This window comes from Roseateles sp. P5_E1 (genome assembly GCF_054049335.1).
Map to the genome: position 1 here is coordinate 1 of NZ_JBFUMN010000019.1, position 57671 is coordinate 57671.

The window sequence follows — 57671 nt, forward strand, 5'->3', positions numbered from 1 at the left end:
GCCAGCGGCGAGCCGCCTTCCGCAGTCATGTACTGGACCCAGTCGGCCATCTCCTGCACGCTGCCGGTACCGACGTTGCCGTTGACGTAGGCGTCGGCGCCCATCATCTCGATCAGGTCGAAGAACTCGTGCGTACCGACGGCGTTGATCTCTTCGACGTGGGTCCCCCAGACGTTGCTCGGGCGCTTGTCCTGCGGGCCAATGCCGTCGCGCCAGTGGTAGGTGTCGGCGAAGCAGCCGCCAGGCCAGCGCACCAGCGGCACATGCAGCTCCTTGAGCGCGCCGACGACGTCATTGCGCCAACCCCGGGTGTTGGGGATGTTCGACTTGGTGCCGACCCACATGCCTTCGTAGACGCCGGTGCCGAGGTGTTCGGCGAACTGGCCGTAGACGTACTTGCTTATGACCGGGCCGGGCTTGCCGGCGTCGATGTTGATGCTGACCGGGTTGGCGGCAAAAGCCGGTGCCGCGATCAGGCCGAGAACGGCGAGGCTGTGTTTGATGGAGTTCACAGGGGTTGTCTATTCAAGTGGGGCGCAAGTGGAGGAAGGCGGAAAGTGATCGCGCCTTGTCAGCGACGGTCTTCCGTCCCTTGCCCGACGCGGTAGTAGTCAAAGTCGACACGGCCGCCGGCCGTCTTGGTCGAGTAATAGAAGAGGCCGAAGCGATAGCCCATGAAGTGCGGGAAGGTGTACTTCAGGCGAGAGGGACGACCGATGGGGGTCCAGGATTTACCGTCGAGGCTGTAGGAGAAGCGGGCGAGTTCAGGTGCAGGCTCAAATTCGCAGTCGACCCTGAGATGAACGGTCTTGCCAGTCAGGGGAATGGAGGCGATCTCTTCAGGCTTGTCGGTTTCGGCGCTCACCATGACGAGAGATCGGGCGCCGTCACTCATCTTCACGCCGACAAAACCATACTGCCGCTGAAAAGCCGCCAGGCCGGCCCAGTCGCCGTCTTTCATGCCGCTCACGTCGATGCTGGTGGTGGCCGAACTGCTCGGGCCGAAGGTGCGCTGAGTGAGCGTGTTCGGGGCTTCGAGCAGCGTGGAAACGACCCGGCTGGTGGTGAGGCTCAGGTAACCCGGGCGCTTGGTGAGCGACCAGTCATGGGGCTTCGGGTTGTGATTCCATTGCCAGGCCAGGGGCAGGGCGGGGTCGCCGGGCCGGCGGTCGAATTCGTCGGAGGCGACGATGCCGGAGGCGCCCGAGACGCCCTGTGCGCCGGCGGGGATATCGAGCGTCATGGGTGCCTTGCCGTTTTCGCCGAGCACGGGCCAGCCGTCTTTCCAGGTCACCGGCACGAAGTAGGGGATGCGACCGACGGCGGCGTTGTCCTTGAAGAGATAGGCGTACCACTTGCCTTCCGGGGTGTCGATGAGGCCGCCCTGGGCGATACCGCGATCGTCGAGCGCGATGCGACCTTCGTAGGGGCCGTCGATGGCGTCGGCGCGGTGGATGGTGACGGTGCGTGCCCAACGGCTGCCGGGTGAGGCAATGTTGAACAGGTAGTAGCGGCCGTTGGCCTTGAAAAGCTGCGAGCCTTCGCCCTTGAGCCCGCCCTGGTCGGCGCCGAAGAGGGCGTTGACGTTTTCGACGATGACCTTGTTCACGCCGCCGGGCTTGATGCCGGAGAGATCCGGTTTCATCTCGGTGAGCATGATGCGACCGCCCCCGTAGACCATGTAGACGCGACCGTCATCGTCGAAGAACAGGCTGTGGTCACCCAGCAAGGGCTCGAAGCTCGTCTCCTTCCACGGGCCGCGTTCTGGATCGCGCGTGGTGTAGATGTGAGTGCGACCCGTGTTGGCGGCGAACGTCGAGGCATGGAACACGCCGTCGTGGTAACGCAGGCTGCTGGCCCAGGAGCCTTCACCGTAGGCGTTCTTGCCGTTTTCGAGGCGCAAGGCTTCGTTGTCGGCAAGGGTTTGATAGGCGTACGAGGCCATGGTCCAGTTGACCAGGTCCGTCGACTTCATGATCGGCAGGCCCGGGCTCATGTGCATCGTCGTGCTGCTCATGTAGTAGGTCTTGCCTACGCGAATGATGGCGATGTCCGGGACGTCGGCCCAGATAAGAGGGTTATGAGCAGGATCGACCTGCATCTCCTTAGGGGCCGGTGCCGCTGAAAGGGGCTGAGACGTGATGCAGGCAAGGACGAGGGCCAGCAGGAGGGAAGAAATCGGTCGGCTCATGGGGTGGGGTCAGGTTGTCAGGGTTGGTCCAAGGTCTTGTCTGTGGAGGTCATCACTGCGAGTCAGGGCTTCGGTCGCCGGCCAGTTGCCGTGCATGTCCTCGTGCCGCCCAACTTCTCGCTCGCCAGTCAAGGGCACATCAGCTGACCTGCCAGTACAAGTTGTAGTAGCCGTGCGCGATTCTGTGGAACGGCAGCAGTTCGTACCCCTCCCCCAGGCCCGGCCCGCTCAGATGGAACATCAGCGGGCCAGTACCGCGCCGGACCGCCCCATCAAGGCCGGCGCCAGGCAGGGGTAGCGGGAGGATCTCCAGCGGCTCCTTGAACGTCTTGCCATAAGACACGTTCCACGCAACCAGATCGGCACCGGGCGCCATGGCGGGGCCGGCGACGCGCGCGGCCAGCACCAGGGGGCCGTACATGAGCGCCGCAATCTGGGGCGCGTTCGGCAACGGTGCCAGATGCACATGCATCGGCAGGTCGACGTCCAGTACGTCGCCGTCGCGCCAGGTGCGCGCGAGCTCCACGTAGCGCCCGGCTTTGTCGCTGGCCATGAGTTTGCGGCCGTTCAAGCGCACGCTCATCTGCCGGCACCAGCCCGGGTGGCGCAGCTTGAGGACAAGCTTTGTGGGCCGCTCCAGCCGCAGCGTCAGGCGGCTGGCGCCGCGCTCGGGAAACGTGGTCGTCTGGCGCAGATGCACACCCTGGTCGGCCCAATGCAGATCCGACGCAATGTATTGATTCACATACAGCACTTCCCGACGGTGGAAATAGATGGAATCGCCGTGCTTGGCGTGACTTTCCATCCCCGTGCCGGTGCAGCAGAAGAACGAATGCTCATGCGTGCAATAGAGCTTCGGATAGGTGCGCCGGGTGGCCTGGAAGTAGGTGAACATGCCACTGTCCGGGTCCTGGGAGGCGAGGATGCCGTTGAACAGGGCACGTTCGTGATAGTCGGCGTAGGCGGCCGATGGTTGCGCGGCGAACAATGCCTGCGTCAGACGCAGCATGTTGTAGGTGCAACAGGTTTCCATGGTCGAAGCCGAGGCCAGATGCTTCTCGAATTCGGCGGGCGGAAAGAAATGCTCGTTGTCGCCATGCCCCCCCGTCGCAAACGAGCGCTGCTCGACTACCGTGCGCCAGAAGTAGCGCGCGGCCTGCCGGTAATGCGCCTGTCCCGTGAGTCCGTGCAGCCGGGCGAAGCCGATCACCTTGGGAATCTGCGTGTTGGCGTGCAAGCCGTCGAGGGTGTCGCGCCCTTCGGCAAGCGGCGTGAGCAGGGCCCGGTGGCTGAAGCGCTCAGCCAGGCGCAGGTAGCGCGCCTCCCCGGTCAGCGCGTGCAGGTCCGCCAGCACTTCGGCCATGCCACCGTGCTCGAGATCGAGCATTTTTTGAAAGCGCGGCTCGTCGACCGGCCGCGCGGCCTCGTCGACCCAGTCGCCGATACGCACCAGGACCGCGAGCGCCTGGGCATTCCGCCCGTGCAGATGCGCGTCGCGCAGGCCGGCCATCAACTTGTGCAGGGTGTACCAGGGCACCCCAACGACAGGGCGGCCTGCCAGGCAATTGCGCAGTTGCGTATCGCCATCGGGGAAGCCGCACACCAGGCCGCCGGGCGCCGCTTCCTGGCAGGCCTGTAGCTCACTGACGACGTAGTCGATCCTGGCGCGCAGCGCCTCCCGTCCGGTGGACGCCCACAACATCGAGCAGGCGCTTAAGAAATGGCCCAGGGTGTGCCCTGGGCAAAGCCCTTCCGCCTCCCATCCGCCGTACACCGGCGCCTTCGGAGCGAGTCCCGCATTTTTCCGGAAGTTGTGCAGCAAGCGGTCGCAGTTGAGCGACTCGAGGTAGAGCGCGTTGAGGCTCTGGGACTTGCGAAAAGGACCGTCGAGCAGCCGCACATCCGACAAGGGGAAAGGCTGCGCGGTTTCGCTCTCACTGTCTCTCTCTTCGGCCTCGGCTGGCATGCCAAGCAGCAGCGGCGCAACGGCGATGGCTTGCAGCAGGTGCCGTCGCAGTTGATCCGCCGGGACCCCGTCGCCCCGGGCAACACCGGCGGTCGATACCTTGCAGGTGATCTTCTGAGTTTTCATATTGATACGGTTGCCATGTCCGACCCGCCGATGGCGAACCCAGCGGCCTGGGGCCAGCTCCGCATGGCTAGCGCGCGTAGAGCGCGAACGCGAAGTCCGCAGGGCGGCCCTCACGGTCCTTCAACGGCCGGTCGTCGAGGCTGGCCTCGCCGCCGGCATAGACGTCGCTGCGGCTGGCGCGCAGATTGATCGTCAGCGCATCCTTCTGGCCCTGCAGCGCCAGCGCATAGCGGCGGCCGGACTTCAGCACGACCAGCGGATGGGCGCTGAAGTCAAAGCTCAGCAGCCCTGCTCCTTGCGGCCGGTAGGCGATGGCCAGGCCCTCGCCGGCGCCGAGCAGTTCGGTGCCGGCCTCCACGTCACGCAGCGACAGGCGCAAGCTGCGCGTGGCATCCGTGCCGTGGCCGTCGCCCGCGTACAGGCTGAGGCGGCCCAGTGCGATGTCGGCGCGCGGCACGAAGGTCTGCACCAGGCGGCTGGCGCCGCCGCCGTCGCGATGGAAGCCCACGGGTTCAGGGGCCTGCTCGAAAGGCCGGGTGACCGAGGCCAGCGCCGGGCTGCCCGGCCAGGTTTCGGGATAGCCCTGGGCGAACTGCTGGACGGCCACGCGGGGGTCGGAGCGGCCCGGGTCCGCCAGCGCGGGCACCTTGCCGGTGGGCGGCTTGGGCGGCGTGCTGACGCCGGCCTCGGTCTGCGTCACGGGCCACATGCGGCCGTCGGCGTCGTAGTAGAGGTATTCCATCGTGACGGAGCGGCGGGCGCCGGCGCCGGTCTCCCCATCCGGCAGGGTCAGCGCGCCGTTGTGATAGACCAGGTAGGACTGTCCCTTGAAGTCGTCGATGACGCCGGCGTGGATGGTGTAGCTGTTTTTGGCAGTGCCGGTCAGCGTGCCCTGGTAGGTCCAGGGCCCGCGCGGGCTGAGCGCGGTGGCATAGGACAGATGCTCGGCGAGCCCCTGGTGCGCCATGGACGCATAGGTCATGTAGTACATCCCCTTGCGCTTGGACAGCCACGGCCCCTCGGTGTAGTTGGGCAACGCGATCTTCTCGATGGGCCCGTCCAGCTCGGTCATGTTCGACTTGAGCTTGGCCAGGTAGAGCACCGGGTTGCCCCAGGCCAGCCAGGCGGTGCCGTCGTCGTCGATGAAGACGGTGGGGTCGATGTCGTTCCAGCCGTAGGGGGCCGGCGTCGTGGCATCGGTGATCAGCGCCGAGCCGCGCGCATCCTTGAACGGGCCCAGCGGGTTGTCGGCCACCGCCACGCCGATGGCCTTGCCCGGCTGCGTGTCGTTGTGCTGCACGGTGGCGTAAAAGTAGAAGCGGCCATTGCGCTGCACCACCTGCGCGGCCCACGCGTCGCCCACCGCCCATTTGAAGTCGGTGGGCTTCATGAAGGCGCCGTGGGCGGTCCAGTGGCGCAGGTCCTTGGAGGAATAGGCCAGCCACTCGTTCATGCGGAAGAACTCGTCGCCCTTGGCCTCGTCACGGCCGACGTAGAGATAGACCGTGTCGCCCACGACCAGCGGTGCAGGGTCGGCGGTGAAGCGGTCACGCAGCACCGGATTGGCGCCGGGCGCCGGTTCGGCAGCCGGCGCGGCCCCGCAGGCGAGGGCGGCGCAGCAAAGGGCGATGCGGTGCAGGAGGCTGGGGAGGCGCATGGCTGGGCGTGAACCTTCAAGAGGTTGTTGCGGGCGTTACCCGGAGTGGTTTTGAGAGACCTGGAATCGCCCAACCCGGTCTAAGCACAGCCGAAGGCTTGGATGACGACGTGGGAGGCCAAACCCGAAAAGGGTCTGACCAGTTTATGCGTAAACTTCAATTTGGTCATACCAAAGTCTGTCGACAATCGCCCGCTGCATGCCCGCCAGCGGCAGTTCGAACTGGGCAATCTGAAAGGTGAAGCGTCATGTGGCATGGGTCGAGATCGCCCGTAGTTTTCATATCCGGGCTGCTGTCATGCATCGCCTTGACGCTGTTGCCCTGCGCGGCGCCGGCATCTGCGTTGAAGGGCGGGGGGCCAGCGGCGAGCGCGTCCAAGGGCTTGTCGACCGCCACTTGGACGCCGGACAACGGCGACGGCACCTTCACCAATCCCTTGTTCTATGACGAGTTTTCGGATCCGGACCTGATCCGCGTCGGTGACTGGTTCTACCTGACCGGCACCACCATGCACACCATGCCGGGCGTGCCGATCCTGCGCTCGAAAGACCTGGTCAACTGGGAGTTCGTTGCCTACGCGATGGACAAGCTCGACCTCGGCCCGGCCTTCCGGCTGGAGGGGGGCAACCACATCTATGGCCTTGGTATCTGGGCGCCGTCCTTCCGCTATCACGAAGGCAAGTTCTACATCTTTGCCAACGTCAACGGCCAGGTGACCCAGATGTTCACGGCCACCGATCCGAAGGGGCCGTGGACACGCACGCCGATGAAGCGCAGCTTCCACGACCTGTCCGTGCTGTTCGACGACGGCAAGGCCTATGTCGTCTGGGATCACCAGACGATGCGACTGGCCCAGCTGACGGACGACCTGACCGACATCGTGCCGGGCACCGAGCGCGTCTTGTTCACCAAGGACGCCGGCATGGGCGAGGGCGCGCACTTCTACAAGATCGACGGCAAGTACTACATCATCAGCGCCAACTACGCGGGCGGTTTTCGCATGCCGGCGGCGCGAGCGGATCATGTGCTGGGGCCCTACGAGGTCCATCAAGCGATCAGCTTGCATGAGGACTTCGGCATGGCCTCAAGCTTGCGCCTGGGCACGCGCCAGCCGCCGTTCGAGACCTGGGGGCCCGACCCCGCCGCCAACCACAGCCTGGCGTTGCACCAGGGTGGCATCATCCAGACGCCTGCGGGCGAGTGGTGGGGCTTTTCGATGATGGACTTCAACTCCGTCGGTCGCCTGCTCAGCCTGTCTCCGATCACCTGGAAGGACGGCTGGCCCTACTTTGGCCTGCCGGGCAACCTGACGCGCACGCCGCGGACGTGGGTGAAGCCCAAGACTGCCACGCCGCAGCCGGTGCGTGTGCCCTTTCAGCGCAGCGATGATTTTTCGGCGCCGCAGCTCCAACCCCTGTGGCAGTGGAACCACGTCCCGGTCGACGACAAGTGGTCGTTGTCAGAGCGGCCGGGTTTCCTGCGGCTGCATGCCCTGCCGGCGACCTCGTTCTACGACGCGCGCAACACGCTGACGCAGCGAGCGATCGGGCCAATGTCCACGCCAACCGTCCTGCTCGATGTGTCGAACCTCAAGACGGGCGACACCGCAGGCCTTGGGCTGCTCAATCTGCCCTATGCGACTTTGGGCGTCGAGAAACTTGCCGACGAACTCAATGTCGTCTTTTACGACCAGCGCCTGGATCAGCGGGTGCGGGTGAAGATGACCGGAACGCGCATCTGGTTGCGGGCCGACTGCGACTTCCTCACCGAACGGGCGCGCTTCAGCTATTCGGTCGACGGCAACACCTTCACGCCCATCGGCAACGAGGTCGTGCTGCTCTATCAGACCTTCACCTTCCAAGGTGTTCGCTATAGCTTGTTCAACTACAACACGACCGGCGCCGAGGGCGGTTTTGCCGATTTCGACAGCATCGACGTCCATCAGCCGCATACCCGCGGCCTGATGCGGCCCATTCCCTATGGCCGATCAGTCCGGCTGACGTCGTTTCACGCGAGCACCGGCCTGGCGGCCAGCGGTGGGCGCCTGGTTTCGGATGCGCCGACGCGGTTCGAGATCGTCGACCGCAAGCTGGGCCGTGTCGCCCTGCGATCGGGCCGACGCCATGTCACGGTCGGCGAGGACGGTGGGGTGACGCTGGTGGCCGGCCAGCCGGGCACGGCGCAAAGCTTCCAATGGATTGAAACCCCGACGGGCGAACTGGTGCTGATGTCATTGGCCACCAACCGCTTCCTGCGCATCGATCCGAAGACCGGGGATATCCGCGCCGACAGTCCTGGCCCCATGCCGGACAACAGCGACGGCGCGCGCTTCACCTGGTCGCAGTAAATAGGGTCGTGCCGGCGAATCCGGGAAGTCAACGGTGCCGGCCGGCACTCAGCCTGGCCCATCGTGACTGGCCGAATCAGCAGTTCCCAGGCCGGGGGCCGCTCACTGCGGGCCCCGCAGCCGCAGAGAATTGAAAACCACGCTGACCGACGACAGGCTCATCGCGAGCGCCGCAATCATGGGCGACAGAAGCCACCCGGTGAACGGATAGAGTGCGCCGGCCGCCAGCGGCACGCCGAGTGCGTTGTAGACGAAGGCGAACACGAGGTTCTGTCGCATGTTGGCGATGGTGGCCTGGGAGATGCCTCGCGCCCGGGCAATGCCGCGCAGGTCGCCCTTGACGAGCGTCACCTGGGCGCTGTTCATCGCCACATCGGTACCGGTCCCCATGGCCACGCCGACATCGGCTTTGGCAAGGGCCGGCGCGTCATTGATGCCGTCGCCCGCCATGCCCACGACGCGGCCCTCGCGCTGCAGCCGTTCAACAAGCGCGAGTTTGTCGGCCGGCTTGACCTCGCCATGGACCTCGTCAATGCCCAACTGCTTTGCGACGGACTGCGCGGTGGTCAGGCCATCGCCGGTGGCCATCACCACGCGCATCCCCGCGTCATGCAGGCTCTGGACCGCCTCGGGCGTGCTCGCCTTGATGGGGTCTGACACGGCCAGGATGCCCATCAGGCGCCCCTGTTGAGCCAGGAACATCACGCTGCTGCCTTGCAGGCGAAGGTCCTCGCCGGCCGCACGCAACAGCGACACGTCCACGCCGTCCTGCGCCATCAGCGCCGCGTTGCCGAATGCAAGTTTCTGGCCCTCGACGACACCTCTGACACCAATGCCCGTGGAGGACTCGAAGTCCACCGCAGGCGACAGCGCGAGCTTGCGGGCGCGCGCCGCATCCACGATGGCCTGCGCGAGCGGATGCTCACTGCCCTGGTCCAGGCTGGCCGCCAGTCGCAGCACCTCGTCTTCGGTCACACCCTGCGCCGCCACGGCGCGGTCGAAGGCCGGCCGGCCYWSRGTCAGCGTGCCCGTCTTGTCGACGATCATCGTGTCGAGCCGGCGGAAGTTCTCGATGGCCGAGGCATCGCGGAACAGGATGCCCTGGGTCGCAGCCTTGCCGGTGGCGACCATGATCGACATCGGTGTCGCCAGGCCCAGTGCACAGGGACAGGCGATGATGAGGACCGACACCGCGTTGATGAGCCCAAACTGCCAGCCCTGCTCACCGCCGAGCAGGCCCCAGGCGAGGAAGGCCGCTACCGCGATGCCGATCACGACCAGCACGAACCAGCCGGCCACCTGATCGGCCATTCGTTGCATGGGCGCCTTGGAGCGTTGAGCCTGGGCGACCATCTGCACGATCTGAGACAGCATGGTCTGCGATCCCACGCGCTCCGACTGCATCACCAGTGAACCTGAGGTATTGATGGTGGCGCCGATCACCTTGTCGCCGGGGCGTTTGGTCACGGGGACCGGCTCGCCGGTCAGCATGGCCTCGTCGATGGCGCTCGTCCCCTCGATGACGACGCCGTCCACGGGGACCTTCTCGCCGGGGCGGATGCGCAGGCGGTCGCCGACGTGCACATGCGTGAGCGGGACATCTGATTCGCTGCCGTCCGGTTCGATCCGCCTTGCCGTCTTGGGCGCCAACCCGAGCAGTGACTTGATGGCCGCGGAGGTCTGCGACCGCGCCTTGAGTTCCAGCATCTGCCCCAACAGGGTCAGCGAGATGATGACGGCCGCCGCCTCGAAGTAGACGCCAATCCGGCCATGAGCCGCAAAGCTTTGCGGAAACAGTTCAGGCGCGACCGTCGCGACCACGCTGTAGACGAACGCCGCGCCGGTGCCTATACCGATCAACGTCCACATGTTCGGACTGCGATGAACCAGGGATTGCCAGCACCGCTCAAAAAAGGGCCCGCCGGCCCACAACACGACCGGCAAAGCCAGGACCAGCTCAAGCCAGCTCTGCTGAGCAGGATTCATGAGGCCGAACCGATGCCCGGCCATCGCCAGAGTCATGACCACCACGCTCAATGGCAGGGTCCCCCAGAAGCGGCGGGAGAAGTCCCGCAGCTCCGGGTTGTCGTCTTCCGCTGTCGCCTCCGGGATCAGCGGCTCCAGGGTCATGCCGCACTTGGGGCAATTGCCCGGGTGGTCCTGCCGGATATCAGGATGCATCGGGCAGGTGTAGATCGTGGCGCCACCGGGTTGCGAAGGGCTTGCGGAATGCGTGTCGTGATCATGGTGACGATGGTCCATCGTGTTCTCCAATTCATCCTGCAGAGATGCGCCAGCCGAGGAAGGCGGCCAAGCCGGCCATTGCCAGCCAGCACACCCACACCAGGGCGCTGTGCCACCGTGGTTGAGGGTCTCCACGTTGCAACCTCTGCTTGAGGCCCATGCCGGTCGCGTGAACCAGCAAGCCGATGACGAGCAGCGGCACCGCAAAGTCGGCCAGCCTCGGCCACAACAGGGCAAGACCGCCGCCCAACGCAGTGGCGCCCGCCGTCGAGAGCAGCTCCGCCGCCTTCAACGCACTGCGGTCAACGGGGGCGGCCATCCGCCCCGCCACGAGCGCATAGCCGGTGCGGTCTGGCCAAATGTCGCATCAACATGACGTTAGCACCCTAAGCTGCCAGAAGACAGAATTGCGCCACCACCGGTGGATCCGTCTAGCGCAGGGAGGTTGGGGCAGCAAAGCAGCCGCTACTCTTCGCGAACGTCGTTGCCGTGCCGGTGATGCCCAAACAGGTGCATCAGCGGGCAGGCCAACAGAAAGAGGAAGGGAATCGCCTGCGTCACGCGCGTCAGATGCTCGGTCAACAGGTAATACAAGCCGACGAGGCCGGCGACGAGCATGAAGACACCCGCCGGTGTTCGCCATGCCGGCTTGCGGGCTGGCTGCATGTTGTCCACGGCGCGTTCCTTTCGTTGGTTGCAACGAGAGCTTTGATCGGGACCGATCCCAGGTGCTTGATCCGCGTCAACTCCGGCTGCTGATGCCGCGGAAGCCCCTTGATTCAGCGACTGCCGCAGCCGCAGCAACTGCTTGCCGTCTTTTCGGTCGTGACGTTGATCGGCGCGACGGGTGTCGGGCTGTATCCCGCGTCCTTGATGGCCTCGGCCAGCTCATCGGCATCGGCGGAGTTGGGCTCGACCAGCACGCGATGTGTTGCCAAGTCGATCTGCACCTTGGCGGCGTGGTCCACGGCCTTCAGTGCCTTGGTGATGGTGCTGACGCAGTGACCGCAGGTCATGTCGTTGACTTCGAAGGCGATCATGGTGTCCTCTTGGGACTGGGTTGATGACAGCTGGACTTTCGAGCCTCCCACAGTGGGAAGGTCAAGCCCAGCAAGCGAAGAATCTCTTCAGAAAGTGACGGATTGCCACGACCTCGGAGGCGATATGACGCTTTCCTTTGCGCTGGCGCAAGGTCATGCCCTCGCACCGCTTCACGGCGCCGCTAGACTCGCGACATGAAAGTGAGGAAGGCCTACCTGCGTTGCATCGCGAGCTTGCTCGCAACGGTCATGGTGTGTCTTCAACTTGCCACCGCGGCCTATGCTTGCCCGGCGCCCGCACCCGCGGGCTCATCGATCGCCGGCATGGCCGGCATGACCGATTGCGAGCAGATGTCCGCGATGGACACCGAACAGCCGCAGCTGTGCAAGGCGCACTGCGACCGCGACAAGCAGACGGTCAGCAACGTGCCTGCACCGGATCTGGCGCCCACGGTCATCCTCGACCCGCTGCTGACCCGCCTGGCCCTCTGGCTGCCGCCCGAAGCGGCCGAGGCACTTCCGGCGGTGATCACCGCCCATACCGGCCCGCCTGACGGCACGCTGCCGGTCTATCTCGCCCTCCAAGTCTTCCGCAATTGAGCCCTGACGCTCGCGCGGCCGCGTTCGCGGCGGTGCGACCACGTCTCGCGATCGTGCTCGATCGCTTCCAGGGTCTTTGTGGAGAGCCTTCATGGCCATCTTTTTACGGGCGGGATTGCAGTCCCGTCCTCTCGTCTCGGCCGCCTTCGTGGTTGCCGTCTTCCTGGCCGCCCCAGCGGTCCATGCCGCACCACTGAGCTTCGAGCAGGCGCAGCTGCTGGCCGAGCAACGCTCGGCGGCGCTGACGGCGCGACAGGCCACCGCCGACGGCGCGCAACAGGCACGCGTCGCTGCAGGGCAACTGCCCGATCCGAAGCTGGCGGTTGGCGTCGAGAACTTTCCGATCTCGGGGCCGGAGCGGTTCAGCTGGAACCGGGAATCGATGACGATGCGCCGGGTCGGCGTCATGCAGGACGTGCCCAACGCTGCCAAGCGGGCAGCACGGCGCGACGCTGCCGGCGCCAGGGCGGAACGCGAGCGAGCGATGCTGGAGGCCGAACGTCTGGCCGTGAGGCGCGAGGCCGCGCTGGCCTGGCTCAATCTGCACTTCGCCGAGCGCAAGCTCGCCGCCTTTGCCACCCTTGAGCAGCAGAACCGACTCCTGCAGGACACCCTGGCCGCGCGCGTGGCTTCTGGCGCCACAACACCTGCCGACGCGCTGATGGCACGCCAGGAGTTGCTGGACCTGGCCGACCGCAAGGACGAGCTTCAGGCCGGTGTCGAGCAGGCACGCGCCCAGTTGCGTCGGTGGACGGGGGAGCAGTCGGACATGGCAACAGCCTCCGAGGCGCCGGTGCTGCGGCTCGATCTCGCCCGATTGCTCGGTGGGCTTGATCGGCACGCCGAGCTTCTCGCCTTCAACCCGATGCTGGCCATGGCCCGTGCTGATCTCGATGAGGCCGTGGCCATGCGCCTAGGGGATTGGGGCTGGGAGGTGGCCTACGGCAACCGTGCCCGGTCCTTCGGGGACTTGGTGTCCTTCCAGTTGACATTCGAGCTGCCGGTCTCCAAGTCCACCCGTCAGGAACCTGTGATCGCCTCGCGCCAGAAGGAGGTAGAACGGCTGCAGGCCGAACGCGAGGACGCATTGCGCCGAATCCGTGCCGACGTCGACGGCCAGGTGGCCGAGCTGCAGCGCCTGGAGCGCGTGCAGCAGCGCCAGCGCAGCGTCGCCTTGCCCCTCGCGCAGGAGCGCGCCCAAGTGACGCTGGCCAGCTACCAGTCGGGTCGTGCCGACCTCGGTGCCGTGCTCGCCGCGCGCAAGAACGCCATCGAGGCGCAGTTGCGCGATCTCGCTCTCCAAGCCCAGGTGCTCGCGCAGCAGGCCCGCCTGGCCTATCTCATTGCGGAGTGACCCCATGACCTCCAACAGCAAGTTGTCTGCCGCGGCCATGGTCCTGGTCGCCCTCGGCGCCGGGCTTGGCTATGGCGTCGCACAGTGGCGCGCCGGGGTATCGCCTGTCGGGCATTTCGCAACCTCGCCAGCCGCCGCCAGCGGCGCGGTGACCGGTGACCGCAAGGTGCTCTATTGGTACGACCCCATGTCGCCGCAGCAGAAATTCGACAAGCCCGGCAAGTCGCCCTTCATGGACATGCAGCTGGTCCCGAAATATGCAGACGAGGCGCCGACCGGCGGCGTGGCCGTCGATCCCCGTGTGGCCCAGATGCTCGGTGTGCGCACCGCAACTGCAGAAAAGCAGCGCATCGGCACCGCACTGCAAGTCCCGGCCACCGTCCAGCTCAACGAACGCGATATCTCGATCCTGCAGGCCCGCACGGCAGGCTTCGTCCAGCGAGTCGCCCGCCTGGCACCCGGTGATGTCGTGGCCGCCGGCGCCTTCATTGCCGAACTGCTCGTGCCGGAATGGGCCGGCGCCCAGCAGGAGTTCCTGGCGGTGCGCGGTACCGGCGACGAAGCCCTGGCTAGCGCGGCGCGCCAGCGCCTCGTGCTCATGGGCATGCCAGCTTCCCTCATCCAGCAGGTCGAGCGAACGGGTCAAGTCCAGGCGCTGACGACGGTGCATGCGCCCACCGGAGGCCTGGTGCAGGAGTTCATGGTCCGTCCGGGCATGACGGTGTCCCAAGGTATGAGCCTGGCCCGCATCACCGGGCTGTCCACGGTCTGGATCGAGGCTGCGTTGCCCGAAGCTCAGGCCGGCATGGCGCGGGTGGGCGAACCGGTCGATGTGGTGCTGACGGCTTTCCCGGGCGAGACGCTGCGCGGCAAGATCAGCGCGGTGCTGCCGGAGGCCAGCAGCGAGACGCGCACGCTGCGCGTCAGGGTCGAGTTGCGCAACCCCCAGGGGCGCCTGCGGGCCGGCATGTTTGCAACGATGCGGCTGGGCGGGTCCAGCGAGGAAGCACTGGTCGTCCCCGCCGAGGCGGTCATCCGCACCGGTCAGCGCGTGGTGGTCTACGTCGTCGAGCAGCCCGGGCGCTTCACGCCGGTCCAGGTTCGCCTGGGCCGCGAGCTGGGCGACAAGCTGGAGGTCCTGCAGGGCTTGCAGCCGGGCCAGCAGGTTGTCGCTTCGGGCCAGTTCCTCATCGATTCCGAGGCCAGCATGCAGGGGGTGATGCAGCGGCAGGCGAGCCCCGGTGCGCCTGCCGCCAGCGCCGCGCTGCGCCTTGAACCCAAGGGAGGCGCCCAATGATCGCCGCACTGATCCGCTGGTCGGTCGGCAACCGCTTCCTGGTGCTGCTGGCCACGCTCTTTCTCGCTGTCGCCGGCGTGCTGTCGTTGCGCTCCACGCCCATCGACGCGCTGCCGGACCTGTCGGACGTGCAGGTCATCATCCGCACCAGCTACCCCGGCCAGGCGCCGCAGATCGTCGAGAACCAGGTCACCTACCCGCTGGCGACGACCATGCTGTCGGTGCCGGGCGCCAAGACCGTGCGTGCGTTCTCGTTCTTCGGGGACTCCTTCGTCTACGTGATCTTCGAGGACGGCACGGACCTGTACTGGGCACGCTCCCGCGTGCTGGAGTACCTGAACCAGGTCCAGGGCAGGTTGCCGGCAACGGCCAAGCCTTCGCTTGGGCCCGACGCGACCGGCGTGGGCTGGGTGTTCCAGTACGCGCTGGTGGACCGCAGCGGGCAGCACGATCTGTCGCAGCTGCGCGCGCTGCAGGACTGGTTCCTCAAGTTCGAGCTGAAGGCCGTCGCCAATGTCGCCGAGGTCGCCACCGTCGGCGGCATGGTCAAGCAGTATCAGGTGGTCATGGATCCGGCCAAGCTGGTCGCCTACGGCATCACGCACAACCAGGTGCGCGAGGCGCTGATGAACGGCAACCAGGAGGCCGGTGGCGCGGTGCTGGAACTGGCCGAGGCCGAGTACATGGTGCGCGCCAGCGGCTTCCTCAAGTCACTGGACGATTTCCGCAGCATCGTGCTGGCCAACCGCAATGGCGTGCCGGTGCTGCTGGGCCAGGTCGCCACCGTCCAGATCGGCCCGGAGATGCGCCGCGGCATCACTGAGCTGGATGGCGAAGGCGAGGCGGTGGGCGGCGTGGTGATCCTGCGCACCGGCAAGAACGCCCAGGCCACCATTGCCGCGGTCAAAGACAAGCTCAAGCAGCTACAGGCCAGCCTGCCCAAAGGCGTCGAGATCGTCACGACCTATGACCGCAGCTCGCTGATCCAGCGCGCCATCGACAACCTGTCGATGAAGCTGGTCGAGGAATTCATCGTGGTCGCGATCGTCTGTGCGGTGTTCCTGTGGCACTTGCGCTCCGCGCTGGTAGCCATCATCTCGCTGCCGCTGGGCGTCATGGCGGCCTTCCTGGTCATGCAATACCAGGGGCTGAACGCCAACATCATGTCGCTGGGCGGCATCGCCATTGCCGTCGGCGCCATGGTGGATGCGGCCGTCGTCATGATCGAGAACGCGCACAAGAAGCTGGAGGCTTGGCAGCACGCGCACCCGGATGAAGAGTTGAAGGGTGAGGCCCGCTGGGCCGTCATCACCGACGCCGCCGTCGAGGTGGGGCCAGCGCTGTTCTTCTCGCTGCTGATCATCACGCTGTCCTTTGTGCCGGTCTTCACGTTGCAGGCGCAGGAGGGTCGGCTGTTCGGGCCTCTGGCCTACACGAAGACCTATGCGATGGCAGCTGCCGCAGGCCTGTCGGTGACGCTGATCCCGGTGCTGATGGGCTACTGGATCCGCGGACGCATCCCGGACGAGCGGCGCAATCCCATCACGCGGGGGCTGATCGCGATGTATCGGCCGGCGCTGGAAGTCGTGCTGCGCTGGCCCAAAGCCACGATCGTGGTGGGCGTGGCGGCGTTCGCGACAACCTTATGGCCTCTGATGCGCCTGGGGGGTGAGTTCCTGCCGCCCCTGGACGAGGGCGACCTGTTGTACATGCCATCGGCGCTCCCTGGCCTGTCGGCCCAAAAGGCCGCCGAGCTGCTGCAGATCACCGATCGCATGATCAAGACGGTGCCCGAGGTGCAACGGGTGTTCGGCAAGGCCGGGCGGGCCGAGACCGCCACCGACCCGGCGCCATTGGAGATGTTCGAGACCACCGTCCAGCTCAAGCCGCGCGACCAGTGGCGCCCGGGCATGACGCCGGAGAAGCTGGTGGAGGAACTGGACCGCACGGTGAAGGTGCCTGGCCTGAGCAACATTTGGATCCCACCGATCCGCAACCGCATCGACATGTTGGCCACTGGCATCAAGAGCCCCATCGGCGTGAAGGTCTCCGCCACGGATCTGACCGCCATTGATCGGGTCGCTGCCCAGATCGAGGCGGTGGCGAAGAATGTGCCCGGTGTCAGCTCGGCGTTGGCCGAGCGACTGACTGGCGGCCGCTACGTCGACGTGCAGATCGACCGGGCGGCAGCGGCGCGGTTTGGCATGAACGTGAGCGACGTGCAGGCGGTGGTGTCAGGCGCCATCGGAGGCGAGAACGTCGGCGAGACCGTCGAAGGACTGGCCCGTTTCCCGATCAACCTGCGCTATCCGCGCGAACTGCGCGACACGCCGCAGAAGCTGCGCAACCTGACGGTGCTCACACCCGGCGGCCAGCAGGTGACGCTGGGCAGCTTGGCCACCGTCGCGCTTGTCGACGGCCCGCCCATGCTCAAGAGCGAGAACGCCCGGCCATCCGGCTGGGTCTACGTCGACGTGCGCGGCCGTGACCTGGCGTCGGTCGCTGGTGACTTGCGGCGCGCGGTGGCCCAGCAGGTGCGCCTGGAGCCGGGCATGAGCCTGGCGTACTCCGGGCAGTTCGAGTACATGGAGCGCGCCAACGAGCGGCTGAAGCTCGTCGTGCCGGCGACGCTGCTCATCATCTTCGTGCTGCTGTACCTGACGTTCCGGCGCGCCGAGGAGGCGGCGTTGATCATGGCCACGCTGCCGCTCGCGTTGACCGGCGGGGTCTGGTTCCTCTACCTGCTGGACTACAACCTGTCCGTGGCCACTGGCGTGGGTTTCATCGCGCTGGCGGGCGTGTCGGCGGAGTTCGGGGTGGTGATGCTGCTGTACCTCAAGCACGCGCTCGAAGACCGGGTGCGCGCCGGCATGCCCATGACGCGGGACGTGGTGCTCGACGCCGTCCGCGAGGGCGCCGTGCTGCGGGTGCGGCCCAAGGCAATGACGGTGGCCGTGATCCTCGCCGGCCTGCTGCCCATCGTCTGCGGCTCGGGCACCGGCTCCGAGGTCATGAGCCGGATTGCCGCGCCCATGCTTGGCGGCATGTTGACGGCGCCGCTGCTGTCCCTTTTCGTCGTGCCTGCGGCTTTCACATTGATGCGGGGAAGGCCGCAGCCAGCTGCATGCCTGCAGTGACACGCTTGGCACTAGAAATCAGCCACCTTGCCCCAGGACGACTCGTTGAACCGTGCGGGGTTGAAAGGCGCGGGATCGAAGATCGGCCGGGCCCCTGTGACCAGGTCGGCGATCAGGTGGCCTGCGCCGGGGCCGATGCCGAACCCGTGGCCGGAAAAGCCCGCGGCCAGGATGAAGCCGGGCATCTGCGGCAGTTCCCCGATACCCGGCACGCCGTCGGGCGTGCTGTCGATGTAGCCCGCCCAGGTGCTGGCGATGCGGGCGTCGCGCAGCGCCGGCAACAAGTCGATGGCACGGCGGTGGGTTTCGCGAACCCCGGCAGGGTCGGGCTTCGGGTTGAGGATCCGCGCGCGTTCCATCGGCGTGGGAGCGTCCAGCTTCCAGCGTGTGCGGGTCTCGTGGCCCCAGCGCATGCCTTCCCAGCCGCCGGGAAACACGTTGCGCCAGCGCTTGGCGAACATCGGGATGAACTGTGGCGCGAAGCGCATCAATTGCGGCGTGGGGTCGACGCGCCCACGCCCGCTGATGGCCAGGACGTAGTGGCCGTCGGGCCGACGGGTGACGGCGACGCGCGGGCCCGCCAGGGCGTCCGGCAGGCGCTGTTCCACCGGTGCCAGACGCACGATGGATTGACGCACCGTGGCGAGCGGGAACCGCACGCCGAGCTGGTTGCAGAACGATGACGCCCACGCGCCGCCCGCGAGCACCGCGGTGCGGGTCTTGATGGTCCCGGCTTCCGTCACGACGCCGCTGACGCGGCCGCCTTCCAGCTCGATGCCGCGAGCGGCGCAGTTCTGGTGGACGGTGCCGCCGAGTTTCATGAGCGCGGCTGCCACGGCAGGTGCCGCCTTGGCCGGGTCGGCCGTACCGTCGCTCGGTGAGAAGACGCCGCCTTTCCACGCGCGGCCGGTCGCCTGGCCCCGTTCCGACGCCTCGCGGCCACTGAGCATGTGGGTGGTCACGCCAGCCGTCTTCGCCAGCTCGCGCCAGCTGGCCCAGCCGGAAATCTGGGCATCGTCGTCGCTCAGGTAGAGCAAGCCGCAGCGCTTGAAGCCCGTGTCCTCGCCGGTGTCGGCGGCAAACTGATCCCAGAGTTCAAGGCTCTTGGTGGCCATCGGCAGTTCGCGGGCGTCCCGGTTCTGCTGGCGGCACCAGCCCCAGTTGCGGCTCGACTGCTCGGCGCCGATGAGGCCCTTCTCGACCACGGCGACCGACAGGCCGCGCCGGGCCAGGTAGTAGGCGGTGAAGACACCGATGATGCCGCCGCCGATCACGACAACGTCGGCGCTGGCCGGCGGCTTGGGCGAGGTCTCGATGAGGCGCAATGGCTGGGACATGTTGGATCTTGACAGTCGTTTCAGGCCGGGACGGTTTGCACCACGTAGAACTTCGCGACGTGGTTGTGGCTCTCCCAGCCGATGGGCGCGCCCTGCGGCACGAAGAGCGCATCGCCAGCGCTCGCCGACAGCACGCTGCCGTTGGGGCTGGCGAATCGCACGTTGCCGGCCAGCAGGTGCATGAATTCGTTGAGGGGATGCGGACGGACGATGCGGTGATAGGGCGTCGAGTCCCAGGTGCCGGCGCGGTACTGCGTCTGCTCCTCAGTGAAGACGTTGTCGCTGCGGCAGGCCGGGCTCGGGCCTAGCAGCGTTTGCGCCGGTGGCGGGTTGGAGGGCTTCAGGTCGGCCTCGGCGTGCAAGGGCGTGATGCCGGGCGCCGATGGGCCATCACTTGCGGCCGCGCAGCACACGAAGCGCACGCCAACCACGGCCTGGATGCGCACCGCAGTCCCCCGTGCGATGACGGCGCCCGCCTCGGGACCGAGCACCAGCGGAGCCGCGCCAGCCGCTGTCAGCGTCAGCTGGCCCGCCACGACGACGAGGGTCTCGGTATGAGGAAAGCTGGCCACGTCGATGTCGCCAGTGAAGTTGACCCGGCCGGCGATCATCGCGCCGGGTCCTTCCCAGGCGATCTCACGAGACGGTGCGAACGGGTCGTCCTTGCCGAAGGCCGCCTGGTGGAAGGTCGTCGAAAGGGGGGCACCGTCGGCGCGGTGCAGCAGCAGGGCTGCGGTCATGCGTGCTCCTCGTTCATGTAGCCAAGAATGGCTTTGGTTTCCAGGTATTCCTGCAGGCCTTCGACGCCGTACTCGCGGCCGTTGCCCGAGCGCTTGTAGCCGCCGAAGGGGGCGTGTGGGTTCCAGGCCGGATGGTTGATGTGCACCTGCCCGGAGCGGATGCGTGCCGCGACGGCGCGCGCGGTGGTGGGGTCGCGGCTCTGCACATGGGCGCCCAGGCCGTAGACCGTGTCGTTGGCGATCTCCACGGCCTCGTCCACGCTGTCGTAGGCAATGATGGACAACACCGGCCCGAAGATCTCCTCCTGGGCGATGCGCATACGGCGTTGCACGCTGGAGAAGATGGTCGGGCGGACGTAGAAGCCGCGCTCCAGGTCGGGCGGCCGGCCGGGGCCGCCGCAGACGAGCCGGGCGCCTTCGGCGAGGCCGGCCTCGATCATTTCTTGCACGCGGTTGAACTGGGCGCGATTGGCGACCGGACCGTGCGTCGTCTGCGGCAAGCGCGGGTCACCCACGACGAGGGCCGCGGCCGCTTCGGCGGCGAGCCGCTCGACCTCCGCCAGCCGCTCGCGCGGGACGATCATGCGGGTCGGGGCGCTGCAGGACTGGCCGACGTTGCGGAAGGCCGCGGCCACGCCCAGAGGTATGGCGCGCGGGAGGTCCGCGTCGGGCAGAACGATGTTGGGCGACTTGCCGCCCAGTTCCTGCGCGACCCGCTTGACCGTCGGCGCGGCCGCCTGGGCCACCAGCACGCCGGCGCGCGTCGAGCCGGTGATCGAGATCATGTCGACATCCGGGTGCGCCGCCAGCGCCGCGCCAACCTCCGGCCCCTCGCCGTTGACGAGGTTGAACACGCCGGCAGGGACGCCGGCATCGCGCATCACCTCGGCGAAGAGCAGCGCGCTCAAGGGCGACAGCTCGCTGGGCTTCAGCACGACGGTGCACCCCGCCGCCAGCGCGGGGCCGACCTTGGCGGTGATCTGGTAAAGCGGCCAGTTCCAGGGCGTGATCAGCCCGCACACGCCGATGGGTTCGCGCAGGATGGACACACCCTCGCGATGGGTCAGGAAGGGATAGCTGCGTGCCAGGTCACGCGCCACGCGGATGTGCTCTRCCGCGACCGGCACCTGCGTGCTGCGCGCGACGCTGATGGCCGCACCCATCTCCAGCGAGATGGCCTGCGCAAACAGCTCCGCGCGCTCCAGGATCAAGGCGTGCACTCGGTCGAGCAACGCGGCCCGGGTTTCGACCGCACTGACGGACCAGGTGGTGAACGCCCGCCGGGCTGCGGCCACGGCGGCGTCGACGTCCTGCGCATTGCCCAGCGCGATCTCCGCGACGGCCTGCTCCGTCGACGGGTTGGTGACGGCGCTGCGGGCCGCACCCGCCGGAGTGCGCCACTCACCGCCGATGAAGACGCGATCCAGGTGGCCGGCGTTCATGAGACGCTCGATGACGGGGTTCATTCAGTGTGTCCTTTGGGACCTGACAAGGCGAACGAAAGTAGACATGAAGGCTCGCTTGAGGGCGTGCCGGATGTGCGCCGGCTTTCGCAAGAATCTGTCGTGCCGGCCCCGCAGAACAGCGAGCGCTGCTGTGGATGGCCGCTGCCCCGGATCTAAGCTCGGCCATGCTTGAAGAACAGATCCCCGCCACTGCGGTCGACGACCTGATGCCCGACCTGGTCGCCTTGCGCCGCGACCTGCATGCCCACCCGGAGCTGGCCTTCCAGGAGCGGCGCACCGCCGGCATCGTCGCGACGGCGTTGCGCCTGCTCGGGCTCGAAGTGCACGAAGGCCTGGGCGGCACCGGCGTCGTCGGCACGCTGCGCCACGGCACGAGCGGCCGCTCGGTCGGGCTGCGTGCCGACATGGACGCACTGCCGATGGCCGAGCAGTCGCGCCTGGGCCATGCCAGCCGCCATGCCGGCGCACACCACGGCTGCGGCCACGACGGCCATACCGCCATGCTGCTGGGCGCAGCGCGGCACCTGGCACGCACCCGGCAGTTCGACGGCACGGTGCACTTCATCTTCCAGCCGGCCGAGGAGGGGCAGGGCGGCGCCCGTGTGATGGTGGAGCAAGGGCTGTTCGAACGCTTCCCCTGCGACGCGGTCTACGCACTGCACAACTGGCCCGACCTGCCGCTGGGCCACGCGCAGACACGGCCCGGCCCCATCATGGCGGCGGCCGACCGCTTCGACATCACGCTGCGCGGCCGGGGTGGCCACGCCGCGCAGCCGCACCACACGCCCGACGCGCTGCTGGCCGCGAGCCAGCTGGTCGTGCAGCTCAACACCATCGTCTCGCGCCGCATCGACCCGGCCGATTCGGCCGTGCTGTCGGTCACCAAGCTGGAGGGCGGCCAGAGCCACAACGTGCTGCCGGCCGAAGCCCGCATCACCGGCACGGTCCGCAGCTTCGACGCAGCGGTGCAGGACCGCATCGAGTCCGCGCTGCGCGACGCGGCGGCCGGCGTGGCGCTGGGTCATGGCCTGGAGGTCGACGTGGCCTACACCCGCTACTACCCGTCCACCATCAACACGTCGGCGGAGGCCGCGCTCGCACTGGCCGCCGCTGCCGACGCCGGTCTGCAGGCCACCGAAGCACCCAAGCCCGCCTTCACCAGCGAGGACTTCGCCTTCATGCTGCGCGAGCGGCCGGGCGCCTACCTATGGCTGGGGCAGGGCGGCGACAGGCCGCTGCACCATCCCTGCTACGACTTCAACGACGAGGCGCTGCCGAACGGGGTGCGGTGGTTCTGTGCGTTGGTGGAGCGCGTGCTTCGGCCCGGCGAATGATCGTCGGCAAAGCTGGAGCGACGGGCATTCGTGAAGTGACCGCGGCGCCTCCGGGACCGGCCCTTCAGAGTGGGCCTTGTCTGCGCCGACCCAGGATCTAGGTACCTCTCGGATCAACGGCAGGTATCACAGTCGGCCAGCTGGCGGTTCCGACCCGTTGCAGTCATCGCGTCTGCGGCTTTGGACGACAGCTACGTGCCCAAAGCCGAAGTTCGAGATCTGGGCTGAAGGGCGGTTCCGCAGCGATTGCTGTCCACCGAGTCCGTGCGCTCGAACGTCCGTGTTGGGCCATGAGCCGGTCGCGAATGCCCGCTCCAAGTCGAGCCGTTCAATCTAGGTGCCGCGTGCGTGCGGCTGGATCAGCCCACCAGCCCCGCTCAGGGAACGATCGCGTTTTCTAGAAGACCCTCTTGCGTGTCTTAATAATTACGTTGACCAAATGGACATAACTTCATAAAAAAGCGGATGGCGATTTTGCCAGCGAAAGGATAAAGGAGAGTCATTTTGAGCCTAAGTACAAATGTTGACAGCATTGCCGCCTTGAAGGGCCTTAGTAAGACGACATACGATCGAGCCTTTGTCATTGGTTATTACACACCTGGTGACGGTGGGGGCGGGAATTACTGGTACGACCCCAGCGATACAACAAGTGCTGACGATGGGGGCACCGTTATCGTCGCGACGGACGGCGGCCGCTGGAAGTTAGTAATCGTCGGAAGCGTAACGCTAAAGCAATTTGGCGCAAAGGGGAACAATGTCGCCGATGATACCGCCGCGATACTAAAGGCAAAAGCATGGGTGGCGGCGCACCTGCCGGCAACAATCCGAATCACACCTGGTACGTATCGGTATACAGACATTGGCAACTGGAATTATTCCGGATTCTCGATGATTGGCGAAGAGGGTGCGGTACTCAAGTGTATTAGCACAGCAATGGACAACACGGCACTACTTATCTGGGCTTTCGAATCAGGATCGCCAACTGCGCCATTTGTTCAAGGTGTGACTATTAAGAATCTCGTAATCGAGGGGAATGCAAATACCATTTACGGAATCCGGCTTTATGGCGTCGCTAGATCGCAGATCGAAAACGTTCGAGTCAAGAATTGCAAAACCTCCGATGGGACGGCGTTTCTTCTAAACTCCTGCAGCATTAATACTTTCATTGATATCGCTTGCTCGACAGATCGAGATGTTATGACAAGCATTCCCCTCGTCGGCTTGTCGATTACCAATGGATACAGGGCGGGCATTGATATGGGCCAATCCACGAATAATGTCTTCGTTAATGCACGCATGGAGGGCGTTCCTCAAGGGTTTTCGTTGCTACTGGCCGATCAGAATACTTTTATTGGCGGAACAGCGGAGTCGAATACAGTTCGTGGCGTAGCGCTGTCTGCAACCGCTCGGTTCAATGCGTTCATAGGATTTGGCATGGAGAATTCGGGAAGCGTCAACAATCTTCTCGATGCCGGCTATAGCAACCAACTGATTAATTGTTATTCTCTCAATTCGTTAATATTCCAAGGGGAGGGTTGCAAGGTTTCTGGAGGCATCCATGAGCGCATTGAGATCCAAGCCGGAGCTATCAAGAACTGCTTCGAAAACTTGGCGACAAACTACGTCGGCGGCGGATCTGGTGGTTTTTATGATAGCGGAACTGCGACTGAGTGGAAGAACATCAAAAACAAACAAACTTCGAGCTATATTTATCCGCTGAAAGCCCGAACCAATATTCCGGTTGGAAGTAGTCCGTTTACTTGGGCGAACGCCACAGGCCAGTATGTCGAAGTGATCGTCCAGGGAGGCTCGGTAAGCCAGGTTAGGCAATCGCGTTCAGGGGATTTCTGGTTGAAACCGGCTAGCGGCCCTACCGTTCATCTCTTGCCGCCGGGCGACGCGCTGGAGACGACATATAGCTCCTCGCCGTCAATCAGTTACGTTCCTCATAATGGCTTCCAAGGATAAGAAGAAGCTACAAGTCGCACGAGATTTGTCACAGCAACTCCGATGAGATACCAGTAACTCAAGCTTCATGGTTTGCTGTATCAGCCCCGGCCATGGTTGGGGCTGACTCCCGGTAGAGCTTACGGGGCGCATGAGAAACGTCGTATATAGCTTGTAAGCGGGTAACGCTTCGCTTCCTTTCAAGGCGGAGGCCTGCGCCCGTATTGAGGCCTGCTGGTTAACTAGCAGGCTTGGTCCGCACGGTCTTAAGCCGGCTTCTCGCTTCGTTTGAGGGCTTCGGCCGATGTACTCCGTCATGGAGCTACTTCAGGTACCTATGATCACGCTTGGCCAGCGGCTTTGCGACTGCGGGCTCAGGACAACGGATGTCCCGTTAAGGGGTCGATAGCAGTCGGTCTTTTGCGGCATCTCGAAAGACCTCGGTCAGCCTGCTGCTGTTATCCGGCGGATTTCCGCTTTGGGCACGAAGCCGGCGCCCGAAGCAGCAGAGGCGATGACCGCTCCTGGCCGCCAGTGTGAAGCCATGCAGAGTCCCGAGAGCCGACATACTGGGCCGCAACGACGGGGTGCCCGGCGCAATGTCCCGGAGGCACCGCCTGCGGACCGACGGTTGCGCCAGATGCCCGTCGTGACGCGCGGACCAGGGGCGGTGTCGCCCCGTCGCTCAAGCCTTCACTTCGACCACCTGTTCGAAGCCGCCAAAGATCATGCGTTTGCCGTCGAAGGGCATGGGCGGGTTGCCGGGTGTGGACGGATCCATGCGCGGGTCTTCCATCATCTTCTTCATGCCTGCGTCGCGCGTGGCCTTGTCCGGCCATTCGACCCACGAAAAGGCGACCGTCTCCTCGGCGGTGGCCTGGACTGCGCGGCGGAAATCGGTGACCTTGCCGTCAGGGACGTCGTCGCCCCAACCTTCGATCACACGGGTCGCGCCCAGCTCAAGGAACATCGCGTCGAAGTGGCGCGCGTGCTCAATGAACTTCTGCTTGTTGGCGGTAGGGACCGCGATCACGAAACCATCGATGTATGACATGTCTTCACTCCTGCTAAGTTGACCGGACGGAGCGCCCCCTGAGGGCACCTCGTCTCCCATCGACGAACGACGGGAACCCAAATCGACATGGCCTGCCTGTTGGAGGACATGCGCCCTGTGGCGGCGCCGAAACAGCATGCCCGTGGGATCAGCCGCCGCGGTGCCCGCAGCGTAGACGCCTTGGCCCAGCAGGTTACGCCGAGCGACCCGGCTCCCGACTGCAATTGTTTCGGAGCCTGCGACGTGGCGCCGGTCGGCGCAACCCGGCGCCGGCGTCGGGAGCGCCGTTTGCCAGCAGGGTGGTCGGTCCGGCTGCGAGCGCATCGGGGCGGTGTGCCGGGCCAGTTCAATCTCGCGAAGGGGTCGTAGCGAGGCCCGGTCAGAACGAGTGCGTCATCCCCGCGCCGTAGACCTCTTTGGTACCGGTGCCGAGCAGGCGCTTGGAGGCCAGGTCCGCATACACCGTGGTGCGCTTGGACAGGCTGTAGCCGGCGCTCACCGAGACCATCTTCTCCTTCTTCAGGCCGTCCACGTCGGCCTGGCCCCAGCCTGCCTTCAGCGTCGTGGCACCCATCACATAGACCGCGCCCAGCGTCGTCACCTTGGCCTTGGAGCCGGCGACGGATTCGCTGGCGTTGTACATGCCCATCAACGACAGCATGCCGAAGGCGGCACGCACGCCGACCGAGGTCTCGGTGGCGCCGGCGCTGTTCTTGCCGCTGCCCAGCATCATGCGCAGCTTGCCGTCGTTGTAGAGCAGGGTGGCGGCGCGCGTCTTCGCCACGGCGCCTGCGGGCGACTCGGGAGAGGCGCTGACGTGCAGCGAGACGTTGGCGAACTTCGGCGAGTCGTAGAAGACCGCGTTGGCCACGCGGCCCGAGCCGCCGCCGGCCGGGTCGGCGGAGTAGTTCCAATGCCACAGGTCCCAGGCGGGCGACACGATGCGGTCGTAGTTGCTCCAGGCGTCGAAGGCCCAGTCCTGCGCCTGGATGGCGTCGAGCGCGCGGCCCAGGCGCAAAGCGCCGAATCCGCCCTTGATGCCGACGGTCGACTCGCCGTGCCAGAACGGCCTGCCCGTGCCGGCCTCCGACGCGCCGGTGTCCGCGTCGAAACGGTGGCGCAGGCGGAAGGTCGCGGCCAGGCCGTCGCCGAGATCCTCGTTGCCCGCGAACTCCAGGTGGCTGCGCTGGATGGTGCCGACGTTCGTGCGGCCGGCTGTGTCGCGGAACACGCCCGCGTCGATGCTGCCGCTGACCGTGACGTTGGATTGCGCGTTGGCGACGCTGCCGCACAAGGCGGCGCCAGTGACGATGAGAAGGCGGATACGGGTGAAAGCTGTCATGGATTCCCTCTTGTAGGTTGCTTGTCGGCGACGACGAGGGGCTGCAACTTCGATCCAGAAGCCGCACCGCTCGGTGCCAGGGCATTCCAGCACCGGGGGCTTCGCGCGGCGTCGCGTTGTGGCCGCCCGCGGCGGCACGAACTGCGGTTGTGGAAGGCGCGGGCAGCGCGATCTGCGCCGATGCCGAAACCGCGCGGCGCGCAGGCGATTGCTGCGGTTGGGAGGGGTGTTGCCGGCAGCGTCTGCGGCATCCTCACGACGCGGCGGCGCGGGTTCAGGTGGCTTGTGTCAGCGGCATGAACTGGGAGGCGGCCCAATGCGCAGCAGGCCCGCATGGTGCGGGCCTGCTCAGTCGGTGCGGGCGCTCAGCGCGTTTCGTGGAACAGCTTCTCGATCGGGCAATGCGTCTTCACGAACGGCGACTTGATGACGATGTAGCTGAAGTACTTSKCGATGCCGATGTTGCGTTCGAGCAGGYCYTCGATGAYYTGCTGGTAGTGGTTSACGCCGCGYGTCAKGAAGCGCAGCAGGTAGTCGTAGCCGCCGCTGACGAGGTGGCACTCGAGGATCTCGTCGACCTCGCGGATGGCGCTCTCGAAGCGGATGAAGTCCTCGCGGTGGTGGTCGGTCAGCGTGACTTCTGTGAACACCGTCAGCGTGTCGCCCAGCTTCTCCAGCCGCAGATGGGCGCCGTAGCCGCTGATGTAGCCGGCCTGCTCCAGGCGCTTGACGCGGATGAGGCAGGGGCTCGGTGACAGTCCGACCGCATCGGCGAGATCGACGTWGGTGATGCGGCCGTTCTTCTGCAGCTGGGCCAGGATGCGCAGGTCCAACCGGTCGAGTTTGAGAGCTTCTGCCATGGTGGGTGCCCAAAGGTTGGCGAATGGCGCGATTGTGTGGCGCCGGTGTTCAGCCGCCGGACATCGCCGCGCGCACGTTGGGTGCCGCCAACGCATCGTCCAGCACGCGGCGCAGGCGTGTGAACAACTCGTCGAGTTCGACCTCGGTGATGGTCAGCGCGGGAGCAAAACCCAGCACGTGGTCGCCGAAGCTGCGGAACACCAGGCCGCGCTGGTAGCCGAGGGCGAACAGCCGGTCGGCCAGGCCCAATGCCGGGTCGAAGCCGCGCCGGCTGGCCTTGTCGCTCACCAGTTCCAGCGCGCCGAGCAGGCCGCGGTAGCGCACGTCGCCCACCAGCGGGTGCGAGCGCAAGGCCTCCAGCCCGGCGGCAAAGCGCGTGGCGACGCGCTGGGCGTTCGCGAGGATGCCGCCCTCTTCGTACAAGCGGATCACTTCCAGCGCCACCGCTGCAGACACCGGATGCGCCGAGTAGGTCGCGCCGTGGCCGATGGGCTGGCCGGCCGGGGCACCGTCGGCGATGCCGGCGTAGACCTGCTCGGACATCATCGTCGCGCCCATCGGCACATAGCCCGAGGTCAGGCCCTTGGCCAGCGTCATCAGGTCGGGCTGCACGCCTTCGGCATCGCAGGCGAACATCGTCCCGGTGCGGCCGAAGCCGGTGATGACCTCGTCGACGACGAACAGGATGTCCAGCTCGCGCGCCGCGTCGGCCATCGCCTTCAGCCAACCGGGCGGCGGCACGATGACGCCGCCGGAACCCTGGATGGGCTCGCAGAAGAAGGCGGCGACGTTCTCCGCGCCAAGCTCGGCGACCTTGGCGCGCAGCGAGGTGACGGAGGCGGCGATCAGCGCCTGCGCGTCGGCGCCGTTCTCATGGCGGTAGGGGTTGGGCGACGGGATGTGATGCTGCGTGGCCAACGGCAGGTCGAAGCCGCGGTGGAAGACCGGCAGCGCCGTCAGCCCCGCGCCGGTGGAGGACGAGCCGTGATAGCCCCGCTCGAGCGCGATGAAGTGCTTCTTGGTCGGCCGGCCGGTGTTGTTGTAGTACTGCACGATGAAGCGCACGGCGGCGTCGACCGATTCCGATCCGCCCAGCGTCAGGTAGGCGCGGGTCAGCGAGGCCGGCGTGATCTCGACCAGCTTGGCCGCCAGGCGGATGGCCGGCTCGCTGGCGAAATGGAAATAACCGGTCGCATAGGGCAGGCGGCGCATCTGCTCGACGGCGGCCTGCACCACGCTCTCCTGGCCGTAGCCGACGTTGACGCACCACAAGCCCGCGAAGGCGTCGAGCAGCTCGCGACCCTGGGCATCCTGCAGCCAGACGCCGTGGCCTGAGCTCAGCACCATCGGGCCGCGCTCCTCGTGCCGGCGCCACGGTGCCACGGGGTGGATGAGATGCGCGCGGTCCAGGCCGGCCAGCGCAGCGTGCTGTTCCGGGGTGGTGATGGCGGCTCGGGCGGCGGTTTGGGCGAGGGGGAGGGCGGTCATGAGCAGCGTGTTGCAGTGGATGGCTGACGCTCAGTTTGGGCGTTCGGGCTCGCCGGTGGGTGCTGCATTGGCCGCTCGCGGCAGCGTCTTGCGCTGAACTGCGGGCTGCCACGGCAGAAGCTGCCGCTCGCGCTCAATAGCCTTTGCTGCGATCCACCAGGCCCACCAGCGGCAGCCCCGCTTCGAAGCGCCGCAGGTTGTCCAGCACCACGGCAGCCGCCGTGTCAGGCTGCGTCATGCTGGCGATGTGCGGCGTGATCTGCACGCGCGGATGGCGCCACAGCGGGTCGTCGGCCGGCAGGGGCTCGGGATCGGTCACGTCGAGCACGGCTTCGCCGAGGCGGCCGTCGTCAAGGGCGCGCAACAGGTCTGCGCTCACCAACTGCGGGCCGYGGCCGACGTGAACCAGCGCCGCGCCGCGCGGCAGTGCGTTGAACAACGCGCTGTTGAGCAGGCCGCGCGTCGCGTCGGTCAGTGGCAGCAGGCAGACCAGGATGTCGCTGCGGCCCAGGAAGGCAGCGCGCTCGCCCTCACCGGCAAAACACCGCACGCCGTCGATGCTGCGCCGGCTGCGGCTCCAGCCGGCGCAGTCAAAGCCCAGGCCGCGCAGCGCCTGCAGCACGGCTTCGCCAAGTGAGCCCAGCCCCAGCACGCCGACGCGGCACTGCGCCGCGGTACGCACCGGCAAAGGCCGCCACAGCCCCTGGGCCTGCTGGCGCCGGTAGGCGGGGCGGTCGCGGTGCATATCCAGCACGGCGTGCAGCACGTACTCCACCATGCCTTGCACGATGCCGGGCTCGACCATGCGCACCAGCGCGACGGTCGGTGGCAGCGCGGCCAGGTTGAACTGATCCACGCCGGCGCCGGTCGAGAACAGCAGCTTCAGGTTCGGGAAACGCTGGGCCAGCTGCTCGGGTTGCTGCCAGGTGGCGAGGTAGTGCACCTCGGCCGGGTCGCCCACGTCCGGCCAGAGCCGGAAGTCCAGCGCAGGTGCGCCGCGCCTGAACAGCTCGCCCCAGCGCCGGCCGCGCTCGGCGTCGGCCATGTAGAGGAAGGTGGTCATGGCGCCTCAGAGGGTGAGAGTTTTTCAGACGTGCCCGAAAGGCGCGTCAAAACGCCCTCGAACTAGGCGCAAAGCACAGCCATAGCGGGCTATGGCGAGCATTTGCAACGACGGGCGAGGGCGTTTTGGCGGGCAAGGCGGGCATGGATGAAAAGCTCTCACCCTCTTAGCCCAGCGCCTGCGTGACGATGGCGTAGCTCTTGGGCGCACCCGGCGCCGCTGGCTTGGCAGTCGGGCCGCGCTCCATCATCACCGGCGCGTCGACGCGCAGCAAGCCCATCGCCTCCAGCCATTCGGCCAGGCCGCTGTCCAGGTCGATGTCGATGCGCGTGAAGCGGCCGGCGTTGGTGCCGGCCAGGTGGGCAATGAGGGCCTTGGCGCCTTCATCGTCCGGCGCGACGACCGGCCCGATGGCGTGGCCGCGGCCGAAGCGACGCAGCAGGCCGAAGCCGCGCACTGTGCCGCCCTGGTCCAGCACGACGGTGGACTCCGCCTCGGCCAGCAGTTCATCCATCAACGCGTCGCGCGGCATGCCGCAGGCTTGCGCGTCGAGCGCCTTCAGCACCGGCGCATCGGAAGCGCCCGCCGGCCGCAGACGCCAGCCGCTGGCCAGTGCCACCAGCGGCGCCGGCTGCGCGATGCCCTGGTGCTGGCGCAGCTCGCCGATGCGCACGAAGCCCAGGCGCTCGTAGAGGCCGCGCCCTTCGAGCGTGGCGTTGAGCCGAACGCGGCAATCCTGCAGCCCGTCGAGCACCGCGCTCATCAGGCGGTGGCCGATGCGCCGGCCCTGCTGCGCCGGCGCGACGATGACCAGGCCGATGGTCGCGTCCTGCGCCCCCCAGCGAAAGCGCAGGGCGGTGCCGACGATCTCGCCGTCGCGCTCGGCGACGACGCCCTCGGCGTGGTGGAAGACCTGCTTCCAGTCGGCCAGGCGGTGGGGCCAGCGCAGCGTGTCGGACAGGTCGTGAGCGGCCGCAAGATCAGCGGCACTCATCTTGCGCAGCCGCACGCCGTCGTCGACGGGAGCTGCATTCGTGGTGGCGGGGGCACCCATGTGGCGGGGTCTCCTGAAGGGCAAGGGGTTGCCGATGTTGCAGCCTTTCGCGGGTGCCGCGCCAGCCCAAATACGGCCTGCCACCCATTTCGGCAGCTTGCGCTGTGAGGCCCGCCGCGCACGGCATTCAATGCTGCGGCGGGCCAGTCTGCGACCACAAATTTCGCGGCGCCGTCCCTACCATCAGCGCCCATTCACCCATGACATCGCAGGTCAATCGCATGCAAGTCGCCCAGCCGCATTCGCCAATGCCCGCCCGTACTCCCGGGTTGCGCAGGGCCGATTTGCGGTCCCGCATTTGCGCCACCGGCTGGTGCCTCCAGGGTTCCGTTGAAGGGCGTCCGTCCCCGTCCGAGTGCACGCCGCAGGGCATGCCGCCGAGCCGCCTTCGAACGGCAGTTTCAGCGCCTGCGACAACCCGTTTTCCCCACAAACCACTTCACTGCACATGCTGCAATGAAGTCCTGATGACAACCCACTGAGCGAGACGCGCAACATGAGCATCCGACCCAAGTACATCACCTTCGATTGCTACGGCACCCTGACCCGCTTTCGCATGGCGGAGATCACACGGGATATCTTCTTCGACCGCGTGCCGGCCGAGCGCATGGAGCAGTTCATCGCCGACTTCACGGCCTACCGTTTCGACGAAGTGCTGGGCGACTGGCAACCGTACGACGTGGTGCTGAAGAACGCGGTGCGCCGGCTGTGCCGCAAGTGGAAGCTGCAGTACCTTGACGCCGAGGCGCAGCGCTACGTCGATGCCGTGCCCACCTGGGGGCCGCACGACGACGTGCCCGCAGGCCTGGCCAAGGTCGCCAAGGAAATCCCGCTCGTGATCCTGTCCAACGCGATGGACCATCAGATCCAGTCCAACGTCGCCATGCTCGGCGCACCCTTCCACCGGGTCTACACCGCCCAGCAAGCCCAGGCCTACAAGCCGCGGCTGAAGGCCTTCGAGTACATGATCGATTCGCTCGGCTGCAACCCCGAGGACCTGCTCCATGTGTCGTCGAGCCTGCGCTACGACCTGATGTCGGCCGACGACATCGGCATCGTCAACAAGGTCTTCGTCAACCGCGGCCATGGCCCCGGCTGCCCGGCCTACCGCTACACCGAGATCGCCGACATCGGCGGCCTGGCCGGCGTGGTCGGTCTCTGAACGTCGATAGCGGCCAAGCCATGAAACTCGATGCCTACTGGACCGACAGCGTGCCGGCGTTCGTGCCGGCGGCGCGCGAGCTGCCGCAGCGCGTGGACGTCGCCATCGTGGGCGGCGGCTTCAGCGGCCTGTCCGCCGCCCTGGCGCTGGCCAAGCGCGGTGCCACGGTGGCCGTGCTGGAGGCCGGTGCGCGCGTCGCGTCCGAAGCCTCGGGGCGCAATGGCGGCCATGTGAACAACGGCCTGGCGGTCGACTATGCGGAAGCCGCCGCGCGCCATGGCGCCACGCGGGCAGCCGCCTGGTACCGCGCCTACGACGACGCCGTCGACGCCGTGGCGCAGCTGGTTCAGCAGGAAGGCATCGCCTGCGATTTCAGCCGCACCGGCAAGCTCAAGCTGGCGACACGGCCGGCGCAGCTGGAGGCGCTGCGGCGCAGCGTGGAACGCCTGCATGCCGACGGTGTCGACACCGACACCGAGATTCTCGATGAGGCCACCGTGCGTGCCGAGGTGCAGAGCGAGCGTTTCCACGGCGGCATGCTCTACAGGCGCAGCGGCCAGATGCACATGGGCCGCTTCGCCAACGGCCTGGCCGAGGCCGCCGAGCGCCAGGGCGCGGGCATCTTCACCGGCACCTGCGTGCAGCGGATTGAGCGCACCCACGGCCACGCCCACCGCCTGCACACCACGCGCGGCACCGTGGCGGCCGACCAGGTGCTGCTGGCCACCGGGGCTTCGCGCCACGGCGGCTACCGCAGCTTCGGCTGGCTGCGCCGGCGCATCGTGCCCATCGGCAGCTTCATCGTCGTGACCGAGCCGCTCGGCGCGGAGCGCGCGGCCGCGCTGCTGGCGGCGCGCCGCACCTACACGACGGTGGCCAACATCCACCACTACTTCCGGCTGACGGCCGACCACCGGCTGGTCTTCGGCGGCCGCGCTCGCTTCGCGATCAGCAGCCCGCAGCAGGACGCCGCCAGCGGCGAGGTCCTGCGCGCCGGCCTGCTGGAGACCTTTCCGCAACTGGCCGGCGTGCGGCTGGACTACTGTTGGGGCGGCCTCGTCGACATGACACAGGACCGCCTGCCCCATGCCGGCGAGCGCGACGGCCTGTACTACACGATGGGCTACAGCGGCCACGGCACGCAGATGTCGGTGCTGATGGGCCAGCGCATGGCCGCGCTGATGGGCGGCGACACCGCCGCCAACCCGTGGGCGGACCGTGCCTGGCCGGCCATTCCCGGCCATGTCGGCCCGCCCTGGTTCCTGCCCGCCGTCGGCCTGTACTACCGGCTGAAGGATCGCCTCGCCTAGCCTGGAGCGGGCGGCTCTCCCAAGACCCGCCCCGAACTCGTCAACCCCACAGAACACTGAACGAGAAACACACCATGAGCCATCGCCAACCCCTCGAAGCCCTTGTCGGCCCGCAAGACAGCCAGCGCCTGTTCGACGCGCTCAAGCGCGGCGCCAGCCGCCGCGACATCCTCAGCCTGCTCGTCGGGGCGGGCATGCAGGCCGGCCTCGCCGGCGCGCTGGCCGGCACGGCGATGACGGCCCACGCGCAGGCGCCCAGGCGCGGCGGCAAGCTGCGCGTGGCCGGCGCCACGGCCGCGGCCAGCGACACGCTGGACCCGGCCAAGCAGTCCAACCAAGCCGACTACTCGCGCTGCAACATGCTCTACAACGGGCTCACGTCGCTGGATGGCAGCCTGACGCCGCAGCCCGCCCTGGCTGAGCGCTTCGACACCAAGGACGCCAAGACCTGGGTGTTCACGCTGCGCAAGGGCGTGACCTTCCATGACGGCAAGGCGCTGACGCCTGCCGACGTCGTGTTCTCGATCTCGCGACACAAGGACCCCGCCACGGCCAGCAAGGCCAAGGTCCAGACCGACCAGATCGAGAGCATCAAGGCCAGCGGCGCCAACGAGGTGACCATCGTGCTGACCTCGCCGAACGCCGACCTGCCGGTCATCCTGGGCACCTTCCACTTCCACATCGTCAAGGACGGCACGACAGACTTCAACACCGGCATCGGCACCGGCCCCTACAAGCTCAAGGAGTTCAAGCCCGGCGTGCGTTCGGTCGTCGTGCGCAACGAGGCCTACTGGAAGCCCGGCAAGCCCTATCTGGACGAGATCGAGTTCGTCGGCATCAGCGACGAGAACGCCCGCGTCAACGCGCTGCTGTCGGGTGGCATCGACCTCGTCGGCGCCGTCAACCCGCGCTCGCTGGCACGCATCGCCGGCACGCCGGGCTTCGCCGTGTTCAAGACGCAGTCGGGCCAGTACTCCGACCTCACCATGCGGCGCGACACCGGCCCTGGCGCCAACCCCGACTTCGTGCTGGGCATGAAGCATCTGTTCGACCGCGAGCAGATGAAGAAGACCATCGCCCTCGACCAGGCCGTCATCGGCAACGACCAGCCCATCGACCCGACCAACCGCTTCCACTTCGCCGGCCTGCCGCAGCGCGCCTTCGACCCCGAGAAGGCGAAGTTCCACCTGAAGAAGGCGGGCGTCTCGAGCGCCGTGCCTGTGGTGTGTTCGCCTGCGGCGCTGTACTCGGTCGAGATGGCGCTGATGCTGCAGCAGACGGCCAAGGAGGTCGGTCTGGACATCGACGTCAAGCGCATGCCGGCCGACGGCTACTGGTCCAACCACTGGCTGAACAGCGCGGTCGGCTTCGGCAACGTCAACCCGCGGCCAAGCGCCGACATGCTGCTGACGCAGTTCTTCAAGTCGGACGCGCAATGGAACGAGTCGCGCTGGAAGAACGAGAAGTTCGACCAGCTGCTCGTTGCCGCGCGCGGCGAGACCGACCTCGCCAAGCGCCGCCAGATGTATGCCGACATGCAGACGCTGATCCACCAGGAGGCCGGCATCGGCATCCCGTTGTTCCTGGCCAGCCTGGACGGCCACAGCACCAAGGTCAAGGGCCTGTCGCCCATCCCGCTCGGCGGGTTGATGGGCTACAACTTTGCCGAGAACGTCTGGCTCGCCGCCTGACACCCCCACCGCACAAGGCATCCTATGAACGGGATCATCCTCAAGCTGCTCGCGCAGCGCGTCGCGTTGTCGCTGCTGTCGCTGCTGGCGGTGTCGGTGATCGTCTTCGCCGTGACGGCGGTGCTGCCCGGTGACGCCGCCCAGGAGCAGCTCGGCCAGGACGCCACGCCCGAGGCGCTGGCGGCACTGCGGGCGCAGATGGGCCTGGACGCCTCGGCCCCTACGCGCTACCTGCGCTGGCTGGGCGGCCTGGCGCGCGGCGACTTCGGCAAGTCCGTCACGGCCTACCAGCCGGTGGCCGAGCTGATCGGCTCGCGGCTGCCCAACTCGCTGCTGCTGGCTGCCATCACGGCGCTGTTCTCGGTGCCCATCGCGCTGGCGGCCGGCATCGCGTCGGCGGTGTGGCGGGGCTCGTGGTTCGACCGTGCCGCGTCCACGGCCTCGGTGGGCGTCGTCTCTGTGCCGGAGTTCCTGATCGCGACGTTGGCGGTGCTGGTGTTCGCGGTGCAGCTGCGCTGGCTGCCGGCGTTGTCCTATGTCAACGACATCGAATCGATGGGCCAGTTGCTGAAGGCCTTCGCAATGCCGGTGCTGACGCTGACCTGCGTGATCGTCGCCCAGATGATGCGCATGACGCGTGCGGCGGTCATCGACCAGCTGGAGGCGCCCTATGTGGAGATGGTTCGCCTGAAGGGCGCCTCGTCGCTGCGCATCGTCATGTGCCACGCCTTGCCCAACGCCGTCGGCCCGATCGCCAACGCGGTGGCGCTGAGCCTGTCCTACCTGCTGGGCGGCGTGATCATCGTCGAGACCATCTTCAACTATCCCGGCGTGGCCAAGCTGATGGTCGACGGCGTCGCGCAACGCGACACGCCACTGGTGCAGGCCTGCGCCATGCTGTTCTGCAGCGGCTATCTGATCCTCGTCACGGCCGCGGACATCTGCGGCATCGTCGCCAACCCGCGGCTGCGGCACCGCTGAACGGAGCACAGGCATGACCGTCATTTCCATTCCCCTGCCGGCCGGGCGCTCCGCGGCCTGGCGCCGCCGGCTCGCGCAGTTCGGCCCTTCGGGACTGCTCGGCCTCGTGGTCCTGACCTTCTGGGTCCTGGCCGCACTGTTCGGCCCCGCGCTGCTGGCCCGCACCGGCGCCCAGGGCGGTGGTGCCGTGTTCGCGCCCATCAACGCTCATCACTGGCTGGGCACCGACTACCTCGGCCGCGACATGCTGGCCCGCGTCATCGAAGGCGCCCGCTACACCGTCGGCGTGGCGCTGGTCGCCACACTGCTGGCCAGCGGCACGGGCACCTTGCTGGCGCTGCTGGCGGCCGCCAGCGGGCGTTGGATCGACGGGGCCTTKAGCCGCCTGCTGGACACGCTGACGGCCATTCCGAGCAAGATGTTCGCGCTGCTGATCGTGGCCGGCTTCGGTTCGTCGGTGCCCGTGCTGATCCTGACGGCCGCCGTCATCTATGTGCCGGGCGCCTACCGCATCGGCCGCTCGCTGGCGGTCAACATCAACGCGATGGACTACGTCACCGTGGCCCGCACGCGCGGCGAGGGCACCTGGTATGTGATGCGGCGCGAGATCCTGCCGAACATCCTCGGCCCGATGCTGGCCGACCTGGGGCTGCGCTTCGTCTACGTCGTGCTGCTGCTGGCGTCCTTGAGCTTCCTCGGCCTGGGCGTGCAGCCGCCGATGGCGGACTGGGGTTCGCTGGTGCGCGAGAACATCGGCGCGCTGGCCGACGGTGGTGCCTCGGTGATTGCGCCGGCCGGGGCAATAGCCAGCCTGACCATCGCCGTGAATCTGGTGATCGACAACCTGCCGGGCCGCAAGGCCCGCGAGAGGGGAGCACGCTGATGGGCAGCCTTGTTGAAGTGAGCAATCTGACGGTCACAGCCGGCGACGCGACGCTGGTCGACGCACTGTCGTTCACGATCCACCCCGGTGAAGTGCTGGCACTGATCGGCGAGTCCGGTTCGGGCAAGACGACCACGGCGCTGGCCCTGATGGGCTATGCGCGGCAAGGCTGCCGCATCGCCGGGGGCCAGGTCCGCATCGACGACATCGACGTGCTCAAGCTCGACCCGCGCCAGCTGCGCGGCCTGCGCGGCCGCAAGGTCACCTACATCGCGCAGAGCGCGGCGGCGTCGTTCAACCCATCGCGCTGCATCCTCGACCAGGTCGTGGAGCCGGCGACGCTGCACGGCACGCTGTCGCGCCCGGCGGCCGAGCTCAAGGCCATCGCGCTGTTCCGCGAGCTGGCGCTGCCCGATCCTGAAGGCATCGGCGCGCGCTACCCGCACCAGGTCTCGGGCGGCCAGCTGCAGCGGCTGATGGCGGCGATGGCACTGATCACCGACCCCGACGTCGTCATCCTCGACGAGCCCACCACAGCGCTGGACGTGACGACGCAGGTGGAGGTGCTGCGCGCCTTTAAGCGGGTGGTGCGCGAGCGCCAGGTCACGGCGGTCTACGTCAGTCATGACCTGGCGGTCGTGGCCCAGATGGCCGATCACATCTTGGTGCTGCGCGGTGGCTGCATGCAGGAGCTGGGTGGCACCGACCGTGTGATCAGCCAGCCAGCGCATGAGTACACCCGCGAACTGCTGGCCGCCGCACGGCCGGTGGCGCGCGATGCGGGCCATGACGCCGGCAGCACGCCGACGCTGCTGGAGGTCAGCGGCCTGAGCGCCGGCTACGGCGCGCGGGATGCCCAGGGCCGGCCGCGGGTGTGCATCCTGCAGGACATCGACCTGCGGCTCGAGCGCGGCCAGGCCGTGGGCGTCATCGGCGAATCGGGCTCCGGCAAGACGACGCTGGCCCGCGCCGTCGCGGGCTTGCTGGGACCGAGCGCCGGCACCATCCGTTTCGACGGCCGGCCCCTGGCGCCAACGCTTGGCGCACGCAGCAAGGAGGACCTGCGCCGCATCCAGATCGTCTTCCAGTCGGCCGACACGGCGCTGAACCCGTCGCAGACCATCGAAAGCATCCTCGCGCGGCCGCTGCAGTTCTACCGCGGCATGAAAGGTGCTGCCCTGCAGCGCCGCATCGCCGAGCTGCTGGACCTGGTGAAGCTGCCGGCCAACGTCGCTGGCCGCCTGCCCGGCGGGCTGTCGGGCGGCCAGAAGCAGCGTGTCAACCTGGCGCGGGCGCTGGCCGCCGAGCCTGAGCTGCTGCTGTGCGACGAGGTCACCTCGGCGCTGGACACCGTCGTCGGCGCTGCCGTGCTCGACCTGATCGCCGAGCTGCGCCGCGAGTTGGGCTTGTCCATCCTGTTCATCAGCCATGACCTGCACACGGTCCGCGCGGTCTGCGACGAGATCGTCGTCATGCGGCATGGCTGCAAGCTGGCCCAGGTGGCGCGGGCCGACTATGACCGCGGGCCGCACCACCCCTACTACGAGCAGCTCGCGCGAGCCGTACCCGAACTGCGGCGCGGCTGGCTTGAAGAACTCGACTCGCCGCGGCCCGTGCTGGTCGCCTGACAACGACGAAGGAAAACCCATGATGAACACGTTCCGAATCGCCGCCATCGCCGGCGACGGCATCGGCAAGGAAGTGATGCCCGAGGGCCTGCGCGTGCTGAGGGCCGCAGCCGATCGCTTCGGTTTCGCCCTCGAACTGCGCGAGTTCGACTGGGCCAGCTGCGACTGGTACGCGCAGCACGGCCAGATGATGCCGGACGACTGGAAGCAGCAGCTCGCCGGCGTTGACGCCGTCTATTTCGGCGCCGTGGGCTGGCCGGCGACCGTGCCCGACAACGTCTCGCTGTGGGGCTCTCTGCTGAAGTTCCGGCGCGAGTTCGACCAGTACATCAACCTGCGGCCGGTGCGGCTGTTCGAAGGCGCGCCGTGCCCGCTGGCGGGGCGCAAGGTCGGCGACATCGACTACGTCGTCGTGCGCGAGAACACCGAAGGCGAGTACACCAACCTCGGCGGCGTGATGTTCGCCGGCACCGAGCGCGAGATCGTCATCCAGGAGTCGGTGTTCTCGCGCCACGGCGCCGACCGCGTGCTGCGCTACGCCTTCGAGCTGGCGCGCTCGCGCCAGCGCAAATCGCTCACCGTGGCCACCAAGAGCAACGGCATCGCCATCAGCATGCCGTGGTGGGATGCGCGCACCGACGAGATGGCGCGCCAGTACCCGGACGTGCAGGTCGACAAGCAGCACATCGACATCCTTTGCGCCCGCTTCGTGCTGCAGCCGCAGCGCTTCGATGTCGTCGCCGCGACCAATCTGTTCGGCGACATCCTGAGCGACCTCGGCCCGGCGACCACCGGCACCATCGGCCTGGCACCGAGCGCCAACCTCAACCCGGAACGCCAGTTCCCGTCGCTGTTCGAGCCAGTGCACGGGTCGGCGCCCGACATCTATGGCCGCCGCATCGCCAACCCCATCGCCATGATCTGGTCGGGTGCGCTGATGCTCGACTTCCTGACGCAAGGGCAGGGCGCCGGCCGCGCAGCGCACGACGCCATCGTGCGCGCCATCGAGGACGTGATCCTGCGCGGGCCACGCACGCCCGACCTTGGCGGCGACGCCCATACCGAAGACGTCGGCCAGGCAATTGCCAATCGAGTGAAGGAATTCTGAAATGCCGTTGACGATTCAACATGACGACCTGCTGCCCGGCCGCAACTTCATCGCGGGGCAATGGCGCGAGGCGCTGGAGGGCCAACGTTTCGGGGTGACCGACCCGGCGACCGACGCGGTGTTCGCCACCGTGCCGGACAGCGGTGCTCTCGACGCCGCTGCGGCGCTTGAGGCGGCCCACGCGGCGTTTCTGATCTGGCGTGCGATGCCGGCCAAGCAAAGGGCGCAGATCCTCAATCGCTGGAACGCACTGATCCTCGCGCACCAGGATGACCTGGGCCGCCTGATCTCGCGTGAGCAGGGCAAACCGCTGGCCGAGGGGCGAGGGGAGGTCGCCTACGCTTCGAGTTATGTGGAATGGTTCGCTGCCGAAGCCACGCGTGCCAACGGCGACGTGATCCCCGCGTCGGTGCCCGGCCGGCGCATGTTCGCGCTGAAGGAACCGGTCGGCGTGGTGGCCGCGATCACGCCCTGGAATTTCCCCGCGGCGATGATCGCGCGCAAGATCGCCCCCGCGCTGGCCGCCGGTTGCACCGTGGTCTGCAAGCCGGCCGAGGACACGCCGCTGACCTCGCTAGCGCTGGTCAAGCTGGCCGAGGAGGCAGGCGTCCCCGCGGGGGTGCTGAACATCGTGACAGCCTCGCGTGAACGCACGCCCGAGGTCGTCGATGTCTGGCTCGACGACCCGCGCGTGCGCAAGATCACATTCACCGGCTCCACACCAGTGGGCAAGCATCTGGCGCGTCGCGCCGCCGACACGCTCAAACGGCTGTCGCTGGAACTGGGTGGCAACGCGCCTTTCATCGTCTTCGAGGACGCCGACCTCGATGCCGCCGTCGAGGGCCTGATGGTGGCCAAGTTCCGCAACGGCGGGCAGACCTGCGTGAGCCCGAACCGGGTGTTCGTGCAATCGCCCGTGCACGACGCCTTCGTCGAGAAGCTGGCCGCTCGCATCTCGGCGCTCAAGGTCGGCCCGGCCAGCGACCCGGCCTCACAGATCGGGCCGATGATCAACGCGAGGGCCGTCGACAAGATCGAGCGCCATGTGCAAGACGCCGTCGCGCGCGGCGCGGCCACGCTGGTCGGCGGCGCGCGGCTGCCGGCCCTCGGGCCGAACTACTTCGCGCCGACGCTGCTGGTCGGCGCTGACGGCGGCATGGCCTGCGCCTGCGAGGAAACCTTCGGGCCGCTGGTGGCCATCACGCGCTTCGAGACCGAAGCCGATGTGATCCGCGCGGCGAACGACACACCCTTCGGTCTGGCGGGCTATTTCTATGCCACCGACGTGCGGCGCATCTGGCGCATGGCGGAGGCCCTGCAGACCGGCCTGGTGGGCGTCAACGAAGGCGCGCTAGCTGCCGAGGCGGCACCGTTCGGCGGCGTCAAGGAGTCAGGCTATGGGCGCGAGGGCTCGGTGCACGGCCTGGACGACTACATGCACCTGAAATACGTGTGCCAGGGGCAGCTTTGAGGTCATACCTTTTCTGCAAGGCCGCCTTTCAAATGCTGTGTCCGGTGACGCCGGCACTGGCCGCAAAGATCAACGTGGTGCGTCTTTGCTCGAACGCCGCAGGAAGGTTTGCCAAACGCCGGTGTTCGACGATGAACTCGACGGCTTTGCCGACGCGGACGTAGTCCAGGACGGGTACCCGCCGTCAGGGTCGCAGCGAGATGGTGTCCGTTCCAGGGAAGTCGGCCGGCAGCCGGGCCTCGGGATCGCGCCCCGCCAGCCATTTCAATGCACGCGGCATGACGGTCTGGAAGGCGGCGCAGCGCATGCCCGGCGATGCGCCCTGGCTGAACCAGACATGCCCGTAGGCGGACACGAAGACGCGGCCCCGGCCGTACCTCACGGTCCATTCGACGGGGAACTGCCGGCCGTCCACGCCGTCGTGTGCATAGGCGATCACGTCGACGTTGCGGGCCGGGCCGCGGGCGTAGCGGTAGACCTCCATGTCGGCGGCCCGCCAGCTGCGCGGCAGGCCGGCATGGATGGGATGCTGGCCGCGTTGGTGCACGAGCGTGTCGGTGCGATCGCCGTGCCAGGTGTCGTCGCCGTCACCGGCCGGTACGGTCTGCAGTGTCTCGTCCTCGCGCACCAGCAGCGCCGAGCCGAAGTGCTTGTCGCGCCAGCCCAGGCCGATCATCTCGTTGTACTGGGGCCACTCGGCGAAGGCATTGTTCGCCTCGTGGTAGACGTAGAAGCCACCACCGCCGCGCACGAAGGCCTCGAAGGCGCGCTGCACTTCGGCCGGCCAGCCCGGCTTGCCGCCGAGGTTGTTGTAGCCCGACAGCACCACGTCGTAGTGCGTGAAGTCGGGCCGCCAGCGCGCCCAGGCTGCGGGGTCGCTTGCATCCGGTGGCGTGATGGAGACGTTCACCTCGAACGAGCCGTCGCGGGCGAGGATCTCGCGCACCAGTGCCAGCCGGCGTGGCCAGTCGTGGTTGCTGATGCCCTCGATGATGAGCACCCGGATGCGCGGGGCTTCGGCGGCGCGCGTCAGCAGTGGCAGGCCGGCCGCTGCCAAGGCCAGTGCGGTGAACAGGAAGGTCCTGCGGTCACGTCCCATGGATGCACCCGATGGCCGCGCTAGAAGCGGTCGAAGAAGGCCTTGGTCTCGGCTGCCGAGAAGCCGGGCGGCCAATGCCCGCCGGCCGCGTGGCCGCACCAGACGACCGGCTTGCCCGCGCTGCAGCCCTGGTACTCCACGCAGCCGTTGGTGCCGATGGGCTTGGTGGTGGCGCTACAGCTGTTGCGGGCCAGGAAGGTGTTGCGGGCATCCTCGCCGGCGGAGTAGGGCACGACGTTGTCGTCCATGGCGTGGTCGAAGATCGCTGCGACGCGATGCGCCGAGCTGCCGCATCCACTCCACAGCGAGCCGGACAGCGGGGCGATGGCTCGCACCACGTCACCCATCTGGCAGCCGATGGCGTTGGACATCATGCCGCCGAAGCTGAAGCCGGTGGCGAACACCCGTTGCGGGTCGGTGCACACGCCTTGCTGGACCTGGCTGATCATGCTGCGCATGAAGCGGATGTCGCGGTCGCCGTCGTTGGCCCAGCCGGCATCCAGGCCTTGCGGGGCGATGAAGATGGCGTTGTCGCCGTACAGAGGCTTCAGTCCGAAGAAACCGCCCCAGGTATAGACATCGTTGGCGCTGCCGCCGCGCCAGTGCAGGCCGATGACGACGGGATAGGTCTTGTTGCGGTCGTAGCCGGCCGGCATCTCGATCCAGTAGCTGCGCTGGACGTTGTCCGACGTGATCGACTGGAGGCCGGTGCTGAACTTGGCCGTGATGCCGCAGCCGGCGCTGCCGGTGGCGACTGGTGCCGGGGGTGGTGGCGTGGGCGTTGGCGTCGAGGAACTCTCGGACGCCGAGCCACCGCCGCAGGCGGCGAGCGCGCAGAGGAGCAGTAAGGCGCCCAGCACTCGCCGCGCCACCGTCGAATGCAGCCGTCTCATGGCTTGACGGGCTCCACCGTCACCAGCGCGATGTCGTTGCTGCGCATGGTCAGCTTCCACTGCAGCTTGCCGTCCTTGCCGACCTTGACGATGCGGTCCGCCTCGGGCTGGTCCTCGGTGAGGCTTTGCAGCTGGGCCAACTGTTCGGCGCTCAGGTCCTTGGGCGCTCCCATTTCGAGGTAGGCGGTGTAGGCGTCATTGACCTTGTGGCCGGTGCGGCGCACCAGCACGCGGTAGTTGCCGGCGCTGACGTTGCGCAGGTTCAGCGTGACGGCGGGTGCCGGACCGTTGGGCACCGGCTTGCCGAAGAAGACGCCGTTGCTGTTCTTCTTCTGGTCGGGATGCTGCCAGTCCCAGACCACCACGGCGGCCTTGCCGCCATCCACGGCAGCCAGCACCTTGTCGTCCTTGCTGGGCACCTCCTTGCCGCGCAAGGCGTTGAGGTATTTGTAGGCGAACCACGCCGGCTTGCGCACGCCGTCGCGCGTCATCAGGCCGAAGCCGCCATGGAAGGCGCGGTCCGGCGGGCCCGGCTCCTCGAACAGGTCGCTGTAGGTCCAGTAGCTCATCGCCTGCGCGTAGCCGCGCGCGCCGCGCAGCTTGGTCAGGATCCACGGTGCGCTGATGTAGCTGTCATGCACCTTGTCGCGCGGGTTGTAGCTGGTGCTCCACTCCGTGATGTACAGCGGGATGCCGGGGAAAGCCGAGGCCTCGATCTCGCTGCGGTTGCGGCGCACGTCGCCAATGATGGAGTTGGCGTCGGGGGCCAGGATGCGGTCGGACTGGCCGTATTCGTCGAGGAAGCCCTCGGTCACGCCGTAGGTGTGGGTGGTGACGAAGTCCACCGGCACGCCTTGCTGCTTGGCATAGGCCAGCAGCTCCGGCACCCAGGCCGCGCCGGCAGTGGACGGGCCACCCACCTTCAGCGCCGGATCGACCTTCTTGAGGGTACGCGCCGTGTTGGCGTAGAGCTCGAAGTAGGCCTTCTGGTCGGCCTTCTCCCAGAAGCCGTCCAGGTTGGGTTCGTTCCAGACCTCGAACGGCCACTTGCGCACTTCTTCGGCGCCGTAGCGCTGGATCAGRTGGCGCGCGAATGCRTCGATCAGCTCGGCCCAGGGCCCCGGCTGCGGGTGCGAGGTGTTGCCCTTCCAATGGAAGATGGTGAGATTAGAGGTCGTCATCACCTTGGGCGAGAAGCCCAGTTCGATGAAAGGCTTGATGCCGCGCGCCAGCAGGGCGTCGTACAGGCGGTCGATGCCGGTCCAGTCAAACACCAGCTTGTCGCCTTCCTTCTTCACGGTGCCGTAGACGTCGTGGAAGACGTCGTGGAAGCGCACGGAGCGAAAGCCCAGTTCGTCGACGGCGGTCTTCAGCTGTGCGAGGTTCTCCGGGCGACCCGTGGTGCCGACATAGTCGGAGCCGACCGCCAGATCGAAGAAGCGATCGACTGGCGCCTTCGCGGCAGCGATGTCGAGGTCGACCTTGCGTTCGGCCGGGCCGGCGGCGCCCGCCTGGGCGCACAGGCTCAGCGCCAGCACGGCGGCAGAGAGGGAAGTCAGGCGTTTGATCATGAGGGTGGGGCGGCGCGGGATGGCGTTCAAGGTTGGATGTCCCATTCGATGCTGTCGGTGGCGCCGCGCTCATCGCGCACGCGCAGGGTGGTGCGGCCCGGCGCCAATGGCACCGCGGGCCAGGCGGCGATGCGGTCGACGACGGGCACGGTGCCCATCGGCTTGCCATTGACTTCCAGGCTGGCCTGGCGGCCGTTGCTGTAGGCCTTCACGGCCACGGTGCCCGCGGGCCGCGGGCTGGCTCGGCGGTTGGCCAGATGCAGCACGGGCTCCCGCTGCCACCAGGCCTGCCAGAGCAGGAAGGCGTCCTTGCGGAAGCGCCGGTCGTAGGTGACGAGGCCCTTGTCGTTGACGCCGGGGGCGTCGCCTTCGTTGCGGCCTGCCGAGGCATGGTCAAAGCCCAGCCAGACGAAATGACCCCACAGGAAGGGGCGCGCCGAGAGCTGGCGGGCATAGGCCTCGTGGAAGAGGGCCTGGTACTGCTCGGGGTGCCAGCGCGCGCCCGGCTGCGGCCTTTTCGGCGGGTCTTCCTGCTGCAGCACGCTGGCGCCGGCGCCGTATTCGCCCAGGCCGATGGGCTTGGTCGGCAGCTTCTCGTGCAGGCGATCCGCCCAGGGGCCGATGTCGGTGAACTCGCCGTCGTACCAACCCCAATAGCGGTTGTAGGAGGCCAGGTCGGTCTGCAGCGCCATGGGATGGTCGTCCGGCGCGCAGCAGTGCGCATAGGTCGTCAGGCGTGCCGGGTCTTCCTGCTTGGCCAGGCGGTGCAGCTCGCCGAGCAGGTTGCGGATGGCGTCGTCAGAACGGTAGACCTCGTTGCCCACGCCCCAGACGGCCACCGACGCGTGGTGGCGGTTCTGGCGCACCAGCTCGCGCAGCTGCTGGAACAGGTTGTCGCGGAAGGCCGGCGCCTCGCTCATCGCCGCGTTGAGCGGGATCTCGGTCCACAGCACCAGGCCGAGTTCGTCGGCGCGTTCGTAGACGCGCGGTGGGTGCTGGTAGTGCACCAGCCGCAGCCCGGTGACGCCGAGCTCCATCAGGATGCGCAGGTCCTCGTCGACCTCGGCATCGCCCACCGCCACGCCGTGGCCGGGGCGGCCGGGGTGGAAGTAGTTGACGCCATGCAGCGGGTAGGGCTTGCCGTTGAGCAGGAAGCCGCGCTGCGGGTCGACGGCGACCTGGCGCAGGCCCAGCGGCAGCTGCACGGCGTCGCGCACAGTGGTCCCCTGGAGCAGTTCGGCGCTCAGACGGTAGAGGTAAGGGTCGAACACGCCTTGCCACAGGTGCGGCTTGGCTACGTTCAGCTGCACGCTTGCGGCGTCGGCTGCGCCGGCCGGCAGCTCCACTGCCTGGCTCTGCTGCAGCACGGTGCGGCCCGCGGYGTCGCGCAGTGTCAGGCGCAGCAGGCGCCGGGCGGGCAGGGCGGCGTCGTTGCGCAGCTGCACCCGCACCTTCAGCTGTGCGGCCGCGGAGGTCAGGGCCTCGGTGTCGACCTGGACGCCAGGGCCGCCATGGTCGAGCAGCTCGATGTGAGCGTCGTCGGTTTCAATGAGGCGCACCGGCCGTACCAGGCCGCCGAAGACGGTGAAGTCGCCGCCCAGCGGCGCCACCTGCGGCAGCGCGCCGTTGTCTACGCGCACGGCAAGCAGGTTGCGGCCGGGGCGGAGCAGGTTCGTGATGTCGAAGCGAAAGCGCGCATAGCCGCCGTCGTGGCGGCCGGCGCGCTGGCCATTGACCCAGACCTCGGCGGCCATCGTGGCGGCGTCAAACTCCAGGAACTGGCGCCGGCCCGCGGCTGCGGCCGGGCGCTCCAGGACGCGCCGGTACCAGGCGGCGCCGCGGTAGTAGGCGCCGCCCGCTTCGCCGTCGACGGCATTGAAGCTGTGCGGCAAGACGACCCGCGCCCAGGTGGAATCATCCAGCTCGGCCGCCGCCTTGGCGTCTCCAGCCTGGAAGCGCCAAGGCCCATCAAGCAGAAGCTGTTGACGCTGCGCCATCACGGGCATGGCTGTCAACATCACCGCCAAGGCCAGTGACAACTGCTGCATTGCCCGCCCCAACAGGGCGTGCCGAATTCTTCGAGACTTCGTCATGAGGTTCTCTGCAAGGGCCGGTCGGGCTGACCCTGGAAGCGCACCTTTGCTGACGCGTGGAAGAAGTTGGTCATCAACGAGGACATAAGTTTTTGATGGGAGCATCAGGAGCATGAACACAACAGCAAGTACCGGAAGTGTAGGAACCCAATTCGAAAGCGCTCTATCGCAACACCGCGTCAACCACCTGGTTTGGCGACAATGTGCATTATGTAAAATCAATGGCGTGCGGCGCCCATGGGGAACTTCAGCTTGCCAAATAGCAGCGCCAAGCACTGCGGCCCAAGTGCTCGCAGCAATGGCTTCATCCTGCGCTACCTCCCACAAAGGCGCCAAGAAATCGACGCACTCGGTCCCTCGCAGCGACTACTCCACTTATTTAAGCGCTTCCTTCAAGGTCTCCGCACCTTCCACGATCGTCTTGCCGTTGCCCGTCAGCACCGCTGCAGCGAAGTCGATGACGGCGCCAATCTTGGCGAGCTTGGCCTTGACGCTCTTGACCTTGGCAATCACCTGCTGTGCCGCGTCGACCGCCGACTTGATGTGCTCAGCTGAAATCTTCGCTTCACCTGCTTGCAAGAGGATGCTCAAGCCGGTGAGAGCGGTAGCTTTCGCTGCAAGGCGGTCTTGTGTCGCCAGGACGGCGTCGATGACCTCCTGCGCGGTCGCCTTCTTCAAATCCTCATTGAGCGCATCAAGCTGGTCGTTCAGGAACGTTCTCAACGAGGCCAGCGAGGCTTCGTCAAGCTGATCCCCGACCTGGGCTACCGCGATGAGTTGCTTCTCAGGCCCGGAAGTGCCTGTGGATTCATTGTTCGCTTCGGTGCTCATGCTCTGTTCCTGTGCTTAAAAGCCCGCCTCGATGGCATCCCGAGCCTCAAGTGTCTTGGTCCGGAAGTCGTCCAACTGGTTCAGCAGCGCACGCGGGTCCGACTTGAGCGCCTCTTGCTGAAACACCGGCACAGAGACAATCCAGGCGTCGATGGCGGCGACGATCTTGGTGGGCACATCGCCGGCTTTGCCCGCCTTGGCCAGGCGGGAGTCGATCGCCTTCGAAGTCACCCCGATCTGCCGGCGCAGTTCCGCTGTTCGGATGGGCTCCGCTACGGCCATGGGTTTCCCCATGCCCACACTGATCTCGCTGCCCCGCGTCACGCGCGCGGTCGTGGTCAGCCAGCCGTCGTAGTTGGACTGCTGGGCCTCGTCGACAAAAAAGCTTCGCAAGACGCGCGCGTTGGCCACGAGGTCCGGCCCTGCGGCCACCAGCCGCCGGATGCCGTCCTCTCGCTCGGCCTTCACAAGGACATCAGCGAGCAGCGACAACACGCTGGCGACAGCGGTGACCTTCTTTGGATTGACGATCGAAGCGCCGTCCTTGTCCTTGAGTGCGCTCAACTTCTTGGCCGTTCCCTGAATGGAACTGCGAACCTCGAACTGCTTGTCGTCAACCATCGCTAGYAGGGTCTTGGCGTAGAGCTCCAAGGTGTCGACAGTGACCTCCTGGAACGCAATGGTGGCGTCACCCGTCAACCCACAGCTCTTCTTGAGCGCCTTGGCACCTTCTACATCGCCCGTTGGCGTTGATTCCGACAGCAAGACGCGCACGTCCGCCGCGTCATTGCACAGCTTGGCGACCTGCTGAATCTCCTGTCGAACGGCACCCGTCATCTTCGTGGTCTCACCGGCGAAGTTGGTGATCGCCTTGTAGTTGGCGCAGCCTGCCAACGCCAGGACGGCCAAGGCCGCAATCGCACGCAATGGCACGCTCATGTCTCACTCCCCTTTGAGCCTGTAGGCCTGTGAATGATCGGCGGCGCTGGGGGAAGGCTCATCCCAAAAGTTAATGAGGCCGCCAACAAATTCCCCCGAGGCAAACTCATGCACCAGAAGGCGGCAAGCTCGACGCGCCGCAACAGGTGAATGGACGCCGCTGCACGTCGGAGCGCGATGCCGGCACGCGGTCCGGGCATCGCACGCTCAATGCCTGCGCGGACAGTTTTCGCCAGCCGGCGCCGGCGGGGTGGCCTCGGCGGTGCTCGCGGCCGAGGCGGGCGGCGAAGGCCCCACGGTCACGGCCGCCGAGCCGCAGTTGTTGCTGTAGAACCAGCTGGCAATATAGGGGACCGGCACGATGGCGTCGCTGAGGTACAGGAACAGCTCACCGTCGCGCGACGCCGTGAACGTCAGCTTCGCCTTGCCAGAGCCCTTTTCAATAGGCTGCATCTTCAAGACCGGCTCGACGTTGCCGCGCTGGCCGATGCGAATCATGGGAACAAAGTAGTCGACATCCCATGAGCGCTTGATGAGCGCAAAGAGGTTGTGCGGCCAGCCCCGTGCCTTCAGCCCCGCCACGCTGGCCTCAACGTCCTTGTCGTACCAAGGCGGGCTGGCGCCGGTGTCCAGCTCGATTTCATACGACTGGTCCGCCTTGACGGAAAGGCCCGTGGCCCAGCAGACCTCGCTCGTGTCGAAACGCGCCTTAGGAGCAAGGGGACTGTCGCCGACGTCCCGTAAAGATTTTGAAGGCGTGCAGAACGCTCCCGCCGAGTCCGCGCTGCGCGCGACGAAGTGGCTGACGCCGCCCACGATCAGGTACAGCAGCGCCAACGCAAAGATCAGCGGCACGATGCCCCGGGAAATCAGCCAGGCCGCGCCAATCAGGAACGGGTTGTTGCGCAACACCCGGGCCACCTTCAGCGTGGGCGTGCTGGGCACGTGGCCGTCGATGACCTTCTCGATCCGCTGCTGGACGCGCACCCGCCAGAGCAGGACCGCCAGCAGGGCTACAACCAGCAGCTTCAGAACCGGGCTGACATCGGCCCATGTTTGCCACTTGGTGTATGCAAGGACCACCACCACCACGACGCCCAGGAGCGCCGCCGCCTTGAGGGTGGAGTTCTTCGCCGAGTCGCGGACCCAGGTCACGTAGTCCTCGCGCCGGTCAGCATGCCAGGCAAACCAGGCACGGTCATGAACGCGCTGCCGAAGGAAGTTGCTGACCTGGAACAGGCCCCCCACCATCGCGATGACGACCAGCATCCCGAACGGCTGCTCGCAGAAGGCCTCGACCCAGCCTCTGGCCCAATTGGGCGCCAGCTCGCGCAACTGCGGCCTCCAGGGCTCGACGATGCCCTTCAAGGTCTCGTTGATCCCGTCCGATGTAGCCTCCGCGCGGCCGCCCAGCTGTTCGTTGGCCCGGCCAAGCGTTTCAAACATCGCTGCGGCGAATTTCTTGGCGTCCAACGGATAAATCACCAACGCCAACGTCGCGAACAAAAACGCGAAATACGCGACCCGGCGCAACCAGACGGTGTCGCGGATCTGTTCCACCATGCCTTGCAAGGGCGCGCCGATCTTTTCGATGGCCACCCTGACCTTCTCGGTCCTTGATGCCGCCACGCTGGCCTGCGCCGTCGTGGACTTGGACAGCTTCATGCCCCGGTCCTCGAACCCCACCATGGGCAGCAGCGAGCCGTCCGGCGCCAGCACATCAAACTCGGCGGGCAGCGCGATCGGCGCATAGGCATCCGAGCCGTAGGCGATGCKCGCGATAACGCTGCCATGCACGATGGCGCGGATGGGCTGGCCCGTGGTCTTGTCCATGCCCATGTCCACGCGCCGCGGCGCGTAGCGGTAGTACGAGCCTGCGCCCGCGCGGGCGTCGTACAGCCGGGCAAAGGGCGACTTTTCCTGGGCCACCTCCTGCACGGTTCGCGCGTCCAGCCGCAGGCCTGCATCACTGGCCTGGCTGATCATCCAGTCCAGCGTCACCAGCGATTGCTGGTCCTCCGGGTAGCCGCCACCCACGTTGGAGTGGGCGCCGGAGAACCACACCTGCGTCAACCGGTCCGGCGGCACCTTGTTCGCGGCGACCAGCGCAGCCTCGTGAGCCTCATCGAAGAGGATGGGATGGAAGGTCTGGCGCTCGTCATCCAGCGACAGCGCATGGCAGGCGCGCTGGACTTGCACGCTCAAGTGATGGTCCTTTGACACCATGGGCCAGATCAGCAGCGAGATTCCCCACTTGAGCTCGTCCACTGGCATCCCATACGCCGCCACGGTGTCCCACAGGCCAAGGAAGCGGATAGGGACCTTGCGCCGCTCCGGCGGCAAGTCCTGAATGTGGCGCCTGCCGGCGAGCGTCGAGGGCAGCAGCAGCAGGTCGCGCAGCCGGCGGCCCAGCCAGACGATGGGGCTCCAGGACGGATAGGTCTCGTTGCGGTAGCGGCGGTACGCCGCCAGCGCGTGCGCATGCAGTTCAGACTCGGACCGCCCCTGCACCAGGCCCTGGCTCTCGATCAGTGCGACCACCACGCGAATGGTGTATGCGCCCCGGCTGAACCCGAAGCCGTAGATCTCGTCGCCCGGCTCCCAGACCCGGYAGACGAACTTGTAGAGGTCGATGACGTTGCGCTTGAGGCCGTAGCCGAACGCGCCGCCCAGGGCGGCCAGGTATTTGTTGGACGACGTGCCCACGCCGTCGTCATAGTGCGCAAGCTGGTCGGGCTCGGTCTGGTCCAGTGCCTGGAAGATGCGCCAGACATTGGTCTTTTCCGCCTTGGCGGAACTGTTGCCCGTTCCGTCCGAGCACAACACGAGTCTCTTTGGCATGTCCCCTCCCACTCCCAACAATGAATCGACGCCGGCGGCGCCACACACTGGCCTTTCAGGCCGCTGCGGCTAATTCGGCCACGCCTGCACGCGTGAGTCGCCGTTCTGCACGTGATAGTCGAACGCGAGTGCCACGCCCAGCTCCGAGACCAGCTGGGCTTCTTGGCCGTGGCCGCGGCCGGCACGAAGGAGGCGTCATAGGCGCGGTGCATCCGTAGCCGCTTCACGACAGGCGCTTCACCCAGCTGGGCGAAAGCATCTTTCCATTCGAGCGGTACGGAGGCCTTGTCCGGGCCGGAGCTGATACTGTGGGAGTCCAATCGCAAGGCCAACACCGAGCGCCGATTTCAGCGCTCGGAACTCCAAATTGCCCACGGCGCGATCTCCCAGTATTGCGTTCATGGCACTCCCCTCCCCTGGGCCTGATTTCATTCGGCCTCTCTCAGGAAGGCATCCCCAACACTGTGGAAGGGCTGGCGCGCTCCCACTACTAAACGGTGATGGGCACTCGCTGGCCCAAGCCAGCCGCGTAAAACGGCCGCGTGCGTCTGCTGGCGCACATACACCAGGCTGAGGGGCGTGCACGATGCCCGGCAATGTCCGCCCGCTGGGAACCATCATGAATGAAGCTGCGCTGCCTCTGACCGACGAGGACGACGGCCCCTTGTCGCCATGGTGGGTCCGCACCGTGTTGATCGTGATGGCGCTCGGCTTTGCCGGCCTCATCGCAGTCACGTTGCTCGCCTACCGCAATGCACCGCCCATCCCCGCGCAGGCGACGGACCTTGCAGGCTCGCTGCAATTCAGCGGCGACGACATCGCAGAAGGCCAGGCCGTGTTCCTGAAATACGGGCTGATGGCCAACGGCAGCATCTGGGGCCACGGCGCCTACCTTGGGCCAGATTACGCGGCCGCGGCCTTGCACCGAATGGGCGAAGTCACGGCCCAGTCCATCGCGCTGGCGCGTCACCAGCAACCCTTTTCGGATCTGACGCCGTCTCAGCAGGCGGCGGTGCGCGCCGAGGCGGCGGTCGAGCTGAAGACCAACCGCTACGACCCCGACACCGGGGTGTTACGGCTGACCGCCTCGCAAGCGGCGGCTCATCGAGAGCTGATCGAGCACTGGACCCGCTACTTTCACGACCCGGCGCTCAATGGGGGGCTCTCGGCCGACCTGATCACGGACCGCGCGGAGCTGAGGCAGTTCACAGCCTTCGTCAGCTGGGCCGCGTGGGCTTCCGTCGCCGTGCGGCCGGGCGAAAGCTATTCCTATACCAACAACTTTCCCTACGACTCGAACGTTGGCAACCGGCCGATCGCCGGAGCCCTGTTCTGGAGCGCCCTGAGCCTCGTGGTGCTGTTGGCCGGGATCGCCGTGGTGCTGCTGGCCTTCGGCAAGTTCGACTACCTCGGCTGGGTCACCCGGGGCCACAAGGTCAGGCCGCAGCTGCTGCCGGGCCAGTCCAGCGACGGGCAGAAAGCGTTGGTCAAGTTCTTCGTGGTGGTCGCCGTACTCTTGCTGGGGCAGACGCTGGTCGGCGGCGGTGTCGCACACTACCGCGCCGACCCGGGCAGCTTCTACGGCTTCGACCTCGAACGCATCTTTCCCAGCAATCTGCTGCGAACCTGGCACCTGCAGCTGGCGATCTTCTGGATCGCGACCGCCTATGTCGCTGCGGCGCTGTTTCTCGGGCGTTCACTGCGCAAAGACGAACCGCGCTGGCTCGCACCGTTGACGCACGTGCTCTTCGCTGCGTTCGCCCTGGTGATTGGCGGCAGCCTGCTCGGGGAATGGCTGGGAATCTCGCAGGTGCTTGGCGATTGGTGGTTCTGGCTCGGCAACCAGGGCTGGGAATACCTCGAACTCGGCAGAGTGTGGCAATACCTTCTGGTGGCCGGCCTCTTCGCGTGGTTCGCACTGCTATGGACCCTGGTGCGCCCCCACGCGCTCGCAAACCCCACGGTGCGGCCCATCGTCAGGATGTTCCTGGTCGCCGCCATCGCGATTCCGCTGTTCTACATTCCGGCGCTGTTCATTGGTGCCAAGGCCAACTACACGGTGGTCGACACCTGGCGCTTCTGGATCATCCATCTGTGGGTCGAAGGCTTCTTCGAGTTCTTCGCCACGACCGTGGTGGCGCTCACGTTCTTCCAGCTCGGCCTGGCTCGCCGCAATGTGGCCTTGCGCGTGATCTATCTCGACGCGATCCTGTATTTTCTCGGTGGCCTGATGGGCACCGGCCATCACTGGTACTTCACCGGCCAGAGCAACTTCAACATGGCCTTGTCGGCCTTGTTCTCCGCCCTCGAGGTGGTTCCGTTGACCTTGCTGACACTCGACGCATGGGACTTCGTGCGCACCACGCGCGGCGTACGCGACGCCACGGGCAAAGCCATCGAGATCCCGCACAAGTGGGCCTTCTATTTCCTGATGGCGGTCGGCTTCTGGAACTTCGTCGGTGCGGGGATGCTCGGCTTCCTGATCAACCTGCCGATCGTCAGCTACTACGAAGTCGGCACGCTGCTGACGCCCGCCCACGGGCACTCGGCCATGATGGGTGTCTTCGGCATGCTGGGGATCGCGCTGATGGTCTTCGTGCTGCGCCAGACCAGCGATGACGCACGTTGGCCTGCGATCGAAAGGTATGTCCGGGTCGCGTTCTGGGGCACCAACGGCGGCTTGGCTCTGATGGTGGGCCTGAGCCTGTTCCCGGCGGGGCTGCTGCAGCTGTGGGACGTCCTGCACAACGGCTACTGGCATGCCCGCAGCCTGGACTACATCGCCAGCGAACGTTCGCAGCTGCTCGAATGGATGCGCATGCCGGGCGACGTGGTGTTCATCGTGTTCGGGGCCGTGCCGCTGGTGATCGCGTCGGTCAAGGCGTACCTTGGCGTGCGGGAGGGCGCCAAGTCGATACGCCCATTGCTCGTCCCCGTGAAGCTGCCGGTGTAGTGCTTGTGATCGCGCCCGCCCTGCCCGCTGCAGGCATGACGGGCACGGTACGCGACCGTGCGACAGCGCACGGACCCGGACGATCGCACCGCACAAACTAGGGCTGACAGCTCCGGCCGCACAAACGCTTCGCACGACTTTGAAGGACCCCATGCAGATCTTGCTCCACACTGACCCCAACACCGACGGCAGCGCGGCGATGACCGACCATCTCGACGCGGTCGTCAATGCCGCACTCGGGCGCTTTGGCGAACGCGTCACGCGCGTCGAAGTTCATCTGTCCGACGCGAACAGCCGGGCCAAGTCTGGAACCGACGACATTCATTGCATGCTCGATGCACGGCTCAGCGGCGAAGAGGCCATCGTCGTGAACGACAGCGCCGCCAACGCGCACCAGGCCATCGCCGGGGCGGTGCACAAGCTCAAACGCGCAGTCGGTGCTGCGATTGCCAAGCATCATCCACGGCATCAACCCGTGCACCCCTGACGGCCTTCGCTTCGTCGCTGCCGGCGGCGAAGCGCCGACGCGGCGTCACGGACCTGCTCCTGATGCGTGGCGCAGAAAAGGCTGTCCTTCATATCAGCGAGCGAAGCGTCGGGCCGTGGCGCTGTGGGCACAGCGGCGACGCAGCGGGCTTTGATCATGTCGCTCACCCGAAATGCAACCATCATGACGAGTCTGAAGTGCCGGATTCATGCATCGAGCCGATCTGCGCCGCCCGCTGGCGGATCAAGATAGAGCGCCTCGAAGGCATCGCAGGGCAGTGGCCGGCTGAACAGATAACCCTGCATCTCATTGCAGACCAGCTCCTGCAACAGGCGCCGCTGCGCCTCGGTCTCCACGCCTTCGGCCACCACGTTGAGCTTCAGAGAGTGCGCGAGCGTGATGATGGTCGAGACCAGTGCCAGGCCTTCCGAGCTGGTGGTCATGTCGACAACGAAGGAACGGTCGATCTTGAGTGTGTCGACCGGCAATTTGGACAGATAGCTCAGCGACGAAAATCCGGTACCGAAGTCGTCGATGGCGACGCGAACGCCCATCGCGCGGATCGCGCGCAGGCTGCTGATGCTATGCAGCACGTCCTCCATGATCAGGCTTTCTGTGATCTCCAACTCCAGGCCGGCCGCTGCCTGCGGGTCGATGCTGATGGCTTGCTCAACCTCGGCGATGAAGTCGCGATTGCGCAGCTGCAGCGGCGACACATTGACAGCTATACGCACGGCTGAAAAGCCGTCGCGGCGCCAGCGCAGATAGTCGCTGACTGCACTGCGCAGGGCCCAGCGCCCAACCTCGTAGATCAGACCGGTCTCTTCGAGGATCGGAATGAACTGGGTCGGCGGTACCAGACCCGTGCGTGGGTCATTCCAGCGTATCAAGGCCTCGGCGCCAGTCAGCAAGCCGCTGCGCAGATCGACCTTGGGTTGGTAGTGGAGTACGAATTCCTCGTTCTCCAGCGCCTGTCGCAGCTGGTTCTCCAGTGCCAGCTTGCTGGCTACCGAGGCGGTCATCTGCGGCGTATAGAACAGGTAGCGGTCACCGCTGGATTTGGCCTTTTTCAAGGCCGCCTCGGCGTTCTTGAACAAGCTCTCGGCGCTGGCGCCGTCGTCCGGGAACACCGCGACACCCACCTTGACGGAGATGCGGAACACCGCCTCATTGAGCGGGAAGGAATGGTTCAAGAACGCCATCAAAGTCTGCTCCAGCAGCTGCCGTATGCCGCTCTGGTGCTTGACACGCGGCAGCACCGCGGCGAAGCGGTCCGAACCAATGCGTGCCACCAGACCAGCGTCGCCCATTTGCTGAACCAGCCACGCGGCGACCTGACGCAACAGTTCGTCGCCGGTTACCTGGCCCAGGCTGTCGTTGATGTTCTTGAAGCGTTCGAGATCGAGCAGAAACACGGCCATGGGACGGCTGCCGGCGACGGCGTCAAGCAGGTGCCGCGTCACCCGATCAAGGAACAGCGTGCGGTTCGCCAATCCGGTCAGCACGTCGAAATAGGCGAGGTACTCGAGCCGCTCCAGTTTCTCGATATGGTCGAGCGCGAAGGAGATATCGCCGGCCAGCTCCTGCAATAGCTGCATTTCCTGCGCATCGAATATGCCGGCCTCGCCCGAAAACAGCGCCATGACTGCCCATGGCTGCCCGTGCAGCGTCAAAGGGAAATAGCCAAACGATCGGTAGCCCCCGCCCCGCAGCTCGGCGCGGAATGGCGCCATCGCCAGGTCGCTCTCGATATCGTTGCAGATCACTGGCTGCGATGACCGAAGCGCTCGGCAGGCCGGCCGGTCGCTGCTCGGTGCGTCTACGCGGGCACTCGGCGGGATAGGGTTGACATTGCCCGGCTCGCTGCCGTGCGAGGCGACTGCCTTGCATTCCAGGGTCAAGGGATCCATGACACCGATCCAGGCCATCTTGAAGGCGCCGAGGTCGACTGCCAGCCGGCTGGCCTCGCGGAACAACTCGTCGTAGCCGCGCGCGCGCACTATCAGCGCATTGATGCCACTCAACATCGCATAGACGCGGTTCAGGCGCCCGATCCTGTTTTCGCCGATCTTCTGCTCCGTGAT

Annotated in this window: 41 protein-coding genes and 1 pseudogene (1 of these 42 running past the window's edge); 17 read left to right on the forward strand and 25 right to left on the reverse strand. The window is 66.7% G+C overall.

The annotated features are described in order from the left end of the window. The 4 genes and pseudogenes from ACXJKJ_RS16085 to ACXJKJ_RS16100 all read right to left on the reverse strand — a co-directional run. Positions 1 to 512: pseudogene (locus tag ACXJKJ_RS16085) on the reverse strand (alpha-N-arabinofuranosidase); the annotation flags it as partial. A gap of 59 nt (positions 513 to 571) precedes the next feature. Continuing rightward, positions 572 to 2191: a glycoside hydrolase family 43 protein gene (locus ACXJKJ_RS16090; RefSeq protein ID WP_457356574.1), complete on the reverse strand. Its 1620-nt coding sequence runs from the start codon at positions 2189 to 2191 to the stop codon at positions 572 to 574. A 139-nt stretch (positions 2192 to 2330) separates the two neighbouring features. Further along, positions 2331 to 4283, reverse strand: a complete 1953-nt coding sequence (locus tag ACXJKJ_RS16095; protein ID WP_457356573.1) for a glycoside hydrolase family 127 protein — start codon at positions 4281 to 4283, stop codon at positions 2331 to 2333. 67 nt (positions 4284 to 4350) lie between these two features. Beyond that, a complete protein-coding gene (locus tag ACXJKJ_RS16100) occupies positions 4351 to 5940 on the reverse strand; it encodes a glycoside hydrolase family 43 protein (protein WP_457390960.1) in 1590 nt (529 codons plus the stop codon). A gap of 383 nt (positions 5941 to 6323) precedes the next feature. Here ACXJKJ_RS16100 and ACXJKJ_RS16105 point away from each other — a divergent pair, with 383 nt between their 5' ends. After that, positions 6324 to 8288, forward strand: a complete 1965-nt coding sequence (locus ACXJKJ_RS16105) for a glycoside hydrolase family 43 protein (RefSeq protein ID WP_200955266.1) — start codon at positions 6324 to 6326, stop codon at positions 8286 to 8288. A 102-nt stretch (positions 8289 to 8390) separates the two neighbouring features. Here the strand turns inward: ACXJKJ_RS16105 and ACXJKJ_RS16110 are convergent, their stop codons facing one another. The 4 genes from ACXJKJ_RS16110 to ACXJKJ_RS16125 all read right to left on the reverse strand — a co-directional run bounded on the left by ACXJKJ_RS16110 (position 8391) and on the right by ACXJKJ_RS16125 (position 11572). Next, positions 8391 to 10550 (reverse strand): copper-transporting P-type ATPase, encoded by a 2160-nt coding sequence (locus ACXJKJ_RS16110; protein ID WP_457390962.1) that lies wholly within the window; start codon positions 10548 to 10550, stop codon positions 8391 to 8393. A 13-nt stretch (positions 10551 to 10563) separates the two neighbouring features. Continuing rightward, entirely contained in the window at positions 10564 to 10851 is a 288-nt protein-coding gene (locus ACXJKJ_RS16115; RefSeq protein WP_457356569.1) for a hypothetical protein, read from the reverse strand. 146 nt (positions 10852 to 10997) lie between these two features. After that, positions 10998 to 11198, reverse strand: a complete 201-nt coding sequence (locus ACXJKJ_RS16120) for a DUF2933 domain-containing protein (RefSeq protein ID WP_457391045.1) — start codon at positions 11196 to 11198, stop codon at positions 10998 to 11000. Between the two features lie 113 nt (positions 11199 to 11311). After that, the gene (locus ACXJKJ_RS16125; RefSeq protein ID WP_457356568.1) at positions 11312 to 11572 is read right to left on the reverse strand and encodes a heavy-metal-associated domain-containing protein; all 261 of its coding nucleotides are present in this window, start codon (positions 11570 to 11572) and stop codon (positions 11312 to 11314) included. 324 nt (positions 11573 to 11896) lie between these two features. Here ACXJKJ_RS16125 and ACXJKJ_RS16130 point away from each other — a divergent pair, with 324 nt between their 5' ends. The 4 genes from ACXJKJ_RS16130 to ACXJKJ_RS16145 all read left to right on the forward strand — a co-directional run bounded on the left by ACXJKJ_RS16130 (position 11897) and on the right by ACXJKJ_RS16145 (position 17960). Then, complete coding sequence (locus ACXJKJ_RS16130) at positions 11897 to 12172, forward strand: hypothetical protein (RefSeq protein ID WP_457323115.1); 276 nt, start codon at positions 11897 to 11899, stop codon at positions 12170 to 12172. A gap of 91 nt (positions 12173 to 12263) precedes the next feature. Further along, positions 12264 to 13526, forward strand: coding sequence for a TolC family protein (locus tag ACXJKJ_RS16135; protein WP_457390964.1), 1263 nt, complete (start codon positions 12264 to 12266; stop codon positions 13524 to 13526). A gap of 4 nt (positions 13527 to 13530) precedes the next feature. Beyond that, on the forward strand, positions 13531 to 14823 hold the full coding sequence (locus tag ACXJKJ_RS16140; protein WP_457390966.1) for an efflux RND transporter periplasmic adaptor subunit: 1293 nt from the start codon (positions 13531 to 13533) through the stop codon (positions 14821 to 14823). Further along, entirely contained in the window at positions 14820 to 17960 is a 3141-nt protein-coding gene (locus ACXJKJ_RS16145; protein ID WP_457390968.1) for an efflux RND transporter permease subunit, read from the forward strand. Before ACXJKJ_RS16140 ends, ACXJKJ_RS16145 begins: the two co-directional genes overlap by 4 nt. An 11-nt stretch (positions 17961 to 17971) precedes the next feature. On the opposite strand, the gene ACXJKJ_RS16150 is transcribed toward ACXJKJ_RS16145, so the two are convergent. From ACXJKJ_RS16150 to ACXJKJ_RS16160, 3 genes are read right to left on the reverse strand one after another with little or no spacing between them, the layout of a single operon-like run. After that, positions 17972 to 19297, reverse strand: a complete 1326-nt coding sequence (locus tag ACXJKJ_RS16150) for an NAD(P)/FAD-dependent oxidoreductase (RefSeq protein WP_457390970.1) — start codon at positions 19295 to 19297, stop codon at positions 17972 to 17974. Between the two features lie 20 nt (positions 19298 to 19317). After that, positions 19318 to 20037: a cupin domain-containing protein gene (locus tag ACXJKJ_RS16155; RefSeq protein ID WP_457390971.1), complete on the reverse strand. Its 720-nt coding sequence runs from the start codon at positions 20035 to 20037 to the stop codon at positions 19318 to 19320. After that, the gene (locus ACXJKJ_RS16160) at positions 20034 to 21503 is read right to left on the reverse strand and encodes an aldehyde dehydrogenase family protein (protein ID WP_457390973.1); all 1470 of its coding nucleotides are present in this window, start codon (positions 21501 to 21503) and stop codon (positions 20034 to 20036) included. Before ACXJKJ_RS16160 ends, ACXJKJ_RS16155 begins: the two co-directional genes overlap by 4 nt. A 164-nt stretch (positions 21504 to 21667) precedes the next feature. Here ACXJKJ_RS16160 and ACXJKJ_RS16165 point away from each other — a divergent pair, with 164 nt between their 5' ends. Both ACXJKJ_RS16165 and ACXJKJ_RS16170 read left to right on the forward strand, forming a co-directional pair. Continuing rightward, on the forward strand, positions 21668 to 22837 hold the full coding sequence (locus ACXJKJ_RS16165; protein ID WP_457390975.1) for a M20 aminoacylase family protein: 1170 nt from the start codon (positions 21668 to 21670) through the stop codon (positions 22835 to 22837). A 504-nt stretch (positions 22838 to 23341) separates the two neighbouring features. Continuing rightward, on the forward strand, positions 23342 to 24805 hold the full coding sequence (locus ACXJKJ_RS16170; protein WP_457390976.1) for a hypothetical protein: 1464 nt from the start codon (positions 23342 to 23344) through the stop codon (positions 24803 to 24805). A 664-nt stretch (positions 24806 to 25469) separates the two neighbouring features. Here ACXJKJ_RS16170 and ACXJKJ_RS16175 read toward each other — a convergent pair. The 6 genes from ACXJKJ_RS16175 to ACXJKJ_RS16200 form a co-directional block, all read right to left on the reverse strand. After that, a complete protein-coding gene (locus tag ACXJKJ_RS16175) occupies positions 25470 to 25838 on the reverse strand; it encodes a DUF1428 domain-containing protein (RefSeq protein WP_056197103.1) in 369 nt (122 codons plus the stop codon). Positions 25839 to 26217: 379 nt separating this feature from the next. Further along, positions 26218 to 27180 (reverse strand): porin, encoded by a 963-nt coding sequence (locus ACXJKJ_RS16180; RefSeq protein ID WP_457390978.1) that lies wholly within the window; start codon positions 27178 to 27180, stop codon positions 26218 to 26220. A 365-nt stretch (positions 27181 to 27545) separates the two neighbouring features. Then, a complete protein-coding gene (locus ACXJKJ_RS16185) occupies positions 27546 to 28040 on the reverse strand; it encodes an Lrp/AsnC family transcriptional regulator (protein ID WP_457390980.1) in 495 nt (164 codons plus the stop codon). A 49-nt stretch (positions 28041 to 28089) separates the two neighbouring features. Continuing rightward, complete coding sequence (locus ACXJKJ_RS16190) at positions 28090 to 29529, reverse strand: aminotransferase class III-fold pyridoxal phosphate-dependent enzyme (RefSeq protein ID WP_457390981.1); 1440 nt, start codon at positions 29527 to 29529, stop codon at positions 28090 to 28092. A 133-nt stretch (positions 29530 to 29662) separates the two neighbouring features. Then, positions 29663 to 30592, reverse strand: a complete 930-nt coding sequence (locus ACXJKJ_RS16195; RefSeq protein ID WP_457390983.1) for a 2-hydroxyacid dehydrogenase — start codon at positions 30590 to 30592, stop codon at positions 29663 to 29665. A 166-nt stretch (positions 30593 to 30758) separates the two neighbouring features. Next, complete coding sequence (locus ACXJKJ_RS16200) at positions 30759 to 31646, reverse strand: GNAT family N-acetyltransferase (RefSeq protein WP_457390984.1); 888 nt, start codon at positions 31644 to 31646, stop codon at positions 30759 to 30761. Positions 31647 to 32142: 496 nt separating this feature from the next. Here ACXJKJ_RS16200 and ACXJKJ_RS16205 point away from each other — a divergent pair, with 496 nt between their 5' ends. From ACXJKJ_RS16205 to ACXJKJ_RS16240, 8 genes are all read left to right on the forward strand, one after another. Beyond that, the gene (locus ACXJKJ_RS16205) at positions 32143 to 32808 is read left to right on the forward strand and encodes a haloacid dehalogenase type II (RefSeq protein ID WP_457390985.1); all 666 of its coding nucleotides are present in this window, start codon (positions 32143 to 32145) and stop codon (positions 32806 to 32808) included. A 20-nt stretch (positions 32809 to 32828) separates the two neighbouring features. Further along, positions 32829 to 34118: an NAD(P)/FAD-dependent oxidoreductase gene (locus ACXJKJ_RS16210; protein ID WP_457390986.1), complete on the forward strand. Its 1290-nt coding sequence runs from the start codon at positions 32829 to 32831 to the stop codon at positions 34116 to 34118. 74 nt (positions 34119 to 34192) lie between these two features. After that, positions 34193 to 35809: an ABC transporter substrate-binding protein gene (locus ACXJKJ_RS16215; protein WP_457390988.1), complete on the forward strand. Its 1617-nt coding sequence runs from the start codon at positions 34193 to 34195 to the stop codon at positions 35807 to 35809. A gap of 24 nt (positions 35810 to 35833) precedes the next feature. Then, a complete protein-coding gene (locus tag ACXJKJ_RS16220; protein WP_457390990.1) occupies positions 35834 to 36790 on the forward strand; it encodes an ABC transporter permease in 957 nt (318 codons plus the stop codon). Between the two features lie 13 nt (positions 36791 to 36803). Continuing rightward, on the forward strand, positions 36804 to 37673 hold the full coding sequence (locus tag ACXJKJ_RS16225) for an ABC transporter permease (protein ID WP_457390991.1): 870 nt from the start codon (positions 36804 to 36806) through the stop codon (positions 37671 to 37673). Then, positions 37673 to 39301, forward strand: a complete 1629-nt coding sequence (locus ACXJKJ_RS16230; RefSeq protein WP_457390993.1) for an ABC transporter ATP-binding protein — start codon at positions 37673 to 37675, stop codon at positions 39299 to 39301. Before ACXJKJ_RS16225 ends, ACXJKJ_RS16230 begins: the two co-directional genes overlap by 1 nt. Positions 39302 to 39320: 19 nt before the next feature. Further along, on the forward strand, positions 39321 to 40409 hold the full coding sequence (locus tag ACXJKJ_RS16235) for a tartrate dehydrogenase (RefSeq protein WP_457390995.1): 1089 nt from the start codon (positions 39321 to 39323) through the stop codon (positions 40407 to 40409). 1 nt (position 40410) lies between these two features. Continuing rightward, positions 40411 to 41880: an NAD-dependent succinate-semialdehyde dehydrogenase gene (locus ACXJKJ_RS16240; protein ID WP_457390997.1), complete on the forward strand. Its 1470-nt coding sequence runs from the start codon at positions 40411 to 40413 to the stop codon at positions 41878 to 41880. Between the two features lie 184 nt (positions 41881 to 42064). On the opposite strand, the gene ACXJKJ_RS16245 is transcribed toward ACXJKJ_RS16240, so the two are convergent. The 7 genes from ACXJKJ_RS16245 to ACXJKJ_RS16275 form a co-directional block, all read right to left on the reverse strand. After that, positions 42065 to 42979, reverse strand: coding sequence for a ThuA domain-containing protein (locus ACXJKJ_RS16245; protein ID WP_457390999.1), 915 nt, complete (start codon positions 42977 to 42979; stop codon positions 42065 to 42067). 20 nt (positions 42980 to 42999) lie between these two features. Then, positions 43000 to 43872, reverse strand: a complete 873-nt coding sequence (locus ACXJKJ_RS16250; RefSeq protein ID WP_457391001.1) for an alpha/beta hydrolase family esterase — start codon at positions 43870 to 43872, stop codon at positions 43000 to 43002. Next, the gene (locus ACXJKJ_RS16255) at positions 43869 to 45443 is read right to left on the reverse strand and encodes a GH39 family glycosyl hydrolase (RefSeq protein ID WP_457391002.1); all 1575 of its coding nucleotides are present in this window, start codon (positions 45441 to 45443) and stop codon (positions 43869 to 43871) included. Before ACXJKJ_RS16255 ends, ACXJKJ_RS16250 begins: the two co-directional genes overlap by 4 nt. A gap of 26 nt (positions 45444 to 45469) precedes the next feature. Beyond that, on the reverse strand, positions 45470 to 47536 hold the full coding sequence (locus ACXJKJ_RS16260; protein WP_457391003.1) for a glycoside hydrolase family 2 protein: 2067 nt from the start codon (positions 47534 to 47536) through the stop codon (positions 45470 to 45472). A 375-nt stretch (positions 47537 to 47911) separates the two neighbouring features. Further along, positions 47912 to 48367: a hypothetical protein gene (locus ACXJKJ_RS16265; RefSeq protein ID WP_457353932.1), complete on the reverse strand. Its 456-nt coding sequence runs from the start codon at positions 48365 to 48367 to the stop codon at positions 47912 to 47914. 15 nt (positions 48368 to 48382) lie between these two features. After that, positions 48383 to 49306: a hypothetical protein gene (locus ACXJKJ_RS16270; RefSeq protein ID WP_457391005.1), complete on the reverse strand. Its 924-nt coding sequence runs from the start codon at positions 49304 to 49306 to the stop codon at positions 48383 to 48385. A gap of 207 nt (positions 49307 to 49513) precedes the next feature. Then, positions 49514 to 52195 carry a DUF2235 domain-containing protein gene (locus tag ACXJKJ_RS16275; RefSeq protein ID WP_457391007.1) on the reverse strand — a complete coding sequence of 894 codons (2682 nt, stop codon included), beginning with the start codon at positions 52193 to 52195 and terminating at the stop codon, positions 49514 to 49516. A 571-nt stretch (positions 52196 to 52766) separates the two neighbouring features. Here ACXJKJ_RS16275 and ACXJKJ_RS16280 point away from each other — a divergent pair. Further along, entirely contained in the window at positions 52767 to 55100 is a 2334-nt protein-coding gene (locus ACXJKJ_RS16280; RefSeq protein ID WP_457391008.1) for a nitric-oxide reductase large subunit, read from the forward strand. Positions 55101 to 55251: 151 nt separating this feature from the next. Further along, positions 55252 to 55587 carry an HPF/RaiA family ribosome-associated protein gene (locus tag ACXJKJ_RS16285; RefSeq protein ID WP_056197063.1) on the forward strand — a complete coding sequence of 112 codons (336 nt, stop codon included), beginning with the start codon at positions 55252 to 55254 and terminating at the stop codon, positions 55585 to 55587. Positions 55588 to 55793: 206 nt separating this feature from the next. Here ACXJKJ_RS16285 and ACXJKJ_RS16290 read toward each other — a convergent pair whose 3' ends face one another. Further along, a protein-coding gene (locus tag ACXJKJ_RS16290; protein WP_457391010.1) for an EAL domain-containing protein crosses the window boundary here: on the reverse strand, positions 55794 to 57671 show its 3' portion. 546 nt of this gene lie beyond the right edge of the window; the window shows 1878 of its 2424 coding nt (coding positions 547-2424); the start codon falls outside the window, past its right edge; the stop codon is at positions 55794 to 55796.

Excerpts from the sequence above, each read along its gene's own strand:
- ACXJKJ_RS16240 (WP_457390997.1), top strand. The coding sequence starts at position 40,411 with ATGCCGTTGACGATTCAACATGACGACCTGCTGCCCGGCCGCAACTTC.
- ACXJKJ_RS16235 (WP_457390995.1), top strand. The coding sequence starts at position 39,321 with ATGATGAACACGTTCCGAATCGCCGCCATCGCCGGCGACGGCATCGGC.
- ACXJKJ_RS16250 (WP_457391001.1), bottom strand. The coding sequence starts at position 43,872 with ATGAGACGGCTGCATTCGACGGTGGCGCGGCGAGTGCTGGGCGCCTTA.
- ACXJKJ_RS16285 (WP_056197063.1), top strand. The coding sequence starts at position 55,252 with ATGCAGATCTTGCTCCACACTGACCCCAACACCGACGGCAGCGCGGCG.
- ACXJKJ_RS16280 (WP_457391008.1), top strand. The coding sequence starts at position 52,767 with ATGAATGAAGCTGCGCTGCCTCTGACCGACGAGGACGACGGCCCCTTG.
- ACXJKJ_RS16210 (WP_457390986.1), top strand. The coding sequence starts at position 32,829 with ATGAAACTCGATGCCTACTGGACCGACAGCGTGCCGGCGTTCGTGCCG.
- ACXJKJ_RS16215 (WP_457390988.1), top strand. The coding sequence starts at position 34,193 with ATGAGCCATCGCCAACCCCTCGAAGCCCTTGTCGGCCCGCAAGACAGC.
- ACXJKJ_RS16145 (WP_457390968.1), top strand. The coding sequence starts at position 14,820 with ATGATCGCCGCACTGATCCGCTGGTCGGTCGGCAACCGCTTCCTGGTG.
- ACXJKJ_RS16135 (WP_457390964.1), top strand. The coding sequence starts at position 12,264 with ATGGCCATCTTTTTACGGGCGGGATTGCAGTCCCGTCCTCTCGTCTCG.
- ACXJKJ_RS16220 (WP_457390990.1), top strand. The coding sequence starts at position 35,834 with ATGAACGGGATCATCCTCAAGCTGCTCGCGCAGCGCGTCGCGTTGTCG.
- ACXJKJ_RS16155 (WP_457390971.1), bottom strand. The coding sequence starts at position 20,037 with ATGACCGCAGCCCTGCTGCTGCACCGCGCCGACGGTGCCCCCCTTTCG.
- ACXJKJ_RS16140 (WP_457390966.1), top strand. The coding sequence starts at position 13,531 with ATGACCTCCAACAGCAAGTTGTCTGCCGCGGCCATGGTCCTGGTCGCC.
- ACXJKJ_RS16150 (WP_457390970.1), bottom strand. The coding sequence starts at position 19,297 with ATGTCCCAGCCATTGCGCCTCATCGAGACCTCGCCCAAGCCGCCGGCC.
- ACXJKJ_RS16115 (WP_457356569.1), bottom strand. The coding sequence starts at position 10,851 with ATGGCCGCCCCCGTTGACCGCAGTGCGTTGAAGGCGGCGGAGCTGCTC.
- ACXJKJ_RS16125 (WP_457356568.1), bottom strand. The coding sequence starts at position 11,572 with ATGATCGCCTTCGAAGTCAACGACATGACCTGCGGTCACTGCGTCAGC.
- ACXJKJ_RS16200 (WP_457390984.1), bottom strand. The coding sequence starts at position 31,646 with ATGGGTGCCCCCGCCACCACGAATGCAGCTCCCGTCGACGACGGCGTG.
- ACXJKJ_RS16100 (WP_457390960.1), bottom strand. The coding sequence starts at position 5,940 with ATGCGCCTCCCCAGCCTCCTGCACCGCATCGCCCTTTGCTGCGCCGCC.
- ACXJKJ_RS16090 (WP_457356574.1), bottom strand. The coding sequence starts at position 2,191 with ATGAGCCGACCGATTTCTTCCCTCCTGCTGGCCCTCGTCCTTGCCTGC.
- ACXJKJ_RS16130 (WP_457323115.1), top strand. The coding sequence starts at position 11,897 with ATGGCCGGCATGACCGATTGCGAGCAGATGTCCGCGATGGACACCGAA.
- ACXJKJ_RS16180 (WP_457390978.1), bottom strand. The coding sequence starts at position 27,180 with ATGACAGCTTTCACCCGTATCCGCCTTCTCATCGTCACTGGCGCCGCC.
- ACXJKJ_RS16120 (WP_457391045.1), bottom strand. The coding sequence starts at position 11,198 with ATGCAGCCAGCCCGCAAGCCGGCATGGCGAACACCGGCGGGTGTCTTC.
- ACXJKJ_RS16265 (WP_457353932.1), bottom strand. The coding sequence starts at position 48,367 with ATGAGCACCGAAGCGAACAATGAATCCACAGGCACTTCCGGGCCTGAG.
- ACXJKJ_RS16095 (WP_457356573.1), bottom strand. The coding sequence starts at position 4,283 with ATGAAAACTCAGAAGATCACCTGCAAGGTATCGACCGCCGGTGTTGCC.
- ACXJKJ_RS16245 (WP_457390999.1), bottom strand. The coding sequence starts at position 42,979 with ATGGGACGTGACCGCAGGACCTTCCTGTTCACCGCACTGGCCTTGGCA.
- ACXJKJ_RS16230 (WP_457390993.1), top strand. The coding sequence starts at position 37,673 with ATGGGCAGCCTTGTTGAAGTGAGCAATCTGACGGTCACAGCCGGCGAC.
- ACXJKJ_RS16205 (WP_457390985.1), top strand. The coding sequence starts at position 32,143 with ATGAGCATCCGACCCAAGTACATCACCTTCGATTGCTACGGCACCCTG.
- ACXJKJ_RS16190 (WP_457390981.1), bottom strand. The coding sequence starts at position 29,529 with ATGACCGCCCTCCCCCTCGCCCAAACCGCCGCCCGAGCCGCCATCACC.
- ACXJKJ_RS16175 (WP_056197103.1), bottom strand. The coding sequence starts at position 25,838 with ATGTCATACATCGATGGTTTCGTGATCGCGGTCCCTACCGCCAACAAG.
- ACXJKJ_RS16165 (WP_457390975.1), top strand. The coding sequence starts at position 21,668 with ATGCTTGAAGAACAGATCCCCGCCACTGCGGTCGACGACCTGATGCCC.